Origin of the sequence: Alkaliphilus metalliredigens QYMF (genome assembly GCF_000016985.1) — a bacterium.
GTDB lineage: Bacteria > Bacillota > Clostridia > Peptostreptococcales > Natronincolaceae > Alkaliphilus_A > Alkaliphilus_A metalliredigens.
Window position 1 is genome coordinate 1 of the sequence record NC_009633.1, and the last position, 57,671, is coordinate 57,671.

Genomic DNA, 57,671 nt, shown 5'->3' on the forward strand with positions numbered 1-57,671 from the left:
AAACGGAGTATTAATAATAAAATTGAAAGTGCAGTTAGGGGGCTGTTATATGCACGATAACCTACCGCAGATATGGGAAAAGGCTATCAATTTAATCAAGACAGAACTTACTGAGGTTAGCTTTAATACATGGGTTAAACCCATCCAAGCCATTTCTTTGGATAATGAAACACTTGTACTGGGAGTACCTAATGACTTCACACAAGGGATATTAAATGCCCGTTATAATACTTTAATTAGTAATGCGGTGAAGCAAGTTACTTCTAAAAATTATGAAGTCCACATTGTAGTACCCTCAGAGGAACGTGTTGGTGATACGCAGAATATCAACGCCAGAAGATCGAATGCCCAATCACCAATTATGGGTAATAGTCCTCTGATCTTAAATCCTAAATATACCTTTGATACTTTTGTCATTGGTAATAGTAATCGTTTTGCCCATGCCGCTTCTGTGGCTGTGGCCGAGTCACCTGCAAAAGCCTATAACCCATTGTTTATTTATGGGGGAGTTGGTTTAGGCAAAACTCACTTAATGAATGCTATTGGTCACTACATCTTAGCAAACAATCCTAAAGCTAAGGTCGTTTATGTATCCTCAGAAACTTTTACCAATGAATTAATTAACTCCATTCGTGATGATCGAAATGTAGAGTTTAGAAATCGCTATCGTAATGTTGACGTGCTCTTAGTTGATGATATTCAATTCATCGCTGGTAAAGAAAGAACACAGGAGGAATTTTTCCATACATTTAATGCACTTCATGAATCTAATAAACAAATCATTATCTCTAGCGATAGACCCCCAAAAGAAATTCCTACTTTAGAAGAACGCTTAAGATCAAGGTTTGAATGGGGTTTGATTACTGATATTCAACCTCCTGACCTGGAAACACGTATTGCCATCTTACGTAAAAAAGCCCAAATGGAGAATATTTATGTTCCCGATGAAGTGACGGCTCATATTGCAAAAAAAATACAATCCAATATTCGGGAACTTGAAGGCGCTTTGATCCGAATTGTTGCCTATTCTTCATTAACAAATAGTGAAGTAACAGTAGAGTTAGCCAGTGAAGCATTAAAGGAAATTTTTACTTCTAAACCTCGGCTACTTAATGTTCCATTAATAAAAGAGGTGGTTTCAAACCATTTCAGTATCAAGCTTGAAGATTTTGACTCTAAAAAACGGACAAGATCAATTTCTTATCCAAGACAGGTTGCTATGTATCTTACAAGGGAATTAACAGATCTCTCTCTCCCTAAAATAGGCGACGAGTTTGGAGGCAGGGATCATACAACTGTTATGCATGCTCATAGTAAAATTGTAAATGAGATTAACAGTGATTCAGACCTGAAAAATAAACTTGATGCAATCATAAAGGAATTGAAGAGTGATTAATTCACATACTCATTAACAGTCTCTGTGAATGGGCTGTTAATAGTTTTTAGTTACTTTGATTTTTCTTAATATGTGTATAACTTGTCCCAGCTTTTGAACATTTCCTCCACATGTGTATAGTTTTGTTTTTAAGCGGTACGCCTATTTATCCACAAATTAACAGGCCTTACTACTAATACTACTAAATTTGTTTATTTATATTATCTATAAATGAGAGGGAGGTTATCCACAAATGCATTTTTCTTGTAGCCAAAAAGCGTTAATGCACAGTATCTCAATTGTACAAAAAGGGGTATCTGCTAAAACCACGTTACCCATATTAAAAGGGATCTACATTGAAACAAATAACGAAGGATTAAGGTTAGTTGGAACAGATCTAGAGATTGGTATCGAGCACGTAATGGAAGCAGATGTTTTACAGGAAGGAATTGTTGTTGTTGATGCAAGACTATTCAGTGAGATCATTCGAAAGCTTCCTGATGCTGAAGTAGACATTACCTTAAAAGAAAATAATCAACTAGAGATTAAATGCGCAAGTACAGAATTTAATATTTTAGTTTATTCTCCAGATGAATTTCCAGAGCTCCCCATAGTAGAAGAGGACCAGGTTTATGAAATAGCACAGGAATTATTTAAAGGGATGATTCGTCAGACTGTATTTGCAACATCCCAAGATGAATCAAGGCCAATTTTAACAGGTGTGTTAATGGAGATTGAGGAAAATACATTAAATATGGTAGCCCTAGATGGATATAGATTAGCATTGAGAAAAGGAAAAATTTCAGGCAATAGTAACCATAAGGTTGTTGTTCCGGCTAAAACCTTAAATGAGGTGAATCGGATTCTGAACCCAGATGAAGAAGAACCTCTACACATTACGTTAACAAATAATCATGCACTTTTTACTGCTGGTAAAACAAAATTAATTTCTAGATTGTTAGAAGGAGAATTTATTAATTATAAGCAGATTTTACCTAAAGAACATCGTTCAAAGGTTACAATAAAGGGAAAAGAAATATTAAATAGTATAGAAAGAGCGTCCTTATTAGCAAAGGAAGGTAGGAATAACTTAGTCAGGTTTGTTGTGAATGATGAGAAAATGGTGATTACTTCAAATTCTGAATTAGGAAAAGTTCATGAGGAAATAAACATTGTTCTTGAAGGAGAAGATATAGAAATTGCTTTTAACTCTAAATACTTTATTGATGCATTAAAGGTGATAGATGATGAAGAAGTTTGTTTAGAATTTACGACTAACTTAAGTCCAGGAATTTTAAAACCCTTAGCAAATGAGAATTATACCTATCTTGTGCTTCCAGTACGGTTAGCATCTAACTAGTTTTAACCCAGCAAATTGCTGGGTTTATATTTTGAATAAAGCGATAAAATAATAAGATAAAATCGAAAGGAGGGTTAAAGTTAATGTTAAAAGAAGTTAAAATTGAAGGGGAATACATTAAGTTAGATCAAATATTAAAGTTAGGTGAATTAGTAGGAAGTGGGGGACAGGCGAAATTACTTATTTTAAACGGAGAAGTTAAAGTAAATGGTAATATCGTAATTCAACGAGGTAAAAAGATCCGACCAGGAGATATTGTTGAATTATTTGATGATAAAGTTAAAGTTATTTAAGATTAGCTTTAATAAAACAAATACCTTAGCAAAATAGTCACTTAAATAAAAAAAGTAGTACATCTCCGAATTAGGGGGAGGATAATATGATCATTGAGGGATTGAAGCTTATTAACTTTAGAAATTATGAGCAACTTCAACTTCAACTTCATCCAAAGTTAAATATTTTTGTGGGTGAGAATGCCCAAGGTAAGACTAATGTTCTTGAAGCAGTCTATTTAAGTGCCATAGGAAAATCCTTTCGAACCAGTAAAGATCAAGAAATGATTTTTGTGGATAAACATCAGGCTTATGTTCAAGTTAAAGTAAAGAGAGTCGTCTATGAAAATAATATTGAACTAAGACTTAATGTAGATAAAAAGAAGAATATTAAAGTGAATCAAGTGCCTCTACTGAAATTAGGCGAGCTTCTTGGAAATCTAAATATTGTTTTGTTTTCACCTGAGGATCTAAAGATTATTAAAGAGGGTCCAGGGGAGAGAAGAAAATTTATAGATGGGGAAATTTCACAAATAGCCCCTAAATATTACTATAACTTGAATCAATATAATAAAATACTTCAACAGAGAAACAAACTCTTGAAGTACCATAAAGGAAAAAAACTTGACTTAGAGGTATGGAATGAACAATTAGCTAATATTGGCGCTTCACTGATTATTTATCGGAGAAACTTTATCAAAAGAATTGCCATATTGGCTAAGTTAATGCATCGCAAAATAACAGATGGTATTGAGACATTAGAAATTGAATACAAAAGCAGTGTTTTGATTAAAGATCATGATACAGTTGATCAAATAAGAGTTGGTTTTTTAAAAGAGTTAAACCAATCCGCGGATGAAGAAAGGCGAAGAGGAGTTACATTGGTAGGTCCTCATCGTGATGACTTGAACTTCAATATTAATGGATTAGAGGTAAAAACCTATGGGTCTCAAGGTCAACAGCGAACAGCAGTGTTATCTCTTAAATTGGCAGAGTTAGAATTAATAAAAGGTGAAGTAGGAGAATATCCTGTTTTATTACTTGATGATGTAATGAGTGAATTAGACATGAAAAGGCAAAATGATTTAATATATCATTTAAAGCATGTACAAACATTAGTTACAACAACGATGCTAGAGCCATTAAATATTAAAAATGTGCAAGATAAAGCCCTCTTTAGAGTGATAAAGGGAGAAATAGGGAAATATGAGTAACTTTTCAAAAACAACTTAGATTTTCTTTTATTATTATTAGATAAAGGTTATAATAAGTAGATGTACCAAAAAGCGAGGAGGAAGGTAGATGTTTCTTCATCTAGGAGGAGAAATTGCAGTACATTCAAGTGAAGTTATTGCAATACTTGATATAGAATCAACATTAAAATCCAAAGATAGCAAAGCTTTTTTAAAAATATGTAAAGAAAAAGGATTTATCCATAAAATTACCAATGAAGAACCTAGATCCTTTGTAATTACTGAAAAACAAGAACATCTAGCTAAATCTGGTAATCGGATTCGAAAGTTGGTTATTTATTATTCTCCGATATCTGCACCCACATTACAAAAACGTGCAGCTTTTATTCCGGAATAAGAATATAGCAAGATTGAATTAATTTCGGGGACTAATGAGTAGGAGGTTGAAAATATGGAAAACAAAATACAAGAGTATGGCGCTGAACAGATACAAGTACTAGAAGGTTTGGAAGCAGTTAGAAAAAGACCAGGGATGTATATTGGTAGCACGGGACCAAGAGGATTACATCATCTTGTGTATGAAGTTGTAGATAACAGTGTAGATGAAGCTTTAGCAGGATATTGTGACGTTATTGACGTGACAATATACCAAGATAATTCCATTAAGGTTGTTGATAATGGACGTGGAATTCCCATAGAGACACATCCTCAAACAGGGAAATCCACATTAGAGACTGTTATGACTGTGCTTCATGCCGGTGGAAAATTTGGAGGAGGAGGATACAAAGTATCCGGTGGACTCCATGGAGTGGGTATTTCTGTTGTTAATGCACTGTCAGAATATGTTGAAGTTGAAGTGAGGAAAGATGGTAAGCTTTATAAACAAAGATATGAAAGAGGAATACCAATCACTGATGTACAAGAAGTTGGTGAAACTACGGAGACTGGAACCACTATCACTTTTAAAGCAGACTCTGAAATTTTTGAAGAGATTCTTTACGTATATACAACACTAGAGAATAGATTAAGAGAAATGGCTTTTTTAAATAAGGGAATTAAAATTACTTTGAGAGATTTAAGAGAAGAAGAAGTCATGGAAAGTTCTTTCCGCTATGATGGTGGGATTCAAGAGTTTGTAATGCATCTCAACAGAAATAGAGAAGCCTTAATTGATAAAGTGATTTATTTTGAAAAACAAAAAGAGGGAAGTGTTGTTGAAGTCGCCCTACAATATACAGGTGCTTATACGGAAAATATATTTTCCTATGCCAATACCATTAATACCCATGAAGGTGGGACACATTTAAGTGGATTTAAAGCTGGATTAACACGGGTAATTAATGAATATGCACGTAAAAATGGCATATTGAAAGAAAAAGAGATCAATCTTTTAGGAGAGGATATCCGTGAGGGGTTAACAGCCATTATTTCTGTTAAAATGGCAGATCCTCAATTTGAAGGTCAGACAAAAACAAAGCTAGGGAATAGTGAAATGAAGGGAATTGTTGAGTCTAGTACATCACAATATCTGGAAGCTTTCTTAGAGGAAAATCCTCATGAAGCAAAGATCATTATAGAAAAGTCATTAAGAGCCCAAAGAGCCCGTGAAGCAGCAAAAAAAGCCAGAGAATTAACCAGAAGAAAAGGTGCACTGGAAAACACTGCGCTCCCTGGAAAGCTAGCGGATTGTGCTGAAAAAGATCCTGCACTGAGTGAAATTTATATAGTTGAGGGAAATTCTGCTGGAGGTAGTGCAAAGCAAGGTAGAGATAGGGCTACACAAGCGATATTACCACTAAGGGGAAAAATACTAAATGTTGAAAAATCAAGATTAGATAGAATACTAGGATCTGCAGAAATTAGAAATATGATTACAGCATTTGGTACAGGTATAGGCATTGAGTTTGATATAGAAAAAGTAAGATATCATAAAATAGTGATTATGACTGATGCTGATGTAGATGGAGCCCATATTAGAACATTATTATTAACTTTCTTTTTTAGATATATGAAGCCTTTAATTGAACTAGGATATGTATATATTGCCCAACCACCATTATATAAGTTAAAAAAAGGTAAAGTAGAAAATTATGCTTATTCAGATGAGGAAATGCAAAAAATAATAGTCCAAATGGGTGGAAGTGCAGATATTCAAAGATATAAAGGACTTGGTGAAATGAATCCAGAACAACTTTGGGATACGACTATGAATCCTGAGACCAGAACCTTTTTACAAGTATCTATTGAGGATGCAGCTGGTGCAGATGATATTTTCAACACGCTTATGGGTGATAAAGTAGAACCAAGAAGACAATTTATAGAGCAAAATTCAAAATATGTTACAAATCTAGATATATAATAAAGGGGGATGAAAGATGATAGATAACAAAGATAATATAGTCCCTATAAATATAGAAAGTGAAATGAAAAAATCATATATAGATTATTCTATGAGTGTTATCGTAGGAAGAGCCCTTCCAGATGTAAGAGATGGACTTAAACCTGTTCATAGAAGAATATTATACTCTATGATTGAGCTAGGAGTGACTCCTGATAAACCACATAAAAAATCAGCACGTATCGTCGGGGATGTTTTAGGTAAGTACCATCCCCATGGTGATACTGCTGTATATGATGCAATGGTTCGTTTGGCTCAAGATTTTTCAATGAGATATTTATTAGTAGATGGTCATGGTAACTTCGGATCTGTTGATGGTGATGGCGCAGCTGCTATGCGTTATACAGAGGCGAGACTATCTAAAATATCTGTAGAGATGATTAGGGATATTAACAAAGAAACTGTAGATTATAGACCAAACTTCGACGAAACATTAAAAGAACCTGCTGTACTTCCAAGTCGATTTCCAAATTTACTTGTTAATGGGTCTAACGGTATTGCTGTTGGAATGGCTACTAATATTCCACCTCACAATTTAGGAGAGGTAATAGATAGTGTTGTTACTTTAATTGATGATTCTGAGGCTGAAATAGAAGATTTTATGGAACATATTAAAGGCCCAGACTTTCCAACTGGTGGTATTATTTTGGGTACAGAAGGAATTAAAGATGCTTATACAACAGGTAGAGGTAAGATTAAAGTAAGAGCTAAAGCAAGTATAGAAGAGATGAGTAAGGGAAGACAACACATTATTGTGAATGAAATTCCATATCAAGTAAATAAGGCGAGACTAATTGAAAAAATAGCAGAATTGGTAAGAGACAAAAAAATAGAAGGTATTTCTGATCTAAGAGATGAAAGTGATAGAGAAGGAATGCGTATCGTAATAGAACTTAAAAGAGATGCAAATGCAAATGTTGTACTTAATAAATTATATAAACATACTCAACTAGAAGATACTTTTGGTGTGATTATGATTGCAATCGTTGATGGTCAACCTAAAGTATTGAATTTAAAGGAAGTATTAACTCATTATTTAAATCATCAAAAAGATATCATTGTTAGAAGAACAAAATTTGATTTAAATAAGGCTGAAGATAGAGCACATATATTAGAGGGATTAAAGATAGCTTTAGATAACTTAGATGAGGTTATTAAGCTAATTAGAGGTTCAGATAATACTCAAATAGCTAAAGCTGGATTAATGGAAAAATTCAGTCTATCAGAAAAGCAAGCACAAGCGATTTTAGATATGAGATTGCAAAAGCTTACAGGTTTGGAAATAGAAAAAGTTGAAGAAGAATATAAAGAATTAATAAAGATTATTAACCATTTAAAAGAAATATTAGCAAATGAAAGATTACTTCTTGATATTATTAAAGAGGAATTATTAGAAATAAGAGAAAAATATGCAGATAAAAGAAGAACAGAAATAGCAATTGATCCAGGATCAATTAATATGATCGATTTAGTTGATGAAGAGGATGTTGTAATTACCCTTACTCACTTTGGTTATATTAAAAGATTACCAATCGATACCTATAGAAGCCAAAAAAGAGGTGGAAAAGGGATTTCAGGGGTAACAACTCGAGATGAAGACTTTGTTGAGAAGTTAACGATTACTTCTACCCATAGCCCACTTCTTTTCTTCACCAATTTAGGTAAGGTTTATAAGCTCAATGTTTATGAAATACCAGAAGGTAGAAGACAAGCAAAGGGAACAGCCATTGTTAATTTGTTGCAGTTATCGGCAAATGAAAAAATTGCGGCTGTCATTCCTGTTGACCGAGATTGTAATGAACAATACCTAGTGATGGCAACACAAAAAGGAATTATTAAAAAGACAGAGTTGTGTCAATTTGATAATACTCGAAAAACGGGATTAATGGCTATCAATATTCGTGAAGATGATGAATTGATCAGTGTTAGGTTAATCAACAAAGAGCAAGAGATTTTTATGATCACTTCCCAAGGGATGTCCATTCGATTTAAAGAAGACAATGTAAGGGATATGGGTAGGACTGCTATGGGGGTAAAAGGAATTAACCTTGCTGAGAAGGATTATGTAGTCGCCATGGAGGTACTAGAAGATAATAAGGATTTATTGGTAGTCAGTGAAAATGGACTTGGAAAGAGAACAGATTTAAGTGAGTATAGATTACAGACACGAGGTGGTAAGGGAATTAAAACTTACAAAGTGTCTAAGAAAACTGGCAACTTAATTGGTGCCAAAATTGTAGAGGATCATGACGAAATACTACTGATGACCAACGAGGGTATTGTCATTAGACTTAATGTAAAAGGAATCTCTAAAATGGGTCGAGCAACTAGAGGGGTTACTTTAATGAATACAGGAACAGAGAAAAGTATTGTATCAATAGCTCAAATACCCTATCATGAAGAAGTAATAATCCAAGAAATGATTGAAGAAATAAGTGAAGAAAAAGATGAAGAAAAAGATGAAGAATAGTTTTAAATAATTATGTTTAATCTAATTATTTTGGGGAAATAATAATAATGAAGCCTCACAACTTCAGATGCAACCCCCATATTCAATGTAGCAAAGGCATATCTTAGGATATGCCTTTGCTTTTTTGAAATAACTAACAAAGTGTTGAAAAATTTGATATAATTAATGTATTAAAGAATTTCATGTAATTAGAGAAACGAAAAAATGTTTAATTAATAAATTATAGGGTAAAATTTATTCTAGAGAAATAGGGGGGAACATGGTATGTCACTAAGTGTTAATAAACAGTTCAATGATGAAGAAAACTTATGGACAGTACAATTGGCCGGTGAAGTGGATATATATACTGCAGGACAATTGAAGGAAGCTTTTATTAAAATGATAGAAGAAAGAAAAGAGACAATTAAAATTGATTGTGAAGAACTAGTCTATATAGATAGCACTGGATTAGGGGTTTTAATTGGTGCACTTAAAAGACTTAAACAAGAAAAAAAAGAAATTATGTTGTTTAATATTAAGCCTAGCATTAAAAAACTATTAAATATTACGGGATTAGATAAGATTTTTATTATTGAGGGGTGAGATTTTGTTTACTATGCACAATGCAAAGGAGCAAAGGAGTATGAATGAAAAAAAGAACGATGAAATTAAATTAACAATACCAAACAAACCCGAATATGTAAGTGTGGTTCGATTAACTGTGTCTTCTATAGCAAATAGGATGGGTTTTGATGTAGAACAAATTGAAGACATTAAAATTGCTACAGCTGAAGCATGTACAAATGCCATAACACATGGAAAGTGTGATGTAGAGGAGTCCTTCGATATTAAATTTATAATTGATGAAGGCAAGCTAGTGATTTCTGTATTTGATAATGGAAAAGGATGTATGATTAATAATATCAAAAAACCTGACTTAATTAATCCGAAAGAGGGAGGGTTAGGTATTTTTATCATTAAATCACTGATGGATGATGTGAAGATTACTTCCGATGCTGATAAGGGGACGACAATCATAATGACAAAGTATGTGGGAGAGGATACTTAATGAAGAACATAGCAAGGGCTAATAAAATGGCTCTTAACAGAGATCACTCCCTAATGCATCTTACTGAAAAAGAACTCTTTATTGAATATCAAGAAAACAAAAAAGTTGAAGTGAGAAATGAACTGGTTAATCGTTATCTATATATCGCGGAAATACTATCAAAGAAGTTTCTAAATAAAGGAATTGATTATGAAGATATTTATCAAGTTGCTTCTTTAGGTTTAATTTATGCAATTGAAAGATTTGATCTAAGTCGAGGTTTTGAGTTTTCAAGTTTTGCCACACCAACGATTATTGGAGAGATAAAGAAGCACTTTAGAGATAAAGGCTGGTCTATTAGAGTTCCGAGAAGAATACAAGAGCTTTCTAAAAAAGTAAATACAGCAAAAATGACACTGCATCAAAATCTTCAAAGAACCCCGATGATTAAAGATATTGCTGAATATTTGAATTGTACGCAAGAAGAAGTGATGGAAGCAATGGAGGCAAGTCAAGTTTATACGCCTAAGTCCTTAGACTTAACTTATGATAATGATGGGGAAGATAAGGATATCCAATTAATTGACTTAATAGGAGAAAAGGATAAGAATTTTGATGAAATTGAAAATCGAGATTTTTTGAAGAAAGCAATGAGAAACTTAAATGAAGTAGAAAAAAAGGTGTTAGAGGATAGGTTCTTTAATAGTAAGACACAAATGAATGTTGCAGAAGAATTAAATGTATCACAGATGACTGTCTCTAGGATGGAAAAGAGAATTATAGAGAAATTTAGAAAAGAATTAAACAAGAGTATGGAATGAAAGGGGGGGAGTGATTAATCCCCCCAGTATTATTAAAAAAATGTTTATATAGCGATAATAAGGGTAAAAAATAGAACAGACAGCATTTAAATTGATTTTATGTCAAAAAGCTGATATAGTAGTACAAGTTGCCGAAAGACGAATGAAATTTAAAGGAAAAAGAAAAACTTCTTTAAAAACTATTGACAGACGGCATCAAAAATGATATATTGATTAAGTCGCCAAAACGCGACGGGTTATACCAAGCAAGTTAGAAATCAGGTCTTTGAAAACTAAACAGTATAGATGTAAGCCAGCATATAAGTAGATTACCAAAATCTAAGATTTTGTGTAAGTCACTTACTCGGCGTAAGCCGAGATACCATTTTAGTTAACTAGAATGGAACAAGAAATACCCAGAAATTTATATATAAGAGTTTGATCCTGGCTCAGGATGAACGCTGGCGGCGTGCCTAACACATGCAAGTCGAGCGGGTTAATCTGACGGAAGCCTTCGGGTGGAAGAAAGTGAAACTAGCGGCGGACGGGTGAGTAACGCGTGGGCAACCTACCTTGTACAGGGGGACAACAACGGGAAACCGTTGCTAATACCCCATAAAACCCTAGAGGGGCATCCCTTAAGGGTCAAAGAATTTCGGTACAAGATGGGCCCGCGTCTGATTAGCTAGTTGGTGAGGTAATGGCTCACCAAGGCGACGATCAGTAGCCGACCTGAGAGGGTGATCGGCCACACTGGAACTGAGACACGGTCCAGACTCCTACGGGAGGCAGCAGTGGGGAATATTGCACAATGGGCGAAAGCCTGATGCAGCAACGCCGCGTGAGCGATGAAGGCCTTCGGGTCGTAAAGCTCTGTCCTAGGGGAAGAATATTGACGGTACCCTAGGAGGAAGCCCCGGCTAACTACGTGCCAGCAGCCGCGGTAATACGTAGGGGGCAAGCGTTATCCGGAATCACTGGGCGTAAAGGGTGCGTAGGCGGTCTTGCAAGTCAGAGGTGAAAGGCTACGGCTCAACCGTAGTAAGCCTTTGAAACTGCAAGACTTGAGTATGGGAGAGGAAAGTGGAATTCCTAGTGTAGCGGTGAAATGCGTAGATATTAGGAGGAACACCAGTGGCGAAGGCGACTTTCTGGACCATTACTGACGCTGAGGCACGAAAGCGTGGGGAGCAAACAGGATTAGATACCCTGGTAGTCCACGCCGTAAACGATGAGTGCTAGGTGTTGGGGGTCGAACCTCAGTGCCGCAGCTAACGCATTAAGCACTCCGCCTGGGGAGTACGCTCGCAAGAGTGAAACTCAAAGGAATTGACGGGGACCCGCACAAGCAGCGGAGCATGTGGTTTAATTCGAAGCAACGCGAAGAACCTTACCTGGACTTGACATCCCTCGGACCACTCCTTAACCGGAGTCTTCCCTTCGGGGACTGAGGTGACAGGTGGTGCATGGTTGTCGTCAGCTCGTGTCGTGAGATGTTGGGTTAAGTCCCGCAACGAGCGCAACCCTTGTCTTTAGTTGCCAGCAGTTCGGCTGGGCACTCTAGAGAGACTGCCGGGGATAACTCGGAGGAAGGTGGGGATGACGTCAAATCATCATGCCCCTTATGTTCAGGGCTACACACGTGCTACAATGGCCGATACAACGGGCAGCGAAGGAGTAATCCGGAGCAAATCCTATAAAGTCGGTCCCAGTTCGGATTGTGGGCTGAAACTCGCCCACATGAAGCTGGAGTTGCTAGTAATCGCGAATCAGAATGTCGCGGTGAATGCGTTCCCGGGTCTTGTACACACCGCCCGTCACACCACGGGAGTCGGAAGCACCCGAAGTCAGCTATCTAACCGTAAGGAGGAAGCTGCCGAAGGTGAAGTCGATGACTGGGGTGAAGTCGTAACAAGGTAGCCGTATCGGAAGGTGCGGCTGGATCACCTCCTTTCTAAGGAGCAAAGGCGCATCTATACTGTTTGGTTTTGAGAGACCTAATCTCTCTAATAAAGTTAGACAAACGAAATCAACATTTCGGTTGTCTGCTTATGTTCTTTGAAAACTACACAATGTTATGTGAAACATGAAGCTATCAATTTGACGATTTCCTTGATTTGTTCAGGGAAACAAATCATCAAATTGCTAGCTAAGCGACTGACTCAAAATCGAAGATTTTGGTCATCTGCTTAAATAAATGCGAAATCAATAAACTATCAATTTGAAGATTATCTTGATTATTCAAGAAAGCTCAACAAGTTGTTAGCTGAGCGATTGACTCTAAATCTATGATTGGGGTCATGAGCGTAAAGGTCAAGTTATTAAGAGCAAAGGGCGGATGCCTTGGCACTAGGAGTCGATGAAGGACGTGGTAAGCTGCGATAAGCCTCGGGAAGCCGCAAGCAGGCATTGATCCGGGGATTTCCGAATGGGGAAACCCACTTGGGTTCATATCCAAGTATCTATTACTCAATTCATAGGTAATAGAAGACAGACCGGGGGAACTGAAACATCTAAGTACCCCGAGGAAGAGAAAGAAAATTCGATTCCCTCAGTAGCGGCGAGCGAAAGGGGAAGAGCCCAAACCGATGGGGTTTACTTCATCGGGGTTGTGGACACGGTCGTTAAGAAGAAGGTATTGTAGTAGAAGAGGGTTGGAAAGCCCCACCGGAGAAGGTAATAGTCCTGTATATCAAACAAGAAGATCTTTGACTGTGATCCAGAGTACCACGGGACACGTGAAACCCTGTGGGAAGCAGGGGGGACCACCCCCCAAGGCTAAATACTACCTAGTGACCGATAGCGCATAGTACCGTGAGGGAAAGGTGAAAAGAACCCCGGAAGGGGAGTGAAATAGAACCTGAAACCCTTTGCTTACAAGCTGTGGGAGCACTTTATATGTGTGACCGCGTACTTTTTGTAGAACGGGCCAACGAGTTATGGTATGGAGCAAGGTTAAGCACTTAAGGTGCGAAGCCGTAGGGAAACCGAGTCTTAATCGGGCGACTTAGTTTCATGCCATAGACCCGAAACCGAGCGACCTACCCATGGACAGGATGAAGCGGAAGTAAAATTTCGTGGAGGTCCGAACCGATTGACGTTGAAAAGTCACCGGATGATCTGTGGGTAGCGGTGAAATTCCAATCGAGCTCGGAGATAGCTGGTTCTCGCCGAAATAGCTTTAGGGCTAGCCTCAAGATTAGAGACACGGAGGTAGAGCACTGAATGGTCAAGGGGCCTTCACCGGTTACCGAAACCTATCAAACTCCGAATGCCGTCGTCTTATACTTGGGAGTCAGACTGCGAGTGATAAGATCCGTAGTCAAGAGGGAAAGAGCCCAGACCATCAGCTAAGGTCCCAAAGTATACGTTAAGTGGAAAAGGATGTGGAGTTGCACAGACAACCAGGATGTTGGCTTAGAAGCAGCCACTCATTTAAAGAGTGCGTAATAGCTCACTGGTCGAGTGATTCTGCGCCGAAAATGTCCGGGGCTCAAACGTATCACCGAAGCTATGGATCCGAAAGGATGGTAGGCGAGCGTTCTGTAAGGGTAGAAGCTGTACCGTAAGGAGCAGTGGACTTTACAGAAGAGAGAATGTTGGCATGAGTAACGAGAGGCAAGTGAGAATCTTGCCCGTCGAAAACCCAAGGTTTCCTGAGGAAGGTTCGTCCGCTCAGGGTTAGTCGGGACCTAAGCCGAGGCCGAAAGGCGTAGGCGATGGACAACAGGTTGAGATTCCTGTACCACTTTTAGTCGTTTGAGAAATGGGGGGACACAGTAGGATAAACCATGCGCACCGTTGGTTGTGTGCGTCTAAGCAAGTAGGGAGTTAGGATAGGCAAATCCGTTCTAACATATTCTGAGATGTGATGGGGAGCGAAATATAAGTAGCGAACTGGTTGATTCCACACTGTCGAGAAAAGCCTCTATCGAGACTATAAAGTGCCCGTACCGCAAACCGACACAGGTGGGTGAGGAGAGAATCCTAAGACGATCGGGAGAACTATTGTTAAGGAACTCGGCAAAATGACCCCGTAACTTCGGGAGAAGGGGTGCCGGATTTGGTGAAGGATTTACTCCATAAGCCTTATCCGGCCGCAGAGAATAGGCCCAAGCGACTGTTTACCAAAAACATAGGTCTCTGCTAAGTCGAAAGACGAAGTATAGGGGCTGACGCCTGCCCGGTGCTGGAAGGTTAAGGGGACGTGTTAGCGCAAGCGAAGCACTGAACTTAAGCCCCAGTAAACGGCGGCCGTAACTATAACGGTCCTAAGGTAGCGAAATTCCTTGTCGGGTAAGTTCCGACCCGCACGAAAGGCGTAACGATTTGGGCACTGTCTCAACAATAGACCCGGTGAAATTGTAATACCAGTGAAGATGCTGGTTACCCGCGACAGGACGGAAAGACCCCGTGGAGCTTTACTGTAGCCTGACATTGGATTTTGGTACTATATGTACAGGATAGGTGGGAGACTTTGAAACTAGGACGCCAGTCTTGGTGGAGTCGACCTTGGGATACCACTCTTGTAGTACTGAAATTCTAACCATAGACCGTGAAACCGGTCTTGGGACACTGTCAGGTGGGCAGTTTGACTGGGGCGGTCGCCTCCCAAAAAGTAACGGAGGCGCCCAAAGGTTCCCTCAGCACGGTCGGAAATCGTGCGTAGAGTGCAAAGGCAAAAGGGAGCTTGATTGCGAGACATACAGGTCGAGCAAGGACGAAAGTCGGGCTTAGTGATCCGGTGGTTCCGAGTGGAAGGGCCATCGCTCAACGGATAAAAGCTACCCCGGGGATAACAGGCTTATCTCCCCCAAGAGTCCACATCGACGGGGAGGTTTGGCACCTCGATGTCGGCTCATCACATCCTGGGGCTGTAGTAGGTCCCAAGGGTTGGGCTGTTCGCCCATTAAAGTGGTACGCGAGCTGGGTTCAGAACGTCGTGAGACAGTTCGGTCCCTATCCGTCGCGGGCGCAGGAAATTTGAGAGGAGCTGTCCTTAGTACGAGAGGACCGGGATGGACATACCTCTGGTGTACCAGTTGTTCTGCCAAGAGCATCGCTGGGTAGCTACGTATGGAAGGGATAAGTGCTGAAGGCATCTAAGCACGAAGCCCCCCTCAAGATAAGATTTCCCATCTCGAAAGAGAGTAAGACCCCAGGAAGACTACCTGGTTGATAGGTTGGAGGTGTAAGTGCAGTAATGTACTCAGCTGACCAATACTAATAGGTCGAGGACTTGACCAAAAGAAATATCCATAACATTGTGTAGTTTTGAGAGAATACTCTCAAAAAAACTTGAGCACTTGAAATTTTAAAGTAAATACTTTAAAATTGAGTGCGACATGAAGCGCTGCGATAGCAGTAGCGAAATTTCGTGACTATAGCGAAGGGGTCACACCTGTTCCCATCCCGAACACAGAAGTTAAGCCCTTCAGCGCTGATGGTACTTGGCGGGCAGCTGCCTGGGAGAGTAGGTCGTCGCGATACAGAAAATCCTCTACGGAAACGTAGAGGATTATTTGTTTTTTGATAATAATAAGCACTACTTAAAAAGAATAGGATATCATCAATTCATAAAAACAAGGATGTCATCAATCTATTGATTGCTTTAGGTTTAAATTGGAGGAAGGCAATCAATGGATTGATGGCTAAGTGATCAACACGAAAGTTAAAGTTCTAACTTTCGGTTGCCTACTTATGTCGAAAACTTATGTTCACAAAACACAATAATTAAGCAGGAATTCTTAAAAAAAAGTAGAAAATGTAAGTAGAAAATGAAATTATTAAATGGTGACGTTCAACTTATTGAAATAACAAAAATCCTATAGTATGAGTTAATAATTAAAATGTAAGGAAGTGATTACTTTGTATAAAGATAATCAAGATAATAAAATAATTGATATTAATGAATATAGAGAAAAGAAAAATAAAAAAATAGAAAAAGAAATTGAAGAAAGAGAAAAAACACTTAATCTCTTTATGAAGGTATTATCCACTATGAGAGAATAATTTTATTTAGTATAAACTAAAACAAACCACTTGATAATGGTTTGTTTATTTTAAATGGTTTATGTTAGATATTTAAGAACTGCATAGCACTTTGTTAATTTAGTATCTACCCATTTATTAAGGAAATGAATAAATGCATTACAATTTGTTTACGCTATATAGATAGTAGAGAATATATTAATAATGGATACTAAAAAACGATCTAATCATTGATGAAAGGGTATGATATTATGTATAATCATTCAGACACACCAATTGCAGAAGACTTCCAGCAGTTATATGAACAAGGATATAGATGTATTTATTATGAATTACACGAAAAGGATCAATTTTTCATAGCACATTTGAAAAATTTCGAAAATGAAGATATAAGAGAGCTTAAATGTAGTATAGAAGATGGGACAAATTTAAAAAACTATATTGATAATTTAAACTAAAAAGACCCTTCACTGTTAAGATAAAAGTAGTGGAGGGATTTTTTTGTTACGTTACGGTGATAAATGTTGACTAAAAACAATAAAAAGTGATATTATTAATCTTATGTTTTATTATCTTAAAAGTTTGTATAACTGAAAAAGGAGTGAAGCATAGAAGTCAGTTCGTAACCATCCTGACTCAAAATAAAACTAGGAGGAAAAAAATGAAACAAACAAAGATGTTAGTACAAGGAGCCATTATTGCTGGGCTTTATGTAGCGTTAACCCTTGCTTTTGCTCCAATCAGCTTTTTACAAGTTCAAGTTCGTATTTCCGAAGTACTAACGATATTACCAGTATTTACACCAGCAGCTATTCCAGGATTATTTGTAGGCGTGCTCATAGCCAATATGTTTGGGGGACTAGGAATCATTGATATTGTACTAGGAAGCTTAGCCACTTTAACAGCAGCATATCTATCCCGTAAGATGCCAAGGAGATGGTTAGTCCCTTTGCCACCTGTAGTCATTAATGCAGTTGTAGTGGCTTTTATTTTAAACTATGTATTAGGGTTCCCCTATGTAGCCACAATGGGATGGGTAGCTATCGGACAGATTATTGCATGCTATGGATTAGGATATCCTTTTATGCTGGTATTAGACAAGTATAAAGACAATATTTTTAAATAGTCACAAGTTCATAAAAAAACATTCTATTATTATAGGATGTTTTTTTTGTACAACAAAAACAAGGTTAGCAGGAATGATGTTGAAACATATAGAAGCTTAGTAATACGAAAGAAATGACATTAATAGAGGAAGTATTAACAATACATCGAAAAAAAGGAGAGATAACAATGATTCAAATTAACAAGGCTAAATTAGTAATGCAATCAGTACAGGGAAAAATTCATAGTCCCCAGGGGGCTAACCCATATCGTATTGATAGAGAGGGTGTTGGACACATTTTACCAGCTACAGGTGGCATTACATATAACGTAAAAATAGGGGATTCATGTATGGAATGGATTGGTGACCATGTGGAGCCTGGAGTGAGCATACGTAACGAAGATAAAATGGAGAACAATGCACTAATGATTTTATCATGCATTGGTAATGAAGCTAGGGTTGTAACAGGGGAAGCTAAGGGTGCTAAGGGCTATGTTACTGGGATGCATGGAGGCATTGATCATGTGTTAATTCATTTTAAAGAAGAAGATATGGAGAAGATGGCAATCAATGATACAATACTTATTAAAGCTTTTGGCCAAGGACTAGCTATCGAAGGATTAGATGATGTGAAGTGTATGAATATTGATCCTGGTTTATTTGAGAAGCTTGATATAAAAATTAACCCAGAGGGATATTTAGAAATTCCTGTGAAAACAGAGGTGCCAGCTTATATGATGGGATCTGGTATAGGAGGCGCAACAGCCTATTCTGGTGATTATGATATTATGACAGGGGATAAGGATGCCAATCGTGAATTTGGTATTAATGAACTCAAATTTGGAGACTTAGTTTTATTAAGAGATTGTGATAATACATATGGAAGACAATATTTAAAGGGTGCAGTTTCGATTGGGATTGTTGTGCATAGCGACTGTATTAAATCGGGACATGGACCAGGGATTACAGTGATTATGAGTAGCAAAAAACCAATCATAAAAGCCATCATCAATAAAGAAGCCAATATTTCAAATTACCTCCAAATAAAATAGATTGAAAAGAAGAATTCTAGTATTTTTAGAATTCTTCTTTTTTATAGTATAGGACATAGGGGATCTGGTTTAACTATAGTATGGAAGGGTAAAAAAGAAATAGAGAATTTTTGAAAAACAAAGCCAAGGAGGGATAAATATGTTTCCATACATTCCAGCTACCGAGGAATCAAAGAAAAAGATGTTAGAGGATGTTGGGCTTAATTCAGTAGAAGATTTATTTAAAGATATTAGCCATAAGGTGCGTTTAAAGGGCGAATTAAATATACCTAAACATAAATCAGAGCTTGAAGTTTCTTCATATATTAAAAAACTAGGTAAAATGAATGAAACAACAGAAGATTACACTTGTTTTTTAGGTTGTGGTGCCTATGACCACTATATTCCATCAGTGGTTGATGCCGTTATTTCAAGATCAGAATATTACACAGCATATACACCATACCAAGCTGAAATTGCTCAAGGAACATTGCAAACGATTTTCGAATTTCAATCTATGATGGCAGGGTTAACGGGCATGGATGTTTGTAATGCTTCTGTTTATGATGGTTCTACAGCTGTTTATGAAGCTGCATATGTTGCTGTAGCTTCTAACAGAAGAAAAGAAGTGCTTATTTCTAAGTCTGTACATCCTGAATATCGAAAAGTATTAAAAGCATCACTAGGTGCAGCTAATATTAAATATATAGAAATAGAAATAAAAGAAGGAACCACTGATTTAGACGATTTAAAAGAAAAGCTTACCAAGGATGTGAGTGCTGTCATTGTACAAAGTCCTAACTTTTTCGGACTTATTGAAGAAGTTGAAGAAGTGGTGAAAGAATCCCACGAAAATAAATCACTTGTGGTGATGAGTACGGATCCCATTAGTTTAGGTCTTTTAAAAACCCCTGGGGAAATGGGTGTTGATATTGCAATTGGAGAGGCTCAAGCATTGGGAATTCCACTTTCCTTTGGTGGACCTTATTTAGGATTTATAACAACAACAAAGGCACTTCTGAGAAAGGTTCCAGGAAGACTTGTTGGAATGACCAAAGATGTAGACGGGAAAAGAGGATTTGTTCTCACATTGCAAACCAGAGAGCAACATATTCGCCGAGAAAAATCCATTTCAAATATCTGTACAAATCAGGCGTTAAATGCAACAGCTGCAACGGTTTATTTATCATTAATGGGAAAAGAAGGAATGAAAGAAGTTGCTAAACAGAACTATGATAAGGCACATTATGCCCATGAACAACTTATCAGTACGGGAATGTTTGAAGATTCTTGGGAAAAGCCTTTCTTTAAAGAATTCACACTTAAATATAAAGGTAATCTAAAAGCACTAAAAGAAAAATTAGAAGAAAATAAAATACTTGGAGGCTTCCATCCAAAGGAAGATTACCAGGCATTAGAAAATCATCTTATTATTGCAGTTACTGAAAAACGCAGTAAAGAAGAAGTTGACCAGCTTTGCACAATTGTTAAGGAGGTGGAGTAATGTACGAGAAGGTGATCTATGAGATATCTAGTAAAGGCAAGAAGGGGTATATGTTACCACCTCAAGATGTTCCTCAATATGAAGTCCCGGAAAAATATCTAAGAAAAACAGATAATCATCTACCAGAAGTCAGTGAAAGAGAAGTAATGAGTCACTTTGTAAATATATCTTCTAAGAATTATCACATTGATAAGGGGTTTTATCCTTTAGGTTCTTGTACAATGAAATACAATCCTAAAATTAATGAGGCTATGGCTAGGCTAGATGGCTTAGCAAATATACATCCCTACCAAGATGAAAAAATGGTTCAAGGTGCTCTTAGGCTAATGTATGAGTTGCAAGGATCTTTAGGTGAGATTACAGGAATGGATGCTTTTACCTTACAGCCAGCTGCAGGAGCCCATGGAGAAAAGACCGGGCTAATGCTTATGCATCAGTATCATAGAGGTAGAAATGATTTAAAAAGAGATAAAATTATTGTGCCAGACTCCTCTCATGGTACCAATCCAGCTAGTGCTGCAATGACAGGATTTAAAATAATAGAAGTCCCCTCTAATGAACGAGGTGGCGTAGATATTGAAGCACTGAAGAATGTAGTAGGTGATGATACAGCAGGGCTTATGTTGACTAACCCAAGCACACTAGGCTTATTTGAAGAAAATATTACCGAAATTGCAGGAATCATACATGGGGCTGGAGGCCTTCTCTACTATGATGGTGCTAATATGAATGCAATTATGGGATATGCTCGTCCAGGAGATATGGGATTTGATATCATACACTTAAACCTTCACAAAACATTTACAACACCTCATGGTGGTGGAGGACCTGGGGCTGGACCGGTAGGCGTAAAAGAATTCTTAAAAGAATTTCTACCCGTGCCTATGATTGATAAAAAAGATGAGACATATACACTACGCTACGACATGGAAAATTCCATTGGAAAGGTCAAGAGTTTTTATGGTAACTTTGGTATGCTAATAAGAGCGTATACCTATATTTTAACAATGGGATCCGATGGGCTAAAACATGTTAGTGAGATGGCGGTACTCAATGCAAATTATTTAAAAGAAAATCTCAAAGAATACTATCAACTACCCTATGACATTCTTTGTAAGCATGAGTTTGTTTTATCGGGCAAGTCTATGAAAAAGAAATATGGCGTTTCAACTATGGACATTGCAAAGCGTCTGATTGATTATGGATATCACCCACCTTCAGTCTATTTCCCTCTTATTGTAGAGGAGGCAATTATGATTGAGCCAACGGAAACAGAAAGCAAAGAAACATTAGATGAGTTCATTAAAGTAATGATTACAATTGCAAAAGAAGCAGCTGAAAATCCAGATTTACTTCATGAAGCACCTCATCATTCACCTGTAAGAAGGTTAGATGATTCGGGAGCAGCCAGAAATCCGATTTTAAAGTGGCAGGATATAGAGTAGAATAGGAGACTCCCCTTACTTTATAAAAACAGTAGGGGGAGTTTTTATGGAATATATTTCATGATGTTCAATGGTTGACTTTATAATAAAGAGCTGTTATAGTAGTACAAGTCGTCGCAAGGCGAAGGAAATCTAAATAAGCATAAAGAAACAAAATAAAACAAAATAAAACAAAAAAAGTATTGACATATGTCATCAAAAATGATATATTGATTAAGTCGCCAAAACGCGACGGGTTATACCAAGCAAGTTAGAAATCAGGTCTTTGAAAACTAAACAGTATAGATGTAAGCCAGCATATAAGTAGATTACCAAAATCTAAGATTTTGTGTAAGTCACTTACTCGGCGTAAGCCGAGATACCATTTTAGTTAACTAGAATGGAACAAGAAATACCCAGAAATTTATATATAAGAGTTTGATCCTGGCTCAGGATGAACGCTGGCGGCGTGCCTAACACATGCAAGTCGAGCGGGTTAATCTGACGGAAGCCTTCGGGTGGAAGAAAGTGAAACTAGCGGCGGACGGGTGAGTAACGCGTGGGCAACCTACCTTGTACAGGGGGACAACAACGGGAAACCGTTGCTAATACCCCATAAAACCCTAGAGGGGCATCCCTTAAGGGTCAAAGAATTTCGGTACAAGATGGGCCCGCGTCTGATTAGCTAGTTGGTGAGGTAATGGCTCACCAAGGCGACGATCAGTAGCCGACCTGAGAGGGTGATCGGCCACACTGGAACTGAGACACGGTCCAGACTCCTACGGGAGGCAGCAGTGGGGAATATTGCACAATGGGCGAAAGCCTGATGCAGCAACGCCGCGTGAGCGATGAAGGCCTTCGGGTCGTAAAGCTCTGTCCTAGGGGAAGAATATTGACGGTACCCTAGGAGGAAGCCCCGGCTAACTACGTGCCAGCAGCCGCGGTAATACGTAGGGGGCAAGCGTTATCCGGAATCACTGGGCGTAAAGGGTGCGTAGGCGGTCTTGCAAGTCAGAGGTGAAAGGCTACGGCTCAACCGTAGTAAGCCTTTGAAACTGCAAGACTTGAGTATGGGAGAGGAAAGTGGAATTCCTAGTGTAGCGGTGAAATGCGTAGATATTAGGAGGAACACCAGTGGCGAAGGCGACTTTCTGGACCATTACTGACGCTGAGGCACGAAAGCGTGGGGAGCAAACAGGATTAGATACCCTGGTAGTCCACGCCGTAAACGATGAGTGCTAGGTGTTGGGGGTCGAACCTCAGTGCCGCAGCTAACGCATTAAGCACTCCGCCTGGGGAGTACGCTCGCAAGAGTGAAACTCAAAGGAATTGACGGGGACCCGCACAAGCAGCGGAGCATGTGGTTTAATTCGAAGCAACGCGAAGAACCTTACCTGGACTTGACATCCCTCGGACCACTCCTTAACCGGAGTCTTCCCTTCGGGGACTGAGGTGACAGGTGGTGCATGGTTGTCGTCAGCTCGTGTCGTGAGATGTTGGGTTAAGTCCCGCAACGAGCGCAACCCTTGTCTTTAGTTGCCAGCAGTTCGGCTGGGCACTCTAGAGAGACTGCCGGGGATAACTCGGAGGAAGGTGGGGATGACGTCAAATCATCATGCCCCTTATGTTCAGGGCTACACACGTGCTACAATGGCCGATACAACGGGCAGCGAAGGAGTAATCCGGAGCAAATCCTATAAAGTCGGTCCCAGTTCGGATTGTGGGCTGAAACTCGCCCACATGAAGCTGGAGTTGCTAGTAATCGCGAATCAGAATGTCGCGGTGAATGCGTTCCCGGGTCTTGTACACACCGCCCGTCACACCACGGGAGTCGGAAGCACCCGAAGTCAGCTATCTAACCGTAAGGAGGAAGCTGCCGAAGGTGAAGTCGATGACTGGGGTGAAGTCGTAACAAGGTAGCCGTATCGGAAGGTGCGGCTGGATCACCTCCTTTCTAAGGAGCAAAGGCGCATCTATACTGTTTGGTTTTGAGAGACCTAATCTCTCTAATAAAGTTAGACAAACGAAATCAACATTTCGGTTGTCTGCTTATGTTCTTTGAAAACTACACAATGTTATGAGAAACATGAAGCTATCAATTTGACGATTTCCTTGATTCGTTGAGGGAAACAAATCATCAAATCGCTAGCTAAGCGACTGACTCAAAATCGAAGATTTTGGTCATCTGCTTAAATAAATGCGAAATCAATAAACTATCAATTAAACCTTTTCTTTGATTTGTTCAGGGGAATATAAGGTGCGATTGTTAGCTGAGCGATTGACTCTAAATCTATGATTTGGGTCATGAGCGTAAAGGTCAAGTTATTAAGAGCAAAGGGCGGATGCCTTGGCACTAGGAGTCGATGAAGGACGTGGTAAGCTGCGATAAGCCTCGGGAAGCCGCAAGCAGGCATTGATCCGGGGATTTCCGAATGGGGAAACCCACTTGGGTTCATATCCAAGTATCTATTACTCAATTCATAGGTAATAGAAGACAGACCGGGGGAACTGAAACATCTAAGTACCCCGAGGAAGAGAAAGAAAATTCGATTCCCTCAGTAGCGGCGAGCGAAAGGGGAAGAGCCCAAACCGATGGGGTTTACTTCATCGGGGTTGTGGACACGGTCGTTAAGAAGAAGGTATTGTAGTAGAAGAGGGTTGGAAAGCCCCACCGGAGAAGGTAATAGTCCTGTATATCAAACAAGAAGATCTTTGACTGTGATCCAGAGTACCACGGGACACGTGAAACCCTGTGGGAAGCAGGGGGGACCACCCCCCAAGGCTAAATACTACCTAGTGACCGATAGCGCATAGTACCGTGAGGGAAAGGTGAAAAGAACCCCGGAAGGGGAGTGAAATAGAACCTGAAACCCTTTGCTTACAAGCTGTGGGAGCACTTTATATGTGTGACCGCGTACTTTTTGTAGAACGGGCCAACGAGTTATGGTATGGAGCAAGGTTAAGCACTTAAGGTGCGAAGCCGTAGGGAAACCGAGTCTTAATCGGGCGACTTAGTTTCATGCCATAGACCCGAAACCGAGCGACCTACCCATGGACAGGATGAAGCGGAAGTAAAATTTCGTGGAGGTCCGAACCGATTGACGTTGAAAAGTCACCGGATGATCTGTGGGTAGCGGTGAAATTCCAATCGAGCTCGGAGATAGCTGGTTCTCGCCGAAATAGCTTTAGGGCTAGCCTCAAGATTAGAGACACGGAGGTAGAGCACTGAATGGTCAAGGGGCCTTCACCGGTTACCGAAACCTATCAAACTCCGAATGCCGTCGTCTTATACTTGGGAGTCAGACTGCGAGTGATAAGATCCGTAGTCAAGAGGGAAAGAGCCCAGACCATCAGCTAAGGTCCCAAAGTATACGTTAAGTGGAAAAGGATGTGGAGTTGCACAGACAACCAGGATGTTGGCTTAGAAGCAGCCACTCATTTAAAGAGTGCGTAATAGCTCACTGGTCGAGTGATTCTGCGCCGAAAATGTCCGGGGCTCAAACGTATCACCGAAGCTATGGATCCGAAAGGATGGTAGGCGAGCGTTCTGTAAGGGTAGAAGCTGTACCGTAAGGAGCAGTGGACTTTACAGAAGAGAGAATGTTGGCATGAGTAACGAGAGGCAAGTGAGAATCTTGCCCGTCGAAAACCCAAGGTTTCCTGAGGAAGGTTCGTCCGCTCAGGGTTAGTCGGGACCTAAGCCGAGGCCGAAAGGCGTAGGCGATGGACAACAGGTTGAGATTCCTGTACCACTTTTAGTCGTTTGAGAAATGGGGGGACACAGTAGGATAAACCATGCGCACCGTTGGTTGTGTGCGTCTAAGCAAGTAGGGAGTTAGGATAGGCAAATCCGTTCTAACATATTCTGAGATGTGATGGGGAGCGAAATATAAGTAGCGAACTGGTTGATTCCACACTGTCGAGAAAAGCCTCTATCGAGACTATAAAGTGCCCGTACCGCAAACCGACACAGGTGGGTGAGGAGAGAATCCTAAGACGATCGGGAGAACTATTGTTAAGGAACTCGGCAAAATGACCCCGTAACTTCGGGAGAAGGGGTGCCGGATTTGGTGAAGGATTTACTCCATAAGCCTTATCCGGCCGCAGAGAATAGGCCCAAGCGACTGTTTACCAAAAACATAGGTCTCTGCTAAGTCGAAAGACGAAGTATAGGGGCTGACGCCTGCCCGGTGCTGGAAGGTTAAGGGGACGTGTTAGCGCAAGCGAAGCACTGAACTTAAGCCCCAGTAAACGGCGGCCGTAACTATAACGGTCCTAAGGTAGCGAAATTCCTTGTCGGGTAAGTTCCGACCCGCACGAAAGGCGTAACGATTTGGGCACTGTCTCAACAATAGACCCGGTGAAATTGTAATACCAGTGAAGATGCTGGTTACCCGCGACAGGACGGAAAGACCCCGTGGAGCTTTACTGTAGCCTGACATTGGATTTTGGTACTATATGTACAGGATAGGTGGGAGACTTTGAAACTAGGACGCCAGTCTTGGTGGAGTCGACCTTGGGATACCACTCTTGTAGTACTGAAATTCTAACCATAGACCGTGAAACCGGTCTTGGGACACTGTCAGGTGGGCAGTTTGACTGGGGCGGTCGCCTCCCAAAAAGTAACGGAGGCGCCCAAAGGTTCCCTCAGCACGGTCGGAAATCGTGCGTAGAGTGCAAAGGCAAAAGGGAGCTTGATTGCGAGACATACAGGTCGAGCAAGGACGAAAGTCGGGCTTAGTGATCCGGTGGTTCCGAGTGGAAGGGCCATCGCTCAACGGATAAAAGCTACCCCGGGGATAACAGGCTTATCTCCCCCAAGAGTCCACATCGACGGGGAGGTTTGGCACCTCGATGTCGGCTCATCACATCCTGGGGCTGTAGTAGGTCCCAAGGGTTGGGCTGTTCGCCCATTAAAGTGGTACGCGAGCTGGGTTCAGAACGTCGTGAGACAGTTCGGTCCCTATCCGTCGCGGGCGCAGGAAATTTGAGAGGAGCTGTCCTTAGTACGAGAGGACCGGGATGGACATACCTCTGGTGTACCAGTTGTTCTGCCAAGAGCATCGCTGGGTAGCTACGTATGGAAGGGATAAGTGCTGAAGGCATCTAAGCACGAAGCCCCCCTCAAGATAAGATTTCCCATCTCGAAAGAGAGTAAGACCCCAGGAAGACTACCTGGTTGATAGGTTGGAGGTGTAAGTGCAGTAATGTACTCAGCTGACCAATACTAATAGGTCGAGGACTTGACCAAAAGAAATATCCATAACATTGTGTAGTTTTGAGAGAATTAAGATTCTCTTAACCTAATAAGGTTGTTAGGCAATCTCATGATTCCTTTAGGGTTATTCCTAATGAAAGGAATCAATCGATTTCTAACTAAGTGACCAACACAAAAGTGAAAAGCTAACTTTTGGTTGTCTACTTATCTCAAAAATTTGAGCACTTGAAATTTTAAAGTGAATACTTTAAAATTGAGTGCGACATGAAGCGCTGCGATAGCAGTAGCGAAATATCGTGACTATAGCGAAGGGGTCACACCTGTTCCCATCCCGAACACAGAAGTTAAGCCCTTCAGCGCTGATGGTACTTGGCGGGCAGCTGCCTGGGAGAGTAGGTCGTCGCGATACAGAAAACTTCTACTTTAATAGTAGAAGTTTTTTTAGTTTTTTGAACACTACTTAAAAATATAATTTAAAAGGACTTAAAGATCATCATAAAGATGGTCTTTTTTTGATGTGAAACAATGAAATGATCGTTTCATGTGAAACGTGATTAGATTAAAAAATGGTAAATACAATTCGAAACTTGATTATTTGATAATGATATGATATATTTGCATTACAAATAGGTGACAAGACACCTGTAAAAACACAACAAAGGAAGTGTTATCATCATGAACGAAACTAATATGATCGATGAAATCAAACGGTTAAAAAAAGAGAAAAATGCTGTTATACTAGCTCATAACTATCAAATACCAGAGATACAAGAAATAGCAGATATTGTAGGAGATTCACTGAAACTCAGTCAAGAGGCAACAAAAACTGATGCAGATATTGTTGTGCTTAGTGGAGTGAAATTTATGGCAGAAAGTGTAAAAATACTTTCACCTAATAAAAAGGTGTTATTGCCAGCCCATGATGCAGGATGTCCTATGGCAGATATGATTGATGTAGATCAACTAAAAGAATTTAAAGCAGAGTATCCAAATGTTCCAGTTGTATGCTATGTCAATTCTTCAGCAGAGGTTAAAGCAGAAAGTGATATTTGTTGTACTTCTTCTAATGCTATAAAAGTAGTGAGAAGTTTACAATCGGATAAAGTTATTTTTGTTCCAGATCAAAATTTAGCAGCCTATATTGCCGAACAAGTGCCTGAGAAAGAAATTATACCTTGGCAGGGATTCTGTATTACACATCATCGTGTAAAAGATCTAGAGGTAGATAAAATCAGAAAACAGATGCCTGAAGCTGTATTTCTAGTACATCCAGAATGTACACCAGATGTAGTAAAAAAGGCAGATTTTGTAGGAAGTACTTCACAAATTATTCAATATGCAAAGGAATCAAATGCAGAAAAGTTTGTCATTGGAACAGAAATGGGGGTACTTCACAAGCTAAAAAAAGAAAACCCTACTAAGAAGTTTTATTTACTATCTCCAGGTCTCATTTGCTTTAATATGAAAAAAACAACACTAGTCAATGTATATGAAGCACTGAGAGATGAACAGCATGAAATTATAGTAGATGAGTATGTAAGGGAAAAAGCTTTAAAAACATTAAATCAAATGCTTGAAATTAAATAAAGGAAGGCGTTAATGTGAAAGTCATAAACAATACAATTATGAAAAACAAGTGTGATGTACTCGTTATTGGTTCAGGTGTAGCAGGCTTGTTCACTGCTTTAAATATCGACCCGTCATATACTGTACATGTCATAACAAAAAATCAATTAAGTAAAAGCAATAGCACTTTAGCACAAGGCGGCATTGTCTCTTGTGTTGATTCTAAAATACATTACGAAGATACGATGAAGGCTGGATGCTACTATAACAATAAAGAAGCAGTAAATTTACTTGGACGTAAAGGATACCAAATGATTCAACAATTAATTGAATATGGAGTGATGTTTGATCGGAATAACAGTGGTGGACTAAAAATGACTCGGGAAGGTGGACATACACAATTTCAAGTGGCCCATTGTAAAGATGAAACTGGAAAAGAAATTATGAGGGCTTTATCTGATACAGTAAGTAAAAAAAATAATATTAAAGTAAGAGAAAAGGTTTTTGCTTTGGACACAATTGTAAAAGATGGAATTGTTCATGGCGTAGATGTGCTTGTATCTGGTAAGAGGGAAGTATATGAAAGTAAAATAACTGTCTTAGCTACAGGGGGAATTGGAGATTTATATGAGAGTACAACTAATGAAAGGGCTAGTACGGGAGACGGCATAGCAATAGCTTATAGGGCTGGAGCTAATATAAAAGATATGGAATTCATTCAATTTCATCCGACAGCATTGTATCATCAATCCAAAGGTAAAAAGCTACTGATATCAGAAGCAGTTAGAGGAGAAGGTGGAGTGCTGAAGAATAAATATGGGGAAGCTTTTATGGGAAAATATCATAAAATGAAAGACCTAGCCCCTAGGGACATTGTAGCCCGATCTATTTTTTATGAAATGCAGAGAACAAAAACCTCCTTTGTTTATTTAGACATAACACATTTGTCTAAAGAATTCATTCAAAATCGATTTCCTATGATTTATAGAATGTGTCTATCAGAACAAATTGATATAACAAAGAACTGGATTTCTGTAGCACCGGCAGCGCATTATATTATGGGGGGAATAGAAACAGATTCTCAGGGAAGAACAACAGTAAAAAACTTATATGCCTGTGGTGAATGCGCGCGAACGGGAGCTCATGGGGCAAATCGATTAGCAAGTAACTCGTTATTAGAGGGAGTTGTATTTGGAAAACAAGTGGCTGATGATATTAATCAAGCACTCAAACAATTGATCTTTAATGAGGAGTTAGTAGATAATGAGTGGCCTTTAATTAAAAAGCACACGAATTTGAGTGATGATCATAAGCAGCATTTAGAATTAGGAGCGTTAACTAGAATAGAAGGACGACTTAAACAAACAATGAATCAGTATGTATCAATTTCAAGGGATGGAAAAGGATTAATAAAGGCAAGATATGTCATCGATAAGCTTAAGGAAAAATTACAGCAAGAAAGTAATAATAATATTAAATACTATGAATTAATCAATCAGTTAACTGTAAGTGAATTGATTATTGAAAGTGCATTTAGAAGAAAAAAAAGTCTTGGAGCACATTATCGTTTAGATAATGAGATAAATAATCAATCATGATTTATAGGAGGGAGAGTGTGCAATGTATAATCACTTATTAATAGAAGATATTATCAAAAATGCCCTTATTGAAGATATGAACTATGGAGATATAACGACAGATGCGTTAGTAGATGGAGATAAAACTGGGATAGCTATCATTACAGCTAAAGAAGAAGGTGTGATTGCAGGAACCTCAATAGTGGAAATGGTGTTTAAGTTAGTTGATCAAACGTTATATGTTACCAACTTAAAGCAAGACGGAGAAAAGGTAAATACAGGTGATAATATGATAGAAGTTGATGGGAATATAAAGAGCATTTTAAAAGGAGAGCGTATAGCTTTGAATTTTATGCAAAGAATGTCAGGAATAGCAACAACTGCTAGGGAATTTGCAGATAGAGTAGAGGGATTTAATACGAAAATAGTAGATACACGAAAAACGACCCCAGGGTTAAGAAGTTTAGAAAAGTATGCTGTGAAGGTAGGAGGCTGTTATAATCATCGTTTCAATTTATCTGATGCTGTTTTGATTAAAGATAATCACATTAAGGCGGTGGGAGGTATTACAGAGGCAGTCAAAAGATGTAGAGTACAAATCCCTCATACTGCAAAGATTGAAGTTGAAGTTGAAAGTTTAGAACAACTAGAAGAAGCCATTGAAGTTAAAGCGGACATTATTATGTTAGATAATATGACTGTTGAAATGATGAAAGAAGCTGTACAAAGGACTAAGGGAAGAGCACTATTAGAAGCTTCGGGGAATATGACAAAAGAAAAAATAAAAGAGGTTGCAGCTACAGGTGTTGACTTCATTTCAGTAGGACTCTTAACACACTCTGTTAAGGCTATGGATATTAGCTTAAACATTCAAATGAAATAGAGGTGATTAAATGAATACACAGGAGAGAAGAGCAGTAATTGCTAAAAGACTGGAAGAACGCAAAGGGCCCATCAAAGGAACAGAGCTAGCTAAATGGCTACAGGTCTCTAGACAAGTCATCGTACAGGATATTGCTTTGTTAAGAGCGGAAGGGACTGCGGTGATAGCCACTCCCCAGGGATATGTGATTCTTAAAAGTGATAAAAAAGGATTAACTAAAACAGTGGTTTCAAAGCATGAAAACTATGAGGAGATGGAAGAAGAATTACAAATTATGATCGATCATGGGGCTAGAGTTGTGGATGTCATCGTAGAACACCCTTTATATGGTGAGATTAGAGGTATGTTAGACATCAGTTATGGGCAAGAATTAAAAATGTTCATGAAAAAAATTCGCACAGAAAAAGCGGAGCCTTTATCCTCACTAACCTATGGTATACACATTCATACCCTAGAGGTGCCCAGTGAAGAAAGTTTTAACAAAATGAATCAAGCACTAATGGAAAAAGGATACTTAATTAATGAATAGAAAAGGGGAAAAAGGATGAAAATCAGAGAAAAGAGTGTTTCATTAAGAGAATATCTGACCCAAGCACTAAATGGCATGGCCTTAGGATTGTTTTCTTCTTTAATTATCGGACTTATTTTAAAGCAGATTGGAGAAATATTAAATATCACTGTGTTAATGGAATTTGGGCAAATCGCCCAGTTTCTAATGGGACCAGCAATTGGAGCTGGGGTGGCTTACGCCATTGGAGCGCCCTCACTTGGTATTTTTGCTTCCCTAATTACAGGGGCAATTGGAGCGAATACCATCTTTTTAACAGAAGTAGGAGCCTACGGTATTAAAGTAGGAGAACCTGTAGGAGCCTTTGTGGCTGCCTTAATAGGTGCTGAGATAGCAAAACTAATTGCTGGAAAAACAAAGGTTGATATTGTGCTGGTACCAGCAGTCACAATTATAGTTGGAGGACTTGCGGGAAACTTTATTGGACCCTGGGTTTCTGCCATGATGAGTGGGCTAGGGCAGTTGATAAACAATACAACAGAACTACATCCAATTCCAATGGGGATTTTCGTGGCTATTTTAATGGGGATGATTTTAACCTTGCCTATCAGTAGTGCCGCACTAGCCATCTCATTAGGGTTAAGTGGTTTGGCTGCAGGGGCTGCAGTTGTTGGATGTGCTACGCAAATGGTTGGTTTTGCAGTCTCAAGCTATAAGGAAAATGGATTCGGAGGCTTAATTGCCCAAGGACTAGGAACCAGTATGCTACAAGTACCCAATATTATTAGAAACCCCTTGATTTGGATTCCACCAATAATTGCAAGTGGGATATTAGGTCCATTGGCAACAACGCTATTTCAGATGGAAAACAATAGTATTGGAGCTGGCATGGGAACCAGTGGGCTTGTAGGACAATTTGGAACATTTGCTAAAATGGTAACGGAAAATGGGAACCCTGCTTCCACTGTTTTAATAAAAATGGGCATATTACATTTCATTTTACCAGCTATTATAACCTTGGTAATTGCAAAATATATGAGACAAAAAGGTTGGATTAAACCAGGGGATATGAAATTAAATCAATAAATTGTAAAAAATGTGATCCAGTAGTATAATAGTAACGAACACATTACTGGATTTTTTAGGCATCATACTGGTCAGTTATTTTATTGAAGATGTTTAAGTCCAATGTCAGAGGAGGAAAAAGAATTGAAAAACCGAAAAAAAGTGATCATTGGACTGGGAATATTTATATTTATATTTCTATTTGGATTTCTTTCAGAGATCCTAAGTTTTATTACTGATTATCAGTGGTTTCAAGAGTTAGGATATGAAAGTGTCTTTTTGACTAAACTAAAGACTCAGTTACAAATAGGTATTCCATTGTTTATCGTTGGAACAATCCTATACTATTTATATTTAATAGGACTAAAGAAGGAATATTATAAACAAATCAAATCCTATCATATGGATATTAGTGAAAAAAGAGTTAATCAAATTTTAATTCTTCCAGCGTTTGTTTTTGGTTTAATGACCAGTACATCGGTGGCGGGAAGCTTGTGGTTTGATATACTACTTTATGCTAATGCAAAGCCTTTTAACCTTACAGATCCACTCTTTAATAATGACATCACGTACTATTTGCTAGAGCTTCCATTTTTAAAACAATTACTCAATACAGTGACTAGCATTTTATTTCTAATGGTGATCATTACTGTTATTTTTTATGTTATCATGTTCTTGATAAGAAGACCTACTCTATATGAGGTCAAAGCAGACCTGCAATGGAACAGTAATTTTTTTGTAAGCTTATTACAAATTGCACTAAAACAATTTGCAGCCTTAGGGGTTATCTTTTTCTTAGTATTAGCAGCCAGGTACTACCTTGGGGTATATGACCTTCTCTATTCAACTAGAGGTGTTGTTTATGGAGCCAGCTATACAGATACCCATGTCACTTTATGGGTTTATCGAGCTCAAATTTTAGCAAGCCTCTTATCAGCTACAGGAGTCGTGTATGCATACGTTAAAAGAAACCCTAAGCTTTTATTAATCGCACCAATCAGTATTATCGCCGTAGGAATCCTAGGAAATGTGATTTCTTTAGGAGTACAAAACTTTATTGTTTCTCCCAATGAAATTGCCAGAGAACTTCCTTATATTGAACATAATCTGAGCTATACCCGAAGGGCCTATGGGATCGGAGAAATCCAGGAAACAGACTTTCCCTATGATACTGAATTAACCCGGGAGGATATTGAAAACAATCAAGAAATCATTGATAATATTCGTATTAATGACTATAGACCCGCTCTAGAAGTATACAATCAGATACAGGCCTTTCGACCCTATTATCGGTTTGTAGATGTAGACATTGATCGCTATTGGGTCAATGGAGAATATAGACAGGTATTTATAGCCCCTCGAGAATTAGACCAGAGGGAGCTTAGTGACAACGCACAGACGTGGATCAATCAAACATTAAAGTATACCCACGGGTATGGCGTGGCCCTGTCTCCTGTTAATGAAGTAACCAGTGGTGGGCAGCCTGTTCTTTGGATGCGAAACTTTCCACTAGTAAGTTCAGTTGACATTGAAGTGACAAGACCTGAAATTTACTTTGGAGAGCTAACAGATCAATATATAATTGTGAATACAAAGGAGAAGGAGTTTGACTATCCCCTTGACAATGACAATGCAGAAACCTTATATGAGGGAACAGCAGGAGTGCCATTGAAGGGAGTCAATCGACTGCTATATTCATGGAGGCAAGGGACACTGAAAATGCTTCTATCTGGTAACATTACAAGTGAAAGTCGTATTGTATTTGATCGAAATATCGTAACCAGAATGAATAAAATTGCACCATTCATTACCTACGATGAAGATCCATACATAGTTATTAATGAAGGGAAATTGTATTGGATGATCGATGGCTATACCATCTCAGGAAATTTTCCCTATGCAGAACCCTATATGGCAGGAAACAATAATTATATCCGTAATTCTGTTAAGGTTGTGATAGATGCCTATAATGGAACAGTGGATTATTATATCTCCGATGAAGAGGATCCAATTATATTAACATATCAAGCCATTTTTCCAGATTTATTTAAACCTTTAGATGACATGCCAGAAGGATTAAAAGCACATATACGTTATCCACAAGTGTTATTTGACATTCAGTCAGAGGTCTATGCTACTTATCATATGAATAATCCTCGGGTATTCTATAATAAGGAAGATCTATGGCGAATTGCAAGAGAAAAATATGATCAAAACGAGCAAACAATTGAGTCACAATATATGATGATGAAGCTTCCTGGTGAGGAAAGTGAAGAGTTTGTGATATCGGTTCCGTACACACCAATACGCTTAGACAATATGCGGGCACTTTTGGTAGCAAGAAATGATGGGGAACAATACGGAGAGCTAATCGCCTATCGTATGCCGAAGGATCAAAATGTATATGGACCTAAGCAAATTGAAGATCGAATTGACCAAAACACAACAATTTCCCAAAACCTAAGTCTATGGGGCGAGGGCGGATCCTCGGTAATTAGAGGAAATCTACTTGTGGTTCCCATTGAAAATTCACTATTATATGTAGAACCCCTCTATATTCGGGCAACAAGTGGGACCAGTCTTCCAGAAGTGAAAATGGTCATTGTCTCATTTGGTGATCAAATAGTGATGGAGCCAACGTTAGAGGAAGCCTTGAATCGAATCTTTGGAGCTAGAGTAGAAGAAATAAGAGAAGAGATCCAAGAGGAAGTTGAAGGGGACACTGATGGAGAAACCATAACAGAAGAAATAACAGAAGGACTTGGTGAGGCCAGTCAACTTATTAGAAGGGCTTCAGAAGTCTTTGATAGGGCACAGGAAGCCTCAAGACAAGGAAACTGGTCAGCCTATGGAGATGCATTAGAAGAGTTAGAACAGGTGCTAAGACAGCTTCAGGAAACAACACAGGTTTTGGAGAACTAAAGGCTTAATCCATAAAGAACGATGATTTCATATACTAAAAAGACAACTTCTTAAGATGTTTTCCTAAGAAGTTGTCTTTTTTCTATTTCTAAATTCCTTGAGTTCATCCAAGGACATTTTATCTAGTTCATAAGATTTTTCTGCAAATGCTTTGCGTGTGATAATATCATTTTCAATGAGAAGCTCAATAAGTGTGGCAATGGCCAATGTATTACGATAATCTACTTCTTTGAGATTACTCAACTGATTAACAATGTCTATCTGTTTCATAATTGATTCCCCCTCATATATAAATAATTACATCAACACAACTCAAACTTTAAATAAGCAATTTCCTCACTTAATTAAATCATTGCCTTTTTGTGGAGATATATACAGAAAGTGCATAAAGAAAGCCTAATTGTGGATAAAAAATAGAAATGAAAAAACTTATCCACAAAACCAATCAAAACAACATACATATTTTTTAGTAAATGAATTATAATAAGCAATAATAATATTGTAATGTAATGAAAATTATGGTACAATACATTTCAACTAAAGATATTTAAAGGCGAGGAAGAGAAATAGTAAATTGAGGAACTTCTTAAGAGAGTCGGTGGGTGGTGTGAACCGATGAAGTGACCAGTTGAATCCATCTCAGAGCCATTGGCTGAATGAAAGTAGGTCAATTCGGAGGCATCCGTTATCATGTATGGAGATGATTAGTAATTAGCTAGCTAATAACTAGGGTGGCAACGCGGAAGGATAGCTTTCGTCCCTTATATGGGATGAGGGTTTTTTTTGTGTATAAAAAAGTATTTATAGAAATTCAAATAATTTGAAGGAGGGAATAAAATGTTAGATATTAAAAGAATTCGGATGAATCTAGATGAAATTAAGGCAGCCATGGCTAGAAGAGGGGAAAAAGGATTTGATTTAGATGCTGTTGTTGCATTAGATGAAGACAGAAGAACAATTTTACAAGAAGTAGAGCAAATGAAAAATGAACAAAAAACAGTTTCAAAGGAAGTACCTAAATTAAAGAAAGAAGGCAAAGATGTCTCTGAAGTAATGGAAAAAATGAAAACCCTCTCGGCAGAAATAAAGAATTTAGATGTGAAGGTAAAAGAAATTGAGGAAAAAATGGAAGAAATACTCTTAAGAATTCCAAATGTGCCCCATCCAGACGTACCTCAAGGAGACACAGATGATGATAATATCGAAGTGAGAACCTGGGGAGAACCAACACAGTTTTCTTTTGAACCAAAACCCCACTGGGAGGTTGGTGTGAATTTAGGAATACTAGATTTTGAAGCGGCTTCAAAGGTAACCGGGTCTCGATTTACACTTTATAGAGGAATGGCAGCTCGGTTAGAAAGAGCATTGATCAGCTTTATGTTGGACCTCCATACAGATGAGCATGGCTATACAGAGTTATTACCACCCTTTATGGTGAATCGAGCCAGTATGATTGGAACAGGGCAACTGCCTAAATTTGAAGAGGACGCCTTTAAAATTCCTCAAAAAGACTACTTCTTAGTCCCAACAGCGGAAGTACCAGTAACCAATATTTATCGAGATGATATTATAGAGGGAGATCAATTGCCCATAAAATATGTAGCCTATACACCTTGCTTTAGATCAGAAGCCGGCTCAGCCGGTAGAGATACCAGAGGACTGATTAGGCAGCATCAATTTAATAAGGTTGAGTTGGTTAAATTTGTGAGACCAGAGGATTCTTATGAAGAACTAGAGAAATTAACAAATAATGCCGAAAAGGTACTACAGCTTCTAGGACTTCCCTATCGAATCGTTAGGATTTGTACTGGAGACCTAGGGTTCACAGCAGCCTTTAAATATGATATAGAAGTTTGGATGCCAAGCTATAACAGATATGTAGAGATCTCTTCTTGTAGTAACTTTGAAGACTTTCAGGCAAGAAGAGCCAATATCCGTTATCGACCAGATACAAAATCTAAGGTGGAGTTCGTTCATACATTAAACGGAAGTGGATTGGCAGTAGGAAGAACAGTAGCAGCCATATTAGAAAACTTCCAACAAGAGGATGGCAGTGTTGTGATCCCAGAAGCCATAAGGTCTTATATGAAGGGTTTTGAAAAAATTACAGCTAAGTAAATGGGGTTAGAGGTTAAAGGAGACTTAATGTAGAGGTATGTAAGGAATAAATGTAAAATAAAAAGAAATAGATTTAAAGAAAGAGAAGCTGATCATAAAATAGCTTCTCTTTTTTTCCCAATATATTCAATATACTTAATTGACAAAAGGATGTTAGAAAAATAAAATGATGGTATAAGTAAAAAGAAAGCTAAAAAAAGGAGCATGCATATGCCATTTAATGTTTGTGATCAAAATGGAAAACATATCGGTATTTTATATGAGAGATGCCCAGAGTATTCATTAGGAAGAAAGTTCTCTTTGGTTTGCTTAACTGAGCTAACTACTGAAAAAATTAATATTAATTTTCATGGAATTAAGGATTATCTAGCCAGGCGATATGACCTTAAGACTGTATTTGGAAAAATCAAAGAAGAAAAGCTCCAAGAAAAATTAGAGGAAGAATGGAGAGAATATTACAGTGAATATGGTGCTTATGATGAAGTGTTTTTATTAAAAATACATCTTTCAAATCATCAAGGGGAAATTAGTCATCTAATTGAAATAGAAGAACAATCTGTTCAAGGTTATATTTTATTAAATAGAGAAAATGTAATTTTCCACAATAAAGAGACGATTATAATTAAGAATGAGTTAGATTTTATCCAGCCTGAAAAAGAAATATTAGGGAAGAAACCTCTTTATACTAAAGTGGTGGATTATCCTGTGATATCAATGGGGGTCATGGGGTTAGGGGAAGGTCTTTTATTAGGTGCAAACTTATCTGACTTTGGAGGAAGAAATCATATACATAACACAAAATTAAAGCTTATGGTAGGAAATGATATCCATCAGTTAGAATTGCCTATGCAAATCAATGCTAAAAGAGGGATGACGATACTCTTTTATTTGGAGGGCCAGAAAATTAAGCACATGGTTTGTGACGAAAGGATTTATACTTTCTAACTTAAGTAGTAAATCAAGGAACTGTATACTTTATTTACTAATTGATTTTTTACTCAATATATGCTAAACTAACTTTTGTACCTTAAATAGAAGAACACTGCACCTATAGCTCAGTAGGATAGAGCAACGGTTTCCTAAACCGTGTGCCGGAGGTTCGAATCCTCCTAGGTGCACCAAATCATTGGAGGCTGTCATAGTGGAAGCATATTATATGTCCTTAGCGCTGGAAGAGGCTAAAAAAGCCTATGAGCTAGGAGAAGTTCCCATTGGAGCAATTATCCTACGAGAAAACAAGGTGATTGCTGCAGCACATAATTTAAGGGAGAGCCACCACGATGCCACAGCCCATGCAGAAATCATAGCCATCCAAGCTGCTTGCCGAAGGCTAGGGGGATGGCGGTTGACAAACAGCACGCTATTTGTTACAATAGAACCCTGTCCAATGTGCGCTGGAGCCATTCTACAAAGTCGAATTGATAGAGTAGTCATTGGTGCAATGGATCCAAAGGCAGGGGCTTGCGGTTCCATAATCAATCTTTTGAATAATAACCAGTTCAATCACCAAACAGAGATTGTAACAGGTGTATTAGAAGATGAGTGTTCCCAGATTATGAAGGATTTTTTTAAATCATTAAGACAGAAAAAGAAGTAGTGGGTAAAACAATAAACACACAATAAAATATAATAAGAACCAAGAACGCCAAATCAAAATAAGAGTAACAACAAACACGGAGAGGTGACCGAGTGGCTAAGGGGCACGCCTGGAAAGCGTGTAAGGCTGAAAGGCCCCGCGGGTTCGAGTCCCGCTCTCTCCGCCATTAAAAAGTTTATAAGTTTGCTGTGCTAGACGGGGAGGTAGCGGTGCCCTGTAACCTGCAATCCGCTATAGCAGGGTTGAATTCCTCATGGAGGCTTGTTGCTTGTAGGGCTGGCCTAGATAAGTGGTGATGAGAATTGGGTCCTACGCAATGAAAACTCATGAACTCCGTCAGATCCGGAAGGAAGCAGCGGTAAGTGATCCCTTTCGTGTGCCGTAGGGTAACCTGATTTGAGCTAACTGTTTGGGTATCGCCTATGAGCACATGTCGAATTGAGGTGCACAGCTTAATAAAATAACTAAAACATGAGGAAACTCATGTTTTTTTGTTGTATAAGAAAGAGTAATATTTTATGACTTCAACGTCAGGGTATTTGTCTAGGAGAAAGAGAGAATTTCAATCATTAATTAAAATTTGAAATAGAAGTAGAGAAGTATATTGATAAAAACAATCAACTCATTAAGAACAGTTAATTGAAGATTTTTGTTTGTATTGATATACTTAGTGATATACTAGAACTATGTGGTATTTTAATAAAGGAGGTCTACTTAAAGTGAATAAAGAAATTGATGCTAGGGGGATGAATTGTCCCTTACCTGTTATCCATACAAAAAAAGCTTTGGAGTCAATTGACCAAGGAAAGATCACGACGATTGTTGACAATGAAACGGCGAGAGAAAATATAAGCAAGCTAGCCAAAAGTCTAGATTGTGAGATTGATATTCAAGAGAATCAGGGAAGCTACTATATCGATATATTTAAAGATTATGAAACACAAGGAATGGAAGCAATGGACATACAATGCGATGACAGTCCTAAGAAAGATTTAGTGATTTTGATTGGACAAGATCAGATGGGAGAAGGTTCGGTAGAATTAGGGAAGGTTTTAATGAAAGGATATTTATATACATTAACCGAAGTAACACCCTATCCAAAGGCCATCATATTAGTCAACAGCGGCGTTAGATTAAGTACTGAAGATCCTGAGACCATAGGACATTTAAGAATATTAGAAGCCAATGGCGTTGAAATTTTATCCTGTGGAACCTGTCTAGATTATTTTAAGCTTAAGGATAAGCTGGTGGTGGGTGGACTTACCAATATGTATACGATCGTGGAACACTTAAATAATGCAAATAATACCATAAAACTGTAGTGGAGTGGTCTAGAATGAGTCAGCAAGGTTTTTACGTCGTGGTATTTGATTCGACACATCATGCAATTTCAGCTGAAAAGCAGCTTAAAAAAGAAAAGATAGCCTTCAATGTGATCCCAACACCTAGAGAAATCACCGCCAGCTGCGGATTATCTATTAAATTTAATGCTGAAGTATTAGGGACTGTACAAAAGGTGGTTGAACAAGAAAATATCGCTGTAAAGGGTGTTTATATCATTGAAAAGCTTCATGATAGAAAAAGAGTGACCCAAGTTAGTTAGGGGGAGGTAGAACGTGGAAGAATTGATGACAAGCCTGGAAATAATCCTCGACAATATGAGGGAGTTTATCACGAATCCTGAACAGCTCTCCACTATTATCGCAAATAGTGTAAAGATTGTCGTGATTTTAGTTGTTGCTAAAGTAAGTATTCGTATTTTATACTCCATAACAAATCAAATTTTTCAACAACAGAAATCCTTAAAGCTTAATACGGATCTTCCAAGAATGGAAACATTAAATGGGTTAATTAAGAGTTTGATCAAATATGGTATCTACTTTATCGCAATTACAACGATTATTAGCTTCTTTGGAGTAAAAGTAACAGGATTAATAGCAACGGCAGGAATTGGTGGTTTAGCAATCGGATTTGGAGCACAAAACCTTGTTCGTGATGTGATTACTGGTTTTTTCATCTTGTTTGAAAATCAGTTTAGTATAGGCCATTATATAGAGGTTAATGGAGTTAGTGGAATTGTTGAAGAAATGGCCATGAGAATAACAAAGGTGAGAGATTTTAATGGAGACTTGCATATTATACCTAATGGACAAATTCAAAAGCTAACCAATAAAAGTACTGGGAAAATGCGTGCATGGGTGGATATCTCTATTGCCTATGAAGAAGACATAGATCGTGCCATTGAAGTTTTAACAACAAAAAGTGAGCAACTACGAATGGAAAATGCAAATATTGTAGAAGGGCCAACAGTTCTAGGTGTAACAGGATTAGGGAACTCCGATGTGGTGATTTCTATTATGGCAAAGACAGTACCTATGGAGCAATGGGCTATAGAAAGACTGATGAGAAAAACCTTTAAACAGGCATTTGATGAAGTTGGAATCGAGATTCCTTATCCAAGAAGAGTGATCATTTCTCAAAATGAAAAAAGTGAAATGTAGGAAACCAAGATATGATATGACACCTTGATGTTGTTTGAATTTAGAATAAATGTTTTATAAAAAAACAGACTCAATAAGAGGAATAAGGGATAAGTGAGGGTGGTAAAGATGCCAATAAAACTAGAGGTTGGAGATCGGGTAGAGCTGAAAAAGCAACATCCCTGTGGTAGTAAAGCATTTGAAATTATGCGAACTGGGGCTGATTTTAGAGTAAAGTGTTTGGGGTGTGAAAAGCAAATATGGCTAGTTAGATCAGAGTTGGAAAGAAGAATCCGTAAAATCACACCTAAAAATGAAGAGTAAACTCGTTTTTACAGGGGACCCTATAATAGATAATATAAGGGTCCTTTAATACTTTTTATGAATAATGCTTGCTCCAAATATAATTGCTATAAACTGAAATATGATATAATAAAAATTAAATGAAAATGTTGTCCACATTAAAATAATATGGAGGTGCTTTGAGATGAAGTTTGCTAGACGTATGGAAGCCTTAAAGGCTTCAGAGATTAGAGAGATATTAAAACTAATAGAAAATCCAGATGTGATTTCATTTGCAGGGGGATTGCCAGCACCAGAGTTATTCCCGGTAGAGGAAATGAAAAAGGTATCAGTGGCAGTGTTGGAGGAGGATGGACAACAGGCACTTCAATATAGTGCCACAGAGGGCTATAGACCTTTACGAGAAAAGATTGCTAAAAGAATGGAAGTTATTGGTATTGGCACAACAGCCGATAATATTTTAATTACAAGTGGATCTCAGCAAGGATTAGACTTTTCAGGAAAAGTGTTTTTAGACGAAGATGATGTTGTGGTCTGTGAGAGTCCAAGCTATCTTGGTGCCATTAATGCTTTTAGGGCTTATTCCCCTAAATTTGTGGAAATAGAGACAGATGAAGATGGGATGATTATTGAGGATCTAGAAAAGGCTTTAGCAGAGACAAAAAATATTAAAATGATCTATGTAATTCCAGACTTTCAAAATCCTTCAGGAAGAACATGGTCTATTGAACGGCGCAAGAGGCTAATTGCCCTAGCAAATCAATATGATCTACCGGTGGTTGAAGACAATCCCTATGGAGAGCTCAGATTTGAAGGCGAAAGACCACCAGCAATTAAGTCCTTTGATACGGAAGGACGGGTTATTTATTTAGGAACCTTTTCAAAAACATTTTGTCCTGGGTTAAGACTTGGTTGGACTTTAGGAGATGGAGAATTACTACAAAAATATATCTTTGTCAAGCAAGGTGCAGATTTACATACAAATACGCTGACACAAAGAGAATTAAATAAATTTTTAGAGATGTATGACATTGATGCTCATATTGAAAAGATTAAAGATGTTTATCGTAAGCGTCGAGATGTGATGATGGACTCTATTAAAAAGTATTTTCCCAAGAACGTAAAATATACATATCCTGAAGGTGGGCTGTTTACTTGGTGTGAACTTCCCCAAGAGATGAATGCAAGAGAAATTTTCTTGAAGTCAATTAAGGTGAATGTCGCCTTTGTACCAGGAGGCTCTTTCTTTCCAAATGGAGGAAAAGAAAATACCTTTAGATTAAATTATTCTATGATGTCAGAAGAAAAAATTGAAGAAGGTATTAAGCGGTTAGGGAAAGTACTACAAGAGGAAATGACAGCAGGAAAAACAATATAGATATAAAAGAATTCGGAGAGTGGCAGTTGCCACTCTCCGAATCATTAGTAAGGGGGAGATTGGGATGAATAAAATGTTGTATTGTGGGGGCTATCTAATTATAGCATGGCCCAATTTAAACCCTTATATACATAAAAAATAAAATGTTTTAGATGAAAAGAGACTTGACTCAGAGGAAATTTTGACTCCCTGTGAATTGTAGGCGAAGATAAAAATACGAAGTAAAAAAAGTATAAAAAGCAACTTATTTCTACAATAAGTGAAATAATAATAAAAACCACATTGCAATCCATAAAGCAAAGTGATATAATGTTGAAACGTGAGAAAAGCTTTCTCTCTGTCCTGTTGAAACAGGACCTATGTCCAAAGGGAGGTGAAATGAATGAATAAGTATGAATTGACTTACATCTTAAAGTCAGAAACAGATGAAGAGAAAAGAAATCAGCTAGCAGAGAAGTTCAAAGGAATTATCGAAGCCGATGGAGCCGTTGAAAATGTTGATGAGTGGGGTAACCGGAAGTTAGCTTATGAAATCGACAAGCGAAATGAAGGATACTATGTATTAGTAAACTTTGCATCTAGTATTGATGTACCGAAGGAATTAGACAGAAATCTTAAAATTGCTGAACAAGTAATTAGACATATGATTATTAGAATACAAGAATAATTCTTTTATAAGGTGGTGTAATAATGAATAGAGTAGTAATGATTGGACGTCTTGCAAGAGACCCAGAGTTACGTTTTACTGCAAGCGGAAAAGCGGTAGCCACCTTTAGTATTGCAGTGAACAAAACCTTTTCTAAGGAGAAGCAAGCAGATTTTTTCAATGTTGTTGTATGGAATAAAACTGCTGAAAACTGTGCTAATTATTTAGCAAAGGGAAGGTTAGTAGGACTAGATGGTAGGCTTCAAAGCCGATCCTATGAAACTAAAAATGGAGATAAACGATACGTTACAGAAATTGTAGCAGATCAAGTTGAATTTTTGGAATGGGGAGATAAAAATTCTCAGCCGAATCAAACGAGCCAAAAACCTAAACAAGATTTTGGTAAATCAGATGATTTCAATTCAGCGGATATAGATATTAATGATTTCCAAGCCATCGACGAAGACGATGACATTCCATTCTAGGGAAGAGGAGGGAAACTAATGGTTAATAGAAGAAGAAAAAAAATGAAAAAGAAAGTATGTACTTTCTGTGCCGATAAATCATCTAAAATTGATTACAAAGAAGTTCATAAATTAAAGAAATATGTGACTGAAAGAGGTAAAATTTTACCAAGAAGAATTTCAGGAAACTGTGCAATTCACCAAAGAGATATTACACAAGCAATCAAGAGATCAAGACACATTGCTTTACTACCTTACACAATAGACTAATTAAATCAATCACCCAGGCATAATTTGCTTGGGTGATTTTTGCTTTGAGGATAGGTATAAATATGAAGACAAAAATCTATGGGAGATTTCCCATGGATTTTTTTAATATGTTCACACTTTCTTTAATATACATGTATAGATGACTAGCTAGAGAGAGTGGTGAGGACCAATGATCAATATAAAGCAAGTGAAGATGATCCTAGTGATTGCCTTATTAGTAGGGATATTGGGAGCTAGTCTGGCCCATGGAGAGACAAGTAATGAACATATTCAATATAAAAAGGCAAGGGCAATCATTTTAGAGGTTCAAGAAGAACAGGAAGGACAGTTAGTTGTTCAATGGGCTAAAGCAAGGGTAATGAATGGACCGCTGAAGGGACACATTATTCAGCTTAAACATCCTCTAATAAAAGGATCTAAGTATCATATTGAGCTAGAAGAGAATATGCGTATTTTTTTAGAACTAAGGGTAGAAGAAAATCGGGTGACATCAGCAAACTTTATCGATGTCACAAAGGAACATCATCTTAAAATATTGCTGGCTATATTTGTTACTTTATTATTGATTTTTGGAGGGTTTAAAGGGTTGCGCTCCTTTATCGCACTTGTAATCACGGGGCTCTGTATGCTCTATATATTTATCCCTATGGTTTTTAACGGTTACAGCTTTATCCTAGCAACCGTTGTTGTGAGTGGTATCATTATTGTGAGTAGCTTTATATTAATTAGCGGATTTACGACTAAAAGCCTAACCGCCATAATAGGCACCATAGGAGGCACCACTATTTCTGGTGTGATCGCAATCTACTTTGGGAATCTGATGTACTTAACGGGTATCACTGATGACGCCATCGAAACCCTTATTAGACATTCCACCTTGGATGTGGATTACAGAGGACTCCTATATAGTGGCATGACCATAGGAGCATTAGGGGCGGTGATGGATGTCAGCATGACCATCACCTCTGTTATCTATGAGATAAAGCGGGGCAATCGACAAGTGCGGATTAAATCCTTGGTGCTATCGGGACTAGCGGTTGGTAGAGATATTATGGCAACCATGACCAATACATTAATCTTAGCCTACGCCGGTACATCATTACCCTTGTTATTATTATTTATCTTTAGCGAAATGCCATTGGAGGATATCATCAACTCCCAATATATTGCCTCTGAGGTTGTCAGGGCACTTAGTGGAAGCATTGGACTGGTCCTAACCATTCCCATTACATCGGTAGTTGCTGCAATTAATATTAAATGGGCAAAAGAATAGTAAAGGAATGAAGAAAGCGTGGTAGAATAATACTATAATAAAGTAATATAATGATGGAGCCATAAAAAGACACCTAATGAAAGAATATATTAATGACAGGCCAATTTTGGGGTTAAATCATACAACTAAAGATGGGAGATGGAGAAATGAGTTATGTGCTAGTTAAGGAGAAGATGATAGATAGTGAAGAAATTTTGAAATCCATTGAAGAGGAGTTCTCGTTTAAAAAAATAAAAGACATTACAAGTGGTTCTAAACGTGATGATACGTTGATTTATCAAATTATCCATGATGTGAAACAATTAAAGAAAGAAATAGAGGCAGAAGGTGAAATGGGTCAAACGGAAGAAGAGGAATTAATTGAAGAATTGATGTCTGTAGCCGATGAAAAAGTTGTGATCATTGAAGAAGTGATTCCCGAGGGATTGATTGCTTATGGATACTCTTATCATTATGATGAAGGTCTTGAAGAGATTAAAAGTATATTTATCGCCTCCGATGAATCTATTGGAGAACTGAGATTAAGAGATATAGCAGACCGTGTATTAAGATCCATAGATTAGGTGAACAAATTTCTATTGCAGATGCTATTTGGCCAGCATAGCTCCTTAAAGAGAAGTAAGGCGCTTTTGTTGGTCAAAGTAGCATTTTTTTGTTGTCTAAAAAAGCATAAAGTTTTTATAGCTCCAACACTTGATGATGCAATGTGTATATGATGATTATTGTATGTTGAAAATAGCTCAAAAATTTGCAATATTCTAATATTTTTGATTTAATAGTAAGTGGGTATATATAATAGTAGAGACATTCGAAAGGGGATAATAAAATGGGAACACCAATATTAAAGTATACGATTCGAGAAGAAGCAGGTACAGGAGGAGCATCAAAAGCAAGAAGAGCAGGAGAGGTTCCAGCTGTCCTCTACAGTAAAGGGGAAGTGACACAACCAGTGTACCTAAATACCAAGGAGCTAGAAAAGATACTATCAATCTATGGGGGGAGTAGTCGAATCGCTCTAGACCATGAGGGGAAAAAGTGTTTTGCAATTATAAAAGAAATACAAAAGAATATGTTGAAAAACAGTTTGTTGCACGTAGACCTACAAAAGCTTGATGAAAACCAAAAGATTAGAATGACCATTCCTATCTATATATTAAATAAAGAGGCAGTGGAAACACTAGCAGAAATCGTTCAAATACAACAAGATGAAGTGGAAATACAGGCATATCCTAGGGATTTACCAGAAAAAATTGAAGTGGATGCTAGTTTATTAAAGGACCAAGCTAACTTAACCATGAAAGATCTTAATATTGTAGGAAATACAGCGATTGAAATTTTAGATGATCTAGAAAATGTGGTTGCTACGTTAGCCTATACATCTAGACCAGTAGAAACAGAAGAAGAGTCTGTAGAAGAAGCATTAGTTTAAAACCAAGTTCACATTAATGGATCATAAGAAGAATAAGGTACCGAGTCATTGCTTGGTTACCTTATTCTTTTTTGTATTAAAAAACCTCCTTCTGGAAATAATCCAACAATAAAGAAAAAGGAGGGGTTGTTTTATGATGAAGAATTCATTAGTGAGTAGCTTGCGTAATGAAACGGGGTCTAATGCCAGTCACCGTTCAAGGGACTTAGGAAATGTGCCAGCAGTCATCTACGGGAAAAGCATCAACACACTGACGGTAGAAATAGAGAGAACTGAAGTAGAAGCATTCGTCAGAAACCAAGGGGGGAAAGGATTAGTACAAGTAAATGTAGGAGGGCAACCTTATACAACCTTTGTTAAAGAAATGCAAAGGGATCCTGTGACAGGAATGATTATGCATGTGGACTTTCAACAGGTTAATCAAGATGAACAAATACATACAATGGTTCCTATTATATTGAAGGGAAGAGGTTTTGTGGAAAAGGGTGGGGTGACAGTTCAACAACAGGTAAGAGAACTAGAAGTTCAATGCTTCGCTGGAAGCATCCCTGAAAAATTTGAATTTGATATTTCAAACTTCAGACCTGGAGATACATTAAAAGTATCGGATGTGGAATTTGGAGAGGAAGTTAGCATCATTAATAATCTAGAGTCTGTTATCGCATCCATTGCTACCCCAGCAAAAATAATTGATGATGAAGGGGAAGTACCTTTAGAAAAGAAGATAGAGCTTGCAGACATGGAGTAAATGATAGAAGTGTAAAGATAGAAAAATTGAAGAGTAAAGAAAGAACTAGGAAATCAGATGATAGTAAGTTACTTCTATTAAGATAACTTACTTTTAAGTATTATATCCATCTGATTTTCTTCCATTATATTTCATTTGACTTTGGGCACAACAACTGTTATAGTAGTACAAGTCGTCGCAAGGCGAAGAGAATTTAAATAAGCATAAAGAAACAAAATTCAACAAAACTAGATAAAATAAAAAAAGTGTTGACATATGTCATCAAAAATGATATATTGATTAAGTCGCCAAAACGCGACGGGTTATACCAAGCAAGTTAGAAACCAGGTCTTTGAAAACTAAACAGTATAGATGTAAGCCAGCATATAAGTAGATTACCAAAATCTAAGATTTTGTGTAAGTCACTTACTCGGCGTAAGCCGAGATATCATTTTAGTTAACTAGAATGGAACAAGAAATACCCAGAAATTTATATATAAGAGTTTGATCCTGGCTCAGGATGAACGCTGGCGGCGTGCCTAACACATGCAAGTCGAGCGGGTTAATCTGACGGAAGCCTTCGGGTGGAAGAAAGTGAAACTAGCGGCGGACGGGTGAGTAACGCGTGGGCAACCTACCTTGTACAGGGGGACAACAACGGGAAACCGTTGCTAATACCCCATAAAACCCTAGAGGGGCATCCCTTAAGGGTCAAAGAATTTCGGTACAAGATGGGCCCGCGTCTGATTAGCTAGTTGGTGAGGTAATGGCTCACCAAGGCGACGATCAGTAGCCGACCTGAGAGGGTGATCGGCCACACTGGAACTGAGACACGGTCCAGACTCCTACGGGAGGCAGCAGTGGGGAATATTGCACAATGGGCGAAAGCCTGATGCAGCAACGCCGCGTGAGCGATGAAGGCCTTCGGGTCGTAAAGCTCTGTCCTAGGGGAAGAATATTGACGGTACCCTAGGAGGAAGCCCCGGCTAACTACGTGCCAGCAGCCGCGGTAATACGTAGGGGGCAAGCGTTATCCGGAATCACTGGGCGTAAAGGGTGCGTAGGCGGTCTTGCAAGTCAGAGGTGAAAGGCTACGGCTCAACCGTAGTAAGCCTTTGAAACTGCAAGACTTGAGTATGGGAGAGGAAAGTGGAATTCCTAGTGTAGCGGTGAAATGCGTAGATATTAGGAGGAACACCAGTGGCGAAGGCGACTTTCTGGACCATTACTGACGCTGAGGCACGAAAGCGTGGGGAGCAAACAGGATTAGATACCCTGGTAGTCCACGCCGTAAACGATGAGTGCTAGGTGTTGGGGGTCGAACCTCAGTGCCGCAGCTAACGCATTAAGCACTCCGCCTGGGGAGTACGCTCGCAAGAGTGAAACTCAAAGGAATTGACGGGGACCCGCACAAGCAGCGGAGCATGTGGTTTAATTCGAAGCAACGCGAAGAACCTTACCTGGACTTGACATCCCTCGGACCACTCCTTAACCGGAGTCTTCCCTTCGGGGACTGAGGTGACAGGTGGTGCATGGTTGTCGTCAGCTCGTGTCGTGAGATGTTGGGTTAAGTCCCGCAACGAGCGCAACCCTTGTCTTTAGTTGCCAGCAGTTCGGCTGGGCACTCTAGAGAGACTGCCGGGGATAACTCGGAGGAAGGTGGGGATGACGTCAAATCATCATGCCCCTTATGTTCAGGGCTACACACGTGCTACAATGGCCGATACAACGGGCAGCGAAGGAGTAATCCGGAGCAAATCCTATAAAGTCGGTCCCAGTTCGGATTGTGGGCTGAAACTCGCCCACATGAAGCTGGAGTTGCTAGTAATCGCGAATCAGAATGTCGCGGTGAATGCGTTCCCGGGTCTTGTACACACCGCCCGTCACACCACGGGAGTCGGAAGCACCCGAAGTCAGCTATCTAACCGTAAGGAGGAAGCTGCCGAAGGTGAAGTCGATGACTGGGGTGAAGTCGTAACAAGGTAGCCGTATCGGAAGGTGCGGCTGGATCACCTCCTTTCTAAGGAGCAAAGGCGCATCTATACTGTCTAGTTTTGAGAGACTTTTTTCTCTCTAAAAGCACCAAGGGGGCGTAGCTCAGTTGGGAGAGCACCTGCCTTGCAAGCAGGGGGTCAGGAGTTCGACTCTCCTCGTCTCCACCAGTTATTACTTTTCAAAGGTAATACAAGGTGAAATTGTTATTATAAAACATCATTTCGTCGGCAGGACGGAAAAATTAATTGTTCTTTGAAAACTACACAATGTTATGATGAAGCATTAAATGCGAAATCAATAAACTATCAATCAAACCTTTTCTTTGATTTGTTCAGGGAAATATAAGGTGCGATTGTTAGCTGAGCGATTGACTCTAAATCTATGATTTGGGTCATGAGCGTAAAGGTCAAGTTATTAAGAGCAAAGGGCGGATGCCTTGGCACTAGGAGTCGATGAAGGACGTGGTAAGCTGCGATAAGCCTCGGGAAGCCGCAAGCAGGCATTGATCCGGGGATTTCCGAATGGGGAAACCCACTTGGGTTCATATCCAAGTATCTATTACTCAATTCATAGGTAATAGAAGACAGACCGGGGGAACTGAAACATCTAAGTACCCCGAGGAAGAGAAAGAAAATTCGATTCCCTCAGTAGCGGCGAGCGAAAGGGGAAGAGCCCAAACCGATGGGGTTTACTTCATCGGGGTTGTGGACACGGTCGTTAAGAAGAAGGTATTGTAGTAGAAGAGGGTTGGAAAGCCCCACCGGAGAAGGTAATAGTCCTGTATATCAAACAAGAAGATCTTTGACTGTGATCCAGAGTACCACGGGACACGTGAAACCCTGTGGGAAGCAGGGGGGACCACCCCCCAAGGCTAAATACTACCTAGTGACCGATAGCGCATAGTACCGTGAGGGAAAGGTGAAAAGAACCCCGGAAGGGGAGTGAAATAGAACCTGAAACCCTTTGCTTACAAGCTGTGGGAGCACTTTATATGTGTGACCGCGTACTTTTTGTAGAACGGGCCAACGAGTTATGGTATGGAGCAAGGTTAAGCACTTAAGGTGCGAAGCCGTAGGGAAACCGAGTCTTAATCGGGCGACTTAGTTTCATGCCATAGACCCGAAACCGAGCGACCTACCCATGGACAGGATGAAGCGGAAGTAAAATTTCGTGGAGGTCCGAACCGATTGACGTTGAAAAGTCACCGGATGATCTGTGGGTAGCGGTGAAATTCCAATCGAGCTCGGAGATAGCTGGTTCTCGCCGAAATAGCTTTAGGGCTAGCCTCAAGATTAGAGACACGGAGGTAGAGCACTGAATGGTCAAGGGGCCTTCACCGGTTACCGAAACCTATCAAACTCCGAATGCCGTCGTCTTATACTTGGGAGTCAGACTGCGAGTGATAAGATCCGTAGTCAAGAGGGAAAGAGCCCAGACCATCAGCTAAGGTCCCAAAGTATACGTTAAGTGGAAAAGGATGTGGAGTTGCACAGACAACCAGGATGTTGGCTTAGAAGCAGCCACTCATTTAAAGAGTGCGTAATAGCTCACTGGTCGAGTGATTCTGCGCCGAAAATGTCCGGGGCTCAAACGTATCACCGAAGCTATGGATCCGAAAGGATGGTAGGCGAGCGTTCTGTAAGGGTAGAAGCTGTACCGTAAGGAGCAGTGGACTTTACAGAAGAGAGAATGTTGGCATGAGTAACGAGAGGCAAGTGAGAATCTTGCCCGTCGAAAACCCAAGGTTTCCTGAGGAAGGTTCGTCCGCTCAGGGTTAGTCGGGACCTAAGCCGAGGCCGAAAGGCGTAGGCGATGGACAACAGGTTGAGATTCCTGTACCACTTTTAGTCGTTTGAGAAATGGGGGGACACAGTAGGATAAACCATGCGCACCGTTGGTTGTGTGCGTCTAAGCAAGTAGGGAGTTAGGATAGGCAAATCCGTTCTAACATATTCTGAGATGTGATGGGGAGCGAAATATAAGTAGCGAACTGGTTGATTCCACACTGTCGAGAAAAGCCTCTATCGAGACTATAAAGTGCCCGTACCGCAAACCGACACAGGTGGGTGAGGAGAGAATCCTAAGACGATCGGGAGAACTATTGTTAAGGAACTCGGCAAAATGACCCCGTAACTTCGGGAGAAGGGGTGCCGGATTTGGTGAAGGATTTACTCCATAAGCCTTATCCGGCCGCAGAGAATAGGCCCAAGCGACTGTTTACCAAAAACATAGGTCTCTGCTAAGTCGAAAGACGAAGTATAGGGGCTGACGCCTGCCCGGTGCTGGAAGGTTAAGGGGACGTGTTAGCGCAAGCGAAGCACTGAACTTAAGCCCCAGTAAACGGCGGCCGTAACTATAACGGTCCTAAGGTAGCGAAATTCCTTGTCGGGTAAGTTCCGACCCGCACGAAAGGCGTAACGATTTGGGCACTGTCTCAACAATAGACCCGGTGAAATTGTAATACCAGTGAAGATGCTGGTTACCCGCGACAGGACGGAAAGACCCCGTGGAGCTTTACTGTAGCCTGACATTGGATTTTGGTACTATATGTACAGGATAGGTGGGAGACTTTGAAACTAGGACGCCAGTCTTGGTGGAGTCGACCTTGGGATACCACTCTTGTAGTACTGAAATTCTAACCATAGACCGTGAAACCGGTCTTGGGACACTGTCAGGTGGGCAGTTTGACTGGGGCGGTCGCCTCCCAAAAAGTAACGGAGGCGCCCAAAGGTTCCCTCAGCACGGTCGGAAATCGTGCGTAGAGTGCAAAGGCAAAAGGGAGCTTGATTGCGAGACATACAGGTCGAGCAAGGACGAAAGTCGGGCTTAGTGATCCGGTGGTTCCGAGTGGAAGGGCCATCGCTCAACGGATAAAAGCTACCCCGGGGATAACAGGCTTATCTCCCCCAAGAGTCCACATCGACGGGGAGGTTTGGCACCTCGATGTCGGCTCATCACATCCTGGGGCTGTAGTAGGTCCCAAGGGTTGGGCTGTTCGCCCATTAAAGTGGTACGCGAGCTGGGTTCAGAACGTCGTGAGACAGTTCGGTCCCTATCCGTCGCGGGCGCAGGAAATTTGAGAGGAGCTGTCCTTAGTACGAGAGGACCGGGATGGACATACCTCTGGTGTACCAGTTGTTCTGCCAAGAGCATCGCTGGGTAGCTACGTATGGAAGGGATAAGTGCTGAAGGCATCTAAGCACGAAGCCCCCCTCAAGATAAGATTTCCCATCTCGAAAGAGAGTAAGACCCCAGGAAGACTACCTGGTTGATAGGTTGGAGGTGTAAGTGCAGTAATGTACTCAGCTGACCAATACTAATAGGTCGAGGACTTGACCAAAAGAAATATCCATAACATTGTGTAGTTTTGAGAGAACTATATCTCTCTAAATATTGCGTTAGCAATGAGACGTCATAAATCCATTGATTGCCTTGGGTTAATCCGAGGAAGCCAATCAACGTATTTCTGACTAAGCTGCTAACACAAAAGTGAAAACCATACTTTTGGTTATCACCTTATATCGTGACTATAGCGAAGGGGTCACACCTGTTCCCATCCCGAACACAGAAGTTAAGCCCTTCAGCGCTGATGGTACTTGGCGGGCAGCTGCCTGGGAGAGTAGGTCGTCGCGATATGGAACACATTATGCCGTAATTATAGCGAAGAGGTCACACCTGTTCCCATCCCGAACACAGAAGTTAAGCTCTTCAGCGCTGATGGTACTTGGCGGGCAGCTGCCTGGGAGAGTAGGTCATTGCGGCTTAGTTCTTTTATCAAGCTAATATAATGAGTCAATAAAAACCTTTATATAACTGTTGACATAAGAGAACGAGTGTGTTATAGTAGTACATGTCGCTAATGCGCGACACCAAACTGAATTAATCAGGTCTTTGAAAACTAAACAGTATAGATGTAAGCCAGCATATTACAAGTAAATTGCCAAAGTCTTAGATTTTGCGCAAGATACAAACTCGACAAAGTCGAGAAGCCATTTTAGTTTTACTAAGATGGACCCAGAAATTTATATATAAGAGTTTGATCCTGGCTCAGGATGAACGCTGGCGGCGTGCCTAACACATGCAAGTCGAGCGGGTTAATCTGACGGAAGCCTTCGGGTGGAAGAAAGTGAAACTAGCGGCGGACGGGTGAGTAACGCGTGGGCAACCTACCTTGTACAGGGGGACAACAACGGGAAACCGTTGCTAATACCCCATAAAACCCTAGAGGGGCATCCCTTAAGGGTCAAAGAATTTCGGTACAAGATGGGCCCGCGTCTGATTAGCTAGTTGGTGAGGTAATGGCTCACCAAGGCGACGATCAGTAGCCGACCTGAGAGGGTGATCGGCCACACTGGAACTGAGACACGGTCCAGACTCCTACGGGAGGCAGCAGTGGGGAATATTGCACAATGGGCGAAAGCCTGATGCAGCAACGCCGCGTGAGCGATGAAGGCCTTCGGGTCGTAAAGCTCTGTCCTAGGGGAAGAATATTGACGGTACCCTAGGAGGAAGCCCCGGCTAACTACGTGCCAGCAGCCGCGGTAATACGTAGGGGGCAAGCGTTATCCGGAATCACTGGGCGTAAAGGGTGCGTAGGCGGTCTTGCAAGTCAGAGGTGAAAGGCTACGGCTCAACCGTAGTAAGCCTTTGAAACTGCAAGACTTGAGTATGGGAGAGGAAAGTGGAATTCCTAGTGTAGCGGTGAAATGCGTAGATATTAGGAGGAACACCAGTGGCGAAGGCGACTTTCTGGACCATTACTGACGCTGAGGCACGAAAGCGTGGGGAGCAAACAGGATTAGATACCCTGGTAGTCCACGCCGTAAACGATGAGTGCTAGGTGTTGGGGGTCGAACCTCAGTGCCGCAGCTAACGCATTAAGCACTCCGCCTGGGGAGTACGCTCGCAAGAGTGAAACTCAAAGGAATTGACGGGGACCCGCACAAGCAGCGGAGCATGTGGTTTAATTCGAAGCAACGCGAAGAACCTTACCTGGACTTGACATCCCTCGGACCACTCCTTAACCGGAGTCTTCCCTTCGGGGACTGAGGTGACAGGTGGTGCATGGTTGTCGTCAGCTCGTGTCGTGAGATGTTGGGTTAAGTCCCGCAACGAGCGCAACCCTTGTCTTTAGTTGCCAGCAGTTCGGCTGGGCACTCTAGAGAGACTGCCGGGGATAACTCGGAGGAAGGTGGGGATGACGTCAAATCATCATGCCCCTTATGTTCAGGGCTACACACGTGCTACAATGGCCGATACAACGGGCAGCGAAGGAGTAATCCGGAGCAAATCCTATAAAGTCGGTCCCAGTTCGGATTGTGGGCTGAAACTCGCCCACATGAAGCTGGAGTTGCTAGTAATCGCGAATCAGAATGTCGCGGTGAATGCGTTCCCGGGTCTTGTACACACCGCCCGTCACACCACGGGAGTCGGAAGCACCCGAAGTCAGCTATCTAACCGTAAGGAGGAAGCTGCCGAAGGTGAAGTCGATGACTGGGGTGAAGTCGTAACAAGGTAGCCGTATCGGAAGGTGCGGCTGGATCACCTCCTTTCTAAGGAGCAAAGGCGCATCTATACTGTTTGGTTTTGAGAGACCTGTTCTCTCTAAAATACCATAATTTAGCTTGAGAGCTGAAATGTGGTGAAATAGCATCTGCGTGAGCAGAAAGCGAAATTCACAATTTAAAGACCTTTAGATAAATTTAAAGGTCTTTTTTAAGGGCTCATAGCTCAGCTGGTTAGAGCGCACGCCTGATAAGCGTGAGGTCGGTGGTTCGAGTCCACTTGAGCCCACCAGTTCTTTGAAAACTACACAATGTTATGATGAAGCAATAAATGCGAAATCAATAAACTATCAATCAAACCTTTTCTTTGATTTGTTCAGGGAAATATAAGGTGCGATTGTTAGCTGAGCGATTGACTCTAAATCTATGATTTGGGTCATGAGCGTAAAGGTCAAGTTATTAAGAGCAAAGGGCGGATGCCTTGGCACTAGGAGTCGATGAAGGACGTGGTAAGCTGCGATAAGCCTCGGGAAGCCGCAAGCAGGCATTGATCCGGGGATTTCCGAATGGGGAAACCCACTTGGGTTCATATCCAAGTATCTATTACTCAATTCATAGGTAATAGAAGACAGACCGGGGGAACTGAAACATCTAAGTACCCCGAGGAAGAGAAAGAAAATTCGATTCCCTCAGTAGCGGCGAGCGAAAGGGGAAGAGCCCAAACCGATGGGGTTTACTTCATCGGGGTTGTGGACACGGTCGTTAAGAAGAAGGTATTGTAGTAGAAGAGGGTTGGAAAGCCCCACCGGAGAAGGTAATAGTCCTGTATATCAAACAAGAAGATCTTTGACTGTGATCCAGAGTACCACGGGACACGTGAAACCCTGTGGGAAGCAGGGGGGACCACCCCCCAAGGCTAAATACTACCTAGTGACCGATAGCGCATAGTACCGTGAGGGAAAGGTGAAAAGAACCCCGGAAGGGGAGTGAAATAGAACCTGAAACCCTTTGCTTACAAGCTGTGGGAGCACTTTATATGTGTGACCGCGTACTTTTTGTAGAACGGGCCAACGAGTTATGGTATGGAGCAAGGTTAAGCACTTAAGGTGCGAAGCCGTAGGGAAACCGAGTCTTAATCGGGCGACTTAGTTTCATGCCATAGACCCGAAACCGAGCGACCTACCCATGGACAGGATGAAGCGGAAGTAAAATTTCGTGGAGGTCCGAACCGATTGACGTTGAAAAGTCACCGGATGATCTGTGGGTAGCGGTGAAATTCCAATCGAGCTCGGAGATAGCTGGTTCTCGCCGAAATAGCTTTAGGGCTAGCCTCAAGATTAGAGACACGGAGGTAGAGCACTGAATGGTCAAGGGGCCTTCACCGGTTACCGAAACCTATCAAACTCCGAATGCCGTCGTCTTATACTTGGGAGTCAGACTGCGAGTGATAAGATCCGTAGTCAAGAGGGAAAGAGCCCAGACCATCAGCTAAGGTCCCAAAGTATACGTTAAGTGGAAAAGGATGTGGAGTTGCACAGACAACCAGGATGTTGGCTTAGAAGCAGCCACTCATTTAAAGAGTGCGTAATAGCTCACTGGTCGAGTGATTCTGCGCCGAAAATGTCCGGGGCTCAAACGTATCACCGAAGCTATGGATCCGAAAGGATGGTAGGCGAGCGTTCTGTAAGGGTAGAAGCTGTACCGTAAGGAGCAGTGGACTTTACAGAAGAGAGAATGTTGGCATGAGTAACGAGAGGCAAGTGAGAATCTTGCCCGTCGAAAACCCAAGGTTTCCTGA

The 57,671-nt window shown here is 39.9% G+C and carries 38 protein-coding genes, 4 tRNA genes, 12 rRNA genes, 1 other RNA gene and 1 other annotated feature (1 of these 56 running past the window's edge); of the genes, 54 read left to right on the forward strand and 1 reads right to left on the reverse strand.

Features of this window, described 5'->3' with window-relative positions:
• Positions 1–49 precede the first annotated feature (49 nt).
• From dnaA to AMET_RS00135, 28 genes are all read left to right on the forward strand, one after another.
• Positions 50–1,396 (forward strand): chromosomal replication initiator protein DnaA, encoded by a 1,347-nt coding sequence (gene dnaA, locus AMET_RS00005; RefSeq protein ID WP_011971153.1) that lies wholly within the window; start codon positions 50–52, stop codon positions 1,394–1,396.
• A gap of 232 nt (positions 1,397–1,628) precedes the next feature.
• Complete coding sequence (gene dnaN, locus AMET_RS00010) at positions 1,629–2,735, forward strand: DNA polymerase III subunit beta (RefSeq protein ID WP_011971154.1); 1,107 nt, start codon at positions 1,629–1,631, stop codon at positions 2,733–2,735.
• A gap of 83 nt (positions 2,736–2,818) precedes the next feature.
• On the forward strand, positions 2,819–3,028 hold the full coding sequence (locus AMET_RS00015; protein WP_011971155.1) for an RNA-binding S4 domain-containing protein: 210 nt from the start codon (positions 2,819–2,821) through the stop codon (positions 3,026–3,028).
• 86 nt (positions 3,029–3,114) lie between these two features.
• Positions 3,115–4,221 carry a DNA replication/repair protein RecF gene (gene recF / locus AMET_RS00020; protein ID WP_011971156.1) on the forward strand — a complete coding sequence of 369 codons (1,107 nt, stop codon included), beginning with the start codon at positions 3,115–3,117 and terminating at the stop codon, positions 4,219–4,221.
• A gap of 88 nt (positions 4,222–4,309) precedes the next feature.
• The gene (remB, locus tag AMET_RS00025; protein ID WP_011971157.1) at positions 4,310–4,597 is read left to right on the forward strand and encodes an extracellular matrix regulator RemB; all 288 of its coding nucleotides are present in this window, start codon (positions 4,310–4,312) and stop codon (positions 4,595–4,597) included.
• Positions 4,598–4,651: 54 nt separating this feature from the next.
• The gene (gene gyrB / locus AMET_RS00030) at positions 4,652–6,559 is read left to right on the forward strand and encodes a DNA topoisomerase (ATP-hydrolyzing) subunit B (RefSeq protein ID WP_011971158.1); all 1,908 of its coding nucleotides are present in this window, start codon (positions 4,652–4,654) and stop codon (positions 6,557–6,559) included.
• 16 nt (positions 6,560–6,575) lie between these two features.
• A complete protein-coding gene (gene gyrA, locus AMET_RS00035; RefSeq protein WP_011971159.1) occupies positions 6,576–9,068 on the forward strand; it encodes a DNA gyrase subunit A in 2,493 nt (830 codons plus the stop codon).
• A gap of 264 nt (positions 9,069–9,332) precedes the next feature.
• Positions 9,333–9,650 carry an STAS domain-containing protein gene (locus tag AMET_RS00040; protein WP_011971160.1) on the forward strand — a complete coding sequence of 106 codons (318 nt, stop codon included), beginning with the start codon at positions 9,333–9,335 and terminating at the stop codon, positions 9,648–9,650.
• Between the two features lie 40 nt (positions 9,651–9,690).
• A complete protein-coding gene (locus tag AMET_RS00045) occupies positions 9,691–10,116 on the forward strand; it encodes an ATP-binding protein (RefSeq protein ID WP_011971161.1) in 426 nt (141 codons plus the stop codon).
• Positions 10,116–10,916, forward strand: coding sequence for a SigB/SigF/SigG family RNA polymerase sigma factor (locus tag AMET_RS00050; protein ID WP_011971162.1), 801 nt, complete (start codon positions 10,116–10,118; stop codon positions 10,914–10,916). Before AMET_RS00045 ends, AMET_RS00050 begins: the two co-directional genes overlap by 1 nt.
• Positions 10,917–11,321: 405 nt before the next feature.
• Positions 11,322–12,849: ribosomal RNA gene (locus AMET_RS00055) — 16S ribosomal RNA — on the forward strand.
• Between the two features lie 357 nt (positions 12,850–13,206).
• A 23S ribosomal RNA gene (locus tag AMET_RS00060) occupies positions 13,207–16,142 on the forward strand.
• Positions 16,143–16,268: 126 nt separating this feature from the next.
• Positions 16,269–16,385, forward strand: a 5S ribosomal RNA gene (rrf, locus tag AMET_RS00065).
• The 16S, 23S and 5S rRNA genes sit together here, the layout of an rRNA operon.
• Positions 16,386–16,763: 378 nt before the next feature.
• A complete protein-coding gene (locus AMET_RS25425; RefSeq protein WP_157047116.1) occupies positions 16,764–16,907 on the forward strand; it encodes a hypothetical protein in 144 nt (47 codons plus the stop codon).
• 212 nt (positions 16,908–17,119) lie between these two features.
• Positions 17,120–17,344 (forward strand): hypothetical protein, encoded by a 225-nt coding sequence (locus tag AMET_RS00070; protein ID WP_157047117.1) that lies wholly within the window; start codon positions 17,120–17,122, stop codon positions 17,342–17,344.
• A 203-nt stretch (positions 17,345–17,547) separates the two neighbouring features.
• Positions 17,548–18,012: a QueT transporter family protein gene (locus tag AMET_RS00075; RefSeq protein WP_011971165.1), complete on the forward strand. Its 465-nt coding sequence runs from the start codon at positions 17,548–17,550 to the stop codon at positions 18,010–18,012.
• Positions 18,013–18,179: 167 nt separating this feature from the next.
• Positions 18,180–19,043, forward strand: a complete 864-nt coding sequence (locus tag AMET_RS00080; protein WP_011971166.1) for a DUF4438 domain-containing protein — start codon at positions 18,180–18,182, stop codon at positions 19,041–19,043.
• A 139-nt stretch (positions 19,044–19,182) separates the two neighbouring features.
• Positions 19,183–20,526: an aminomethyl-transferring glycine dehydrogenase subunit GcvPA gene (gcvPA, locus tag AMET_RS00085; RefSeq protein WP_011971167.1), complete on the forward strand. Its 1,344-nt coding sequence runs from the start codon at positions 19,183–19,185 to the stop codon at positions 20,524–20,526.
• Positions 20,526–21,971 (forward strand): aminomethyl-transferring glycine dehydrogenase subunit GcvPB, encoded by a 1,446-nt coding sequence (gene gcvPB, locus AMET_RS00090; protein ID WP_011971168.1) that lies wholly within the window; start codon positions 20,526–20,528, stop codon positions 21,969–21,971. Before gcvPA ends, gcvPB begins: the two co-directional genes overlap by 1 nt.
• Positions 21,972–22,376: 405 nt before the next feature.
• A 16S ribosomal RNA gene (locus AMET_RS00095) occupies positions 22,377–23,904 on the forward strand.
• Positions 23,905–24,265: 361 nt separating this feature from the next.
• Positions 24,266–27,201 (forward strand): 23S ribosomal RNA (locus AMET_RS00100).
• 259 nt (positions 27,202–27,460) lie between these two features.
• A 5S ribosomal RNA gene (gene rrf, locus AMET_RS00105) occupies positions 27,461–27,577 on the forward strand.
• A 266-nt stretch (positions 27,578–27,843) separates the two neighbouring features.
• Positions 27,844–28,755: a quinolinate synthase NadA gene (gene nadA / locus AMET_RS00110; RefSeq protein WP_011971169.1), complete on the forward strand. Its 912-nt coding sequence runs from the start codon at positions 27,844–27,846 to the stop codon at positions 28,753–28,755.
• A gap of 14 nt (positions 28,756–28,769) precedes the next feature.
• Positions 28,770–30,332 (forward strand): L-aspartate oxidase, encoded by a 1,563-nt coding sequence (nadB, locus tag AMET_RS00115; protein WP_011971170.1) that lies wholly within the window; start codon positions 28,770–28,772, stop codon positions 30,330–30,332.
• 22 nt (positions 30,333–30,354) lie between these two features.
• On the forward strand, positions 30,355–31,194 hold the full coding sequence (gene nadC / locus AMET_RS00120) for a carboxylating nicotinate-nucleotide diphosphorylase (protein WP_011971171.1): 840 nt from the start codon (positions 30,355–30,357) through the stop codon (positions 31,192–31,194).
• A 10-nt stretch (positions 31,195–31,204) separates the two neighbouring features.
• Entirely contained in the window at positions 31,205–31,723 is a 519-nt protein-coding gene (locus AMET_RS00125; protein ID WP_011971172.1) for a transcription repressor NadR, read from the forward strand.
• 15 nt (positions 31,724–31,738) lie between these two features.
• The gene (locus tag AMET_RS00130) at positions 31,739–32,788 is read left to right on the forward strand and encodes a PTS transporter subunit IIC (protein WP_011971173.1); all 1,050 of its coding nucleotides are present in this window, start codon (positions 31,739–31,741) and stop codon (positions 32,786–32,788) included.
• A 123-nt stretch (positions 32,789–32,911) separates the two neighbouring features.
• Positions 32,912–35,689: a UPF0182 family membrane protein gene (locus tag AMET_RS00135; protein ID WP_041720151.1), complete on the forward strand. Its 2,778-nt coding sequence runs from the start codon at positions 32,912–32,914 to the stop codon at positions 35,687–35,689.
• Between the two features lie 63 nt (positions 35,690–35,752).
• On the opposite strand, the gene AMET_RS00140 is transcribed toward AMET_RS00135, so the two are convergent.
• On the reverse strand, positions 35,753–35,959 hold the full coding sequence (locus AMET_RS00140) for a hypothetical protein (protein WP_011971175.1): 207 nt from the start codon (positions 35,957–35,959) through the stop codon (positions 35,753–35,755).
• A gap of 277 nt (positions 35,960–36,236) precedes the next feature.
• Positions 36,237–36,454, forward strand: a binding site (T-box leader).
• A 72-nt stretch (positions 36,455–36,526) separates the two neighbouring features.
• On the opposite strand from AMET_RS00140, the gene serS reads away from it, so the two are divergent.
• The 26 genes from serS to AMET_RS00265 all read left to right on the forward strand — a co-directional run.
• Entirely contained in the window at positions 36,527–37,807 is a 1,281-nt protein-coding gene (gene serS, locus AMET_RS00145) for a serine--tRNA ligase (protein ID WP_011971176.1), read from the forward strand.
• A gap of 210 nt (positions 37,808–38,017) precedes the next feature.
• Positions 38,018–38,752 carry a hypothetical protein gene (locus tag AMET_RS00150; protein ID WP_011971177.1) on the forward strand — a complete coding sequence of 245 codons (735 nt, stop codon included), beginning with the start codon at positions 38,018–38,020 and terminating at the stop codon, positions 38,750–38,752.
• Positions 38,753–38,851: 99 nt separating this feature from the next.
• Positions 38,852–38,928 (forward strand) — tRNA-Arg (locus AMET_RS00155).
• Positions 38,929–38,948: 20 nt separating this feature from the next.
• Positions 38,949–39,404 (forward strand): tRNA adenosine(34) deaminase TadA, encoded by a 456-nt coding sequence (gene tadA, locus AMET_RS00160; RefSeq protein ID WP_011971178.1) that lies wholly within the window; start codon positions 38,949–38,951, stop codon positions 39,402–39,404.
• Positions 39,405–39,482: 78 nt separating this feature from the next.
• Positions 39,483–39,570, forward strand: a tRNA-Ser gene (locus AMET_RS00165).
• A 20-nt stretch (positions 39,571–39,590) separates the two neighbouring features.
• Positions 39,591–39,855, forward strand: an RNA gene (gene ffs, locus AMET_RS24690) — signal recognition particle sRNA large type.
• Between the two features lie 235 nt (positions 39,856–40,090).
• Positions 40,091–40,726 carry a sulfurtransferase-like selenium metabolism protein YedF gene (gene yedF, locus AMET_RS00170; RefSeq protein ID WP_011971179.1) on the forward strand — a complete coding sequence of 212 codons (636 nt, stop codon included), beginning with the start codon at positions 40,091–40,093 and terminating at the stop codon, positions 40,724–40,726.
• A 14-nt stretch (positions 40,727–40,740) separates the two neighbouring features.
• On the forward strand, positions 40,741–41,007 hold the full coding sequence (locus AMET_RS00175) for a DUF3343 domain-containing protein (protein ID WP_011971180.1): 267 nt from the start codon (positions 40,741–40,743) through the stop codon (positions 41,005–41,007).
• A 13-nt stretch (positions 41,008–41,020) separates the two neighbouring features.
• Complete coding sequence (locus AMET_RS00180; protein ID WP_011971181.1) at positions 41,021–41,905, forward strand: mechanosensitive ion channel family protein; 885 nt, start codon at positions 41,021–41,023, stop codon at positions 41,903–41,905.
• Between the two features lie 108 nt (positions 41,906–42,013).
• Positions 42,014–42,208 carry a DUF951 domain-containing protein gene (locus tag AMET_RS00185; protein WP_011971182.1) on the forward strand — a complete coding sequence of 65 codons (195 nt, stop codon included), beginning with the start codon at positions 42,014–42,016 and terminating at the stop codon, positions 42,206–42,208.
• Between the two features lie 163 nt (positions 42,209–42,371).
• On the forward strand, positions 42,372–43,565 hold the full coding sequence (locus tag AMET_RS00190) for an aminotransferase-like domain-containing protein (RefSeq protein WP_011971183.1): 1,194 nt from the start codon (positions 42,372–42,374) through the stop codon (positions 43,563–43,565).
• 382 nt (positions 43,566–43,947) lie between these two features.
• Positions 43,948–44,232 carry a 30S ribosomal protein S6 gene (gene rpsF / locus AMET_RS00195; RefSeq protein ID WP_011971184.1) on the forward strand — a complete coding sequence of 95 codons (285 nt, stop codon included), beginning with the start codon at positions 43,948–43,950 and terminating at the stop codon, positions 44,230–44,232.
• A gap of 23 nt (positions 44,233–44,255) precedes the next feature.
• Positions 44,256–44,696: a single-stranded DNA-binding protein gene (locus AMET_RS00200; protein WP_011971185.1), complete on the forward strand. Its 441-nt coding sequence runs from the start codon at positions 44,256–44,258 to the stop codon at positions 44,694–44,696.
• Positions 44,697–44,714: 18 nt separating this feature from the next.
• Complete coding sequence (gene rpsR / locus AMET_RS00205; protein WP_011971186.1) at positions 44,715–44,945, forward strand: 30S ribosomal protein S18; 231 nt, start codon at positions 44,715–44,717, stop codon at positions 44,943–44,945.
• A gap of 169 nt (positions 44,946–45,114) precedes the next feature.
• Positions 45,115–46,218 carry a YibE/F family protein gene (locus AMET_RS00210; protein ID WP_011971187.1) on the forward strand — a complete coding sequence of 368 codons (1,104 nt, stop codon included), beginning with the start codon at positions 45,115–45,117 and terminating at the stop codon, positions 46,216–46,218.
• A gap of 146 nt (positions 46,219–46,364) precedes the next feature.
• Complete coding sequence (locus AMET_RS00215) at positions 46,365–46,781, forward strand: hypothetical protein (RefSeq protein WP_011971188.1); 417 nt, start codon at positions 46,365–46,367, stop codon at positions 46,779–46,781.
• Between the two features lie 263 nt (positions 46,782–47,044).
• A complete protein-coding gene (locus AMET_RS00220) occupies positions 47,045–47,647 on the forward strand; it encodes a 50S ribosomal protein L25 (RefSeq protein WP_011971189.1) in 603 nt (200 codons plus the stop codon).
• A gap of 133 nt (positions 47,648–47,780) precedes the next feature.
• On the forward strand, positions 47,781–48,395 hold the full coding sequence (locus AMET_RS00225; protein ID WP_011971190.1) for a 50S ribosomal protein L25: 615 nt from the start codon (positions 47,781–47,783) through the stop codon (positions 48,393–48,395).
• 471 nt (positions 48,396–48,866) lie between these two features.
• Positions 48,867–50,394 (forward strand): 16S ribosomal RNA (locus tag AMET_RS00230).
• A 66-nt stretch (positions 50,395–50,460) separates the two neighbouring features.
• Positions 50,461–50,536: transfer RNA gene (locus AMET_RS00235), tRNA-Ala, on the forward strand.
• 237 nt (positions 50,537–50,773) lie between these two features.
• Positions 50,774–53,709 (forward strand): 23S ribosomal RNA (locus AMET_RS00240).
• A gap of 179 nt (positions 53,710–53,888) precedes the next feature.
• Positions 53,889–54,005: ribosomal RNA gene (gene rrf / locus AMET_RS00245) — 5S ribosomal RNA — on the forward strand.
• Between the two features lie 11 nt (positions 54,006–54,016).
• Positions 54,017–54,133: ribosomal RNA gene (rrf, locus tag AMET_RS00250) — 5S ribosomal RNA — on the forward strand.
• A 260-nt stretch (positions 54,134–54,393) separates the two neighbouring features.
• A 16S ribosomal RNA gene (locus AMET_RS00255) occupies positions 54,394–55,921 on the forward strand.
• A 167-nt stretch (positions 55,922–56,088) separates the two neighbouring features.
• Positions 56,089–56,165: transfer RNA gene (locus AMET_RS00260), tRNA-Ile, on the forward strand.
• Between the two features lie 157 nt (positions 56,166–56,322).
• Positions 56,323–57,671, forward strand: a 23S ribosomal RNA gene (locus AMET_RS00265); it runs 1,587 nt beyond the window's last position.

Coding starts and splice junctions, on each gene's coding strand:
- dnaA (WP_011971153.1), top strand. CDS start 50: ATGCACGATAACCTACCGCAGATATGGGAAAAGGCTATCAATTTAATC.
- AMET_RS00050 (WP_011971162.1), top strand. CDS start 10,116: ATGAAGAACATAGCAAGGGCTAATAAAATGGCTCTTAACAGAGATCAC.
- AMET_RS00175 (WP_011971180.1), top strand. CDS start 40,741: ATGAGTCAGCAAGGTTTTTACGTCGTGGTATTTGATTCGACACATCAT.
- AMET_RS00150 (WP_011971177.1), top strand. CDS start 38,018: ATGCCATTTAATGTTTGTGATCAAAATGGAAAACATATCGGTATTTTA.
- AMET_RS00070 (WP_157047117.1), top strand. CDS start 17,120: ATGAAAGGGTATGATATTATGTATAATCATTCAGACACACCAATTGCA.
- nadC (WP_011971171.1), top strand. CDS start 30,355: ATGTATAATCACTTATTAATAGAAGATATTATCAAAAATGCCCTTATT.
- AMET_RS00140 (WP_011971175.1), bottom strand. CDS start 35,959: ATGAAACAGATAGACATTGTTAATCAGTTGAGTAATCTCAAAGAAGTA.
- rpsR (WP_011971186.1), top strand. CDS start 44,715: ATGGTTAATAGAAGAAGAAAAAAAATGAAAAAGAAAGTATGTACTTTC.
- gcvPA (WP_011971167.1), top strand. CDS start 19,183: ATGTTTCCATACATTCCAGCTACCGAGGAATCAAAGAAAAAGATGTTA.
- serS (WP_011971176.1), top strand. CDS start 36,527: ATGTTAGATATTAAAAGAATTCGGATGAATCTAGATGAAATTAAGGCA.
- AMET_RS00215 (WP_011971188.1), top strand. CDS start 46,365: ATGAGTTATGTGCTAGTTAAGGAGAAGATGATAGATAGTGAAGAAATT.
- AMET_RS00015 (WP_011971155.1), top strand. CDS start 2,819: ATGTTAAAAGAAGTTAAAATTGAAGGGGAATACATTAAGTTAGATCAA.
- AMET_RS00045 (WP_011971161.1), top strand. CDS start 9,691: ATGAATGAAAAAAAGAACGATGAAATTAAATTAACAATACCAAACAAA.
- remB (WP_011971157.1), top strand. CDS start 4,310: ATGTTTCTTCATCTAGGAGGAGAAATTGCAGTACATTCAAGTGAAGTT.
- AMET_RS00200 (WP_011971185.1), top strand. CDS start 44,256: ATGAATAGAGTAGTAATGATTGGACGTCTTGCAAGAGACCCAGAGTTA.
- AMET_RS00040 (WP_011971160.1), top strand. CDS start 9,333: ATGTCACTAAGTGTTAATAAACAGTTCAATGATGAAGAAAACTTATGG.
- gyrA (WP_011971159.1), top strand. CDS start 6,576: ATGATAGATAACAAAGATAATATAGTCCCTATAAATATAGAAAGTGAA.
- AMET_RS00075 (WP_011971165.1), top strand. CDS start 17,548: ATGAAACAAACAAAGATGTTAGTACAAGGAGCCATTATTGCTGGGCTT.
- dnaN (WP_011971154.1), top strand. CDS start 1,629: ATGCATTTTTCTTGTAGCCAAAAAGCGTTAATGCACAGTATCTCAATT.
- AMET_RS00080 (WP_011971166.1), top strand. CDS start 18,180: ATGATTCAAATTAACAAGGCTAAATTAGTAATGCAATCAGTACAGGGA.
- AMET_RS00130 (WP_011971173.1), top strand. CDS start 31,739: ATGAAAATCAGAGAAAAGAGTGTTTCATTAAGAGAATATCTGACCCAA.
- recF (WP_011971156.1), top strand. CDS start 3,115: ATGATCATTGAGGGATTGAAGCTTATTAACTTTAGAAATTATGAGCAA.
- rpsF (WP_011971184.1), top strand. CDS start 43,948: ATGAATAAGTATGAATTGACTTACATCTTAAAGTCAGAAACAGATGAA.
- nadA (WP_011971169.1), top strand. CDS start 27,844: ATGAACGAAACTAATATGATCGATGAAATCAAACGGTTAAAAAAAGAG.
- AMET_RS00210 (WP_011971187.1), top strand. CDS start 45,115: ATGATCAATATAAAGCAAGTGAAGATGATCCTAGTGATTGCCTTATTA.
- gyrB (WP_011971158.1), top strand. CDS start 4,652: ATGGAAAACAAAATACAAGAGTATGGCGCTGAACAGATACAAGTACTA.
- AMET_RS00185 (WP_011971182.1), top strand. CDS start 42,014: ATGCCAATAAAACTAGAGGTTGGAGATCGGGTAGAGCTGAAAAAGCAA.
- AMET_RS00225 (WP_011971190.1), top strand. CDS start 47,781: ATGATGAAGAATTCATTAGTGAGTAGCTTGCGTAATGAAACGGGGTCT.
- AMET_RS00220 (WP_011971189.1), top strand. CDS start 47,045: ATGGGAACACCAATATTAAAGTATACGATTCGAGAAGAAGCAGGTACA.
- AMET_RS00190 (WP_011971183.1), top strand. CDS start 42,372: ATGAAGTTTGCTAGACGTATGGAAGCCTTAAAGGCTTCAGAGATTAGA.
- gcvPB (WP_011971168.1), top strand. CDS start 20,526: ATGTACGAGAAGGTGATCTATGAGATATCTAGTAAAGGCAAGAAGGGG.
- AMET_RS00125 (WP_011971172.1), top strand. CDS start 31,205: ATGAATACACAGGAGAGAAGAGCAGTAATTGCTAAAAGACTGGAAGAA.
- yedF (WP_011971179.1), top strand. CDS start 40,091: ATGTGGTATTTTAATAAAGGAGGTCTACTTAAAGTGAATAAAGAAATT.